This window comes from Pseudomonas sp. Irchel 3A7, assembly GCF_900187565.1.
Classification (GTDB): domain Bacteria; phylum Pseudomonadota; class Gammaproteobacteria; order Pseudomonadales; family Pseudomonadaceae; genus Aquipseudomonas.
The window spans coordinates 1-57,671 of record NZ_FYED01000023.1 but is presented as its reverse complement, the minus strand read 5'-3'; the positions used below and the strand labels follow the sequence as shown (position 1 = coordinate 57,671).

Genomic DNA, 57,671 nt, shown 5'->3' with positions numbered 1-57,671 from the left:
CCTACCGCCGGTTTCATCGAAGAAGCCCGCTTCGAGCAGGAAACCCGCTACAAGATCATCAGCACCATGGTGCGCGACTATCCCAATCAGGTCGCCATCGCCTACACGCCTGACGATTTCCGCCGCCTGCACGGCGAAGGCAAGTTCGCGATCTTCATGAGCATGCTCAATGCCTACCCGCTGGGTAGCGACCTCAACGCCCTGGACAAATGGGCGGCCCGTGGCATGCGCATGTTCGGCTTCAGTTACGTGGGCAACAACGCCTGGGCCGACTCGTCGCGGCCGTTGCCGTTTTTCAACGATACCCGCGACGCCCTTGGCGGCCTTTCGGAGATCGGCAAGCAGGCCGTGCACCGCCTCAACGACCTCGGTGTAATCATCGATGTGTCGCAGATGTCGACCAAAGCCCTGGAGCAAGTCGCCCGCTTGAGCCGCACGCCGATGGTGGCGTCCCACTCGGCCCCCCGTGGCCTGGTGGACATCCCGCGCAACCTCAGCGACCAGGAAATGCAGTTGATCAAAAACAGTGGCGGCGTGGTGCAGATTGTCGGCTTCGCGACTTACATCAAACCGTTGAGCCAGGCCACCCAGGACAAACTCAATGCCCTGCGCGCGCGCTTCGACCTGCAGCCGCTGCAAGGGCTGGAGATGGCGCTGATGCCGGGCGATCCGGTCATCACCGTCTGGTCCGAGCAGCGTTTCGGCGAATACGCCAGCCAGCTCTACGCCATCGTCGACGAAGAACCCAAGGCCACCCTCAAGGACTACGGCGACGCGATTGATTATGCGGTGAAGAAAATCGGCATCGACCATGTCGGCATCAGTTCCGACTTCAACGATGGCGGCGGTCTCGATGGCTGGAAGGACGTCAGCGAGGCGCGCAACGTGACCGCCGAGCTGATCAGTCGCGGTTACAGCGAAGCCGATATCGCCAAGCTCTGGGGCGGCAATTTCCTGCGGGTCTGGGACCAGGTACAGAAGTCATCCAAACCTGTGGCAAAAAACTGACTCCCCTTTGCACAAGCGAACCCAAGCCATGACCAACCGTCGTTCATTCCTCAAGCAGGCCGGCATTCTCGCCGCCGGATTGCCACTGACTGCCGGCATGAACCTGCAGGCATCCGCCGCCAATCCGCAACCCTTGCCCAAGGGCAAGTGGGCACAGTTGCGCCAGTTGTTCAATCAGGACCCGGACTACCTGCACTTCGCCAACTTCCTGGTGACCTCGCACCCCACGCCGGTGCGCAACGCCATCGATATGCACCGCGCCAATATCGACCGCAACCCCGGCCGCGCCATGGACTGGGACCTGCAGGAAACCGAGAAGCGCGAACATAACGTGCGGGTCTGGGCCGGTCGCTACCTCAATGCCAAGCCTGAACAGATCGCCCTCACCGGCAGCACCACCGAAGGCCTGGCGATGATTTATGGCGGCATTCATGTGCGTCCGGATCAGGAAATCCTGGTCAGCGAACATGAGCACTACTCGACCAATTACACCCTTGAATACCGCCAGCAGCGCCAGGGCACCCAGGTGCGCAAGCTCAAGCTGTTCGAGAACAGCCGCGACATTTCCGTGGACGAAGTGCTGGACTCCATTGCCAAAGGCATCCGCCCCGAGACCCGCGTATTGGGCATGACCTGGGTGCAATCGGGCAGCGGCGTGAAACTGCCGATCGGTGAAATCGGCAAGCTGGTGGAAGAGCTGAACCAGAAGCGTGACGAAAAAGACCGCATTCTTTATGTGGTCGACGGCGTGCACGGTTTCGGCGTCGAGGACCTCGCGTTTCCCGACATGCACTGCGACTTCTTCATCGCCGGCACCCACAAATGGATGTTCGGCCCCCGTGGCACCGGGATCATTTGTGCCCGCTCGGCCGAGCTCAAGGATGTCACGCCGATCATTCCGACCTTTTCCGAAGCCACCACCTTCTCGACCATCATGACCCCCGGTGGCTATCACAGCTTCGAACATCGCTGGGCGGCGGACGAAGCCTTCAAGCTGCATCTGGATTTGGGCAAGGCCGAGGTCCAGGCGCGCATTCACGCACTCAATACCTACGCCAAGAACCGCCTGCTGGAACAGCCGCGGATCGAACTGGTCACGCCGCAAAGTCCGGAGCTGTCCGCCGGTTTTACGTTCTTTCGGGTCAAGGAACAGGACTGCGAAAAAATCGCCAACCAGCTGATGCAAAACCGCGTGGTCTGCGATGCGGTGGAACGTGACGCCGGCCCGGTGGTGCGCATCGCCCCGGGCCTGCTCAACAGCGAAAGCGAAATCGACCGTTTCATGGCCCTGCTCAACAAGACCGCCTGACGGCCTGACACCTCCCCCCCTGTGGGAGCGAGCCTGCTCGCGAAAGCGGACTGCCAGCCAACCTTGATGTCGACTGACACGCCCTCTTCGCGAGCGGGCTCGCTCCCACAGGGATCGTTTTTCTATGATCGAGAGGATTCATGAACAGCAATCCACTAACCCTGCCGCTCAAGGCCCTCGCCCTGACCGCCCTCATGGCCGGCGCCGCACATGCCGCCACTCCACCGCCACCAGGCAAAGTCTTCAAGGACTGCAAGGACTGTCCCGAAATGGTCGTGCTGCCCGCCGGAACCTTCACCATGGGCACCCCGGACGATGAAGTCGGCCGCGAGCCCGATGAAGGGCCGATGCATGACGTGACCTTCGCCAAGCCATTCGCCATGAGCCGTTTCCAGGTCACCGCCGGGGAATGGGACAGCTACGTGCGCGAAAGCGGCGTGACCATCGCCAACGGCGATACCCGGCCGGGTCGAGAGTGCATCGCCAGCAAGCCGCGCTATCCGCAGAGCCCGCGCCAGCCGGCGGTGTGCATGAACTTCGACGACGTGAAAAACTACGTCGCCTGGCTGTCGAAGAAGACCGGGCAGAAGTACCACATGGTCAGCGAAGCCCAGCGGGAATACGCCGCCCGCGGCGGCAGCAAAGGCCCGTTCCCCTTCCCGTTCGATGAAGGCAAGGAATACAGCATCGCCAAACACGCCAACACCTACGGCCCGGCGGATGGTTACAGCTACAGCTCGCCGGTGGGCAGCTACCCGCCCAACGCCTTCGGCATGTACGACATGCACGGCAACGTCTATGAATGGGTGGAAGACTGCGAGCACCCGAACTACGTCGGCGCCCCCACCGATGGCAGCGCCTGGCTCGAGCCCAACTGCGAAGCCGTGCGCATCCGCGGTAACGACTGGGGTGAAGCCCCGGTGTTCTCCCGCTCCGGCAATCGCAACAGCCAGTACCCGCAAGAACGGGGGGACTGGATAGGCTTTCGCGTAGTGCGCGATCTCTAAAACCACACCCCACCCACTGTGGGAGCGAGCCTGCTCGCGAAAGCGGACTGTCGGCCAGCATTAATGTCGACTGACACTCCCTCTTCGCGAGCAGGCTCGCTCCCACAGGGTTCCATGTGAAGTCGCCCTCACCACCCATCCCCCACCGCCTAAATTAACCCCTCGACCAGACGTTCTACTGGGTATCTGCCTTCCGACCCAAGGAACTGTCTTCCATGACCCAGCCTAACCGAGGCGCCATCGGCGAATTGTTCGCCCTGTTGAAACCGTTTCGACTCATCGTCGCCGCGTCCATTTTCCTGGGCATGGTCGGCGGCCTGAGCGTCACGGTGCTGCTGGCGACCATCAACAACGCCCTGCATTCCGAAAGCGGCCTGACCCAGGGCGTGGTCGCGCTGTTCGCCGGGCTGTGCCTGTTGGCGCTGGCCAGTTCGATCTGCTCGGACATCGGCACCAACTACGTCGGCCAACACATCATCGCCAAGCTGCGTAAACAGTTGGGCGAGAAAGTGCTGTCGGCGCCGATCGAACAGATCGAGCGCTATCGCAGCCATCGCCTGATCCCGGTGCTGACCCACGACGTCGACACCATCAGCGACTTTGCCTTCGCCTTCGCGCCACTGGCGATTTCCGTCACCGTGACCCTGGGCTGCATGGGCTACCTGGCGATTCTGTCGTGGCCGATGTTCCTGATCATGGTCGCCGCGATCCTGATCGGCACCGCGATCCAGGCCTACGCCCAGAGCAAGGGAGTGCAGGGTTTCATGGCCGCCCGCGACGCCGAAGACGAATTGCAGAAGCACTACAACGCGATTGCCGAGGGTGCCAAGGAACTGCGTATTCATCGTCCTCGCCGCCAGCGCATGTTCGTTTCGGGCATCAAGGCCACCGCCGAATTCATCTGCAACACCCAGGTGCGCTCGATCAACACCTTCGTCATCGCCAAGACTTTCGGCTCGATGCTGTTCTTCGTGGTCATCGGCCTGGCCCTGGCTCTGCAAACCTTCTGGCCGAGCGCCGACAAAACCGTCATGAGCGGCTTCGTGCTGGTGCTGCTGTACATGAAAGGCCCGCTGGAGCATTTGATCAGCACACTGCCGATTGTCAGCCGCGCGCAGATTGCCTTCCGCCGCATTGCCGAACTGTCCGAGCAATTCTCCACCCCTGAACCTCATCTGCTGCTCAGCGATCAGGGCAACGTCAAACCCGTCGTGCACGAGCTGCAACTGGCGGACGTGCGCTACGCCTTCCCGTCGGTCGACGGTGCCGCACCGTTCCAGCTGGGGCCGGTCAACCTGACGATCAAACAGGGCGACATCGCCTTCATCGTCGGCGAGAACGGTTGCGGCAAGACCACGCTGATCAAGTTGCTGCTGGGCCTGTACACGCCGCAGCAGGGGCAGATCCGTGTCAACGGCGAAGCGATCGATGCGCAGAATCGCGATGACTATCGCCAGTTGTTCACCACCATCTTCGCCGACTACTACCTGTTCGACGACGTGGTCCAGGGCGACACACAGATCCCGGAAGACGCCAACAAGTACCTGCAACGCCTGGAGATCGCGCACAAGGTCAGCGTCAAGGACGGCAACTTCACCACCACCGACCTCTCCACCGGCCAGCGCAAGCGCCTGGCCCTGGTCAATGCCTGGCTGGAGGAACGCCCCGTGCTGGTGTTCGACGAATGGGCCGCCGACCAGGACCCGACCTTCCGCCGGATCTTCTACACCGAGCTGCTGCCGGACCTCAAACGCCTGGGCAAGACCATCATCGTGATCTCCCACGATGACCGCTATTTCGATGTCGCGGACCAGTTGGTGCGCATGGAAGGCGGTCGGGTGGTCACCGAGCTGACGCCTGCCTGAACACACCCCTTACCTGTGGGAGCGGGCTTGCCCGCGATGGGGCCATCACATTCAACATTGATGCTGACTGATCCACCGCTATCGCGGGCAAGCCCGCTCCCACAGGTTTTCGCGAACTATTTGAATCTTCGAAAAATTATTTTTCCGGTTTCTTTCCGGTTTCCTGTCAGCGCTCCGTCTTAATAATCATTCCTATTAACAAAAACTCTGCACGACACTTTTCAGGAGCACAGGTAAGTAATGCGATCTCTTCCACGCCGCACACCTCTCGCGCTGGCTGTACAGCGCCCGTCTCTGCATAGAACCCTGTTGACCAGCGTCCTGCTGACCGCCACCTTGCTGGGGAGCTCGATGGCCAATGCAGCACCTGTAAAAGTGAGTATTGCCGTGCAGCCGCTGTCCAGCGCGCTGACCGAATTGGGCATGCAGACCAACCTGCAAATCCTCTACAGCCCGGATCAAGTGGCCGGCATCAAGTCCCGCGCCGTGTCCGGTTCGCTGGAGCCGTCGGCGGCCCTGGCCGAGATGCTCAAGGGCACCGGCATTTCGTTCCAGATCAATGGCAACAGCGTCACGCTGATTTCCGGCGGCGGTTCGAGCCTGCAACTGGGTGCGACCACCATTTCCGGCCAGGCCCTGGGCCTGACCACCGAAGACACCGGTTCCTACACCACCGGCGCCACCACCACCGCCACCAAGCTGCCGCTGACCATCCGCGAAACCCCGCAATCGGTCACCGTGGTGACCCGTCAGCAAATGGATGATCGCGGTGTCACCAGCGTCGCCGATGCGTTGCGCAACACCCCCGGCGTCACGGTTCAGAAGTACGACAGTGACCGTACCGAGTTTTCCGCCCGTGGTTTTGCCATCACCAACTTTCAGTACGATGGCGTCAACATTCCCTACGACGGTGTTTACGGTGAAAACCCGAACAACAGCGATGACGCAGCCAGCCTCGACCATATCGAAGTCATCAAAGGCGCGACCGGCCTGATGACCGGTGCCGGTGACCCCGCCGCCACCGTCAACCTGATCCGCAAGAAACCGACCAAGGATTTCAAGGCCTCGATCAGCGGTACCGTCGGTTCCTGGGACAACTACCGCACCGAAGGCGACATCTCCGGTTCGCTCAATGATACCGGCAGTGTGCGCGGCCGCTTCGTCGGCGCCTTGCAGGATAAAGACTCATACATCGATCACTACAGCCAGAAGAAAGACCTGTACTACGGCATCCTCGAAGCCGACCTGACCGACGATACCCTGCTGACCCTGGGTGTCGACAAATCCAGCGCGACGCCACGTGGCAGTTCCTGGACCGGTAACTCGCCGTATTTCTCCGACGGTGGCCGCACCGATTTCACACGTAGTTTCAACCCGGGTGCCGACTGGAGCCGTCGTGATTTCGACAGCATCACGTACTTCGCGTCCCTGGAACAAGCGCTGGCCAATGGCTGGAAATTCAAGGCCAGCTTCGACCAGAAAACCACCGATCATGACACCCAACTGGCCTCGGCCAGCGGCGGTTACCCGAACCGCGAAACGGGCGAAGGCATGTTCTTTTACTGGGGGCGCTGGGAAGGCCATCGCGTACAGAACACGGCTGACGTGAACGTGTCTGGCCCCTTCACCCTGGGCGGTCGCGAACATGAACTGGTGGCAGGCTTCATGACCTCCCATTCCCGTCAGACCGGTGCGACTTACGACTCCACCGCCTTCGGCGAAGTGACGGGTAACATCTTTGACTGGGAAGGCCACCTGGCGAAGCAAGACTTCCCGAAAAACGGCAAGTACGAGCGTACCCAGAGCCAGAACGGCGCGTACCTGGCCACGCGCCTGCGCCCGACTGACGACTTGTCCTTCATCCTCGGCGGCCGTGTAAGCACCTACAAGTACGACGAGGACTACACCTACTACCCGGGCTCCGGCTTCGCCGACACCGAAGCCGGCTACAAGGAACATGGCGTCGTCACGCCTTACGCCGGTGTGGTGTATGACCTGGACGATACCTACTCGGTCTACGCCAGCTACACCAGCATCTACCAGCCACAAATCTACAAGGACGCCAGCGGCAAGACCCTCGAGCCGGTTGAAGGTGACAGCTACGAAACCGGCATCAAGGCGGCCTACTTCGAAGGCAAGTTGAACGCTAGCCTGGCCTTGTTCCAGATCGAGCAGGACAACGTCGCCCAGTACGTCACCACCGACACCGATACCGGTCAGGACGTCTACAAGGCAATCTCCGGGGCCAAAACCAAGGGTGTGGAACTGGAACTGGCCGGTGAACTGGCGCAAGGCTGGAACTTGTCCGCTGGCTACACCTACGCCCGTACCCGCGATCAGGACCATCAACGCATCTTCGGCTTCCCGCTGGCCACCAGCAAACCGGAACACGTGGTACGCACCTTCACCACCTACCGCCTGCCCGGCGCACTGGATCAGTTCACCGTCGGTGGCGGTGTCAGCTGGCAGAGCGCGTTTTACGGCCAGAGCTTCAGCCCGAACGTGGGTAATGGCGAAGGCGGCAGCACCATGCTCAAGCAAGGCGGCTACACCCTCGTCGACCTGATGACCCGTTATCAGTACGACGAACACCTGAGCTTCACCGCCAACGCCTACAACGTCTTCGACAAGAAGTACCTGACGGGCCTGGGCAACTTCGGCACCACCTTCTACGGCGAGCCGCGTAACTTCCAGCTGACTGCGAAATACGATTTCTGAGCGGTAAGCTGAAATGAAAAATGCCCGTATCGAGAGATGCGGGCATTTTTTTGTCTGTGGGATTTTTGGTGATTGTCAGTCAGTCTTCGCGAGCAGGCTCGCTCCCACAAGGTTATCACTGTTCCTGTGGGAGCGAGCCTGCTCGCGAAGGCGATTGACGAGCCACCATAAGACCAAACTCCAGGCACAAAAAAACCGCCACACCTTATCCAGTAATGGCGGTTCTGTTATTTCAGATCACAACCTTGATTGCACCCACCCCGCCACTTGCGCATGAATCCCTTCCACCTCACTCAACAACCCCGCCATCCGCAAAAAGTCATGGGTCATGCCCGGTTGTTCCAGCAAGGTCACCTCATTCCCCGCCACCCGCAGGCGCTCGGCATAGGCCAGGCCTTCGTCGTGCAACGGGTCGTGCCCGGCCAGGTACACCAGCGCCGGTGCCATGCCTGACAGGTCGTCGGCCAGCAGCGGCGAGCAGCGCCACTCGGCCAAATCCGCAGGCGTGCGTCCGTAGTGGGCGTAGAACCAGTCCAGGGTCGGGGTTTCCAGCAGGTAGCCTTCGGCAAAATCGCGGTGCGAAGCACGGTGAGTGGTGGCGTCGGTGACGGGGTATACCAGCAGTTGGGCTTTGGGTCTGAGCGCCAGTTCCTCGGATTCGCGCGCGGCGATCAGCGACAGCACCGTGGCCAGGGTCGCGCCGACGCTGTCTCCGGCCACTGCCACCCGCGTGGCGTCCAGGCCATGGGCCGCGCCTTCGCGCACCAGCCAGTTACCGGCATCGCAGGCATCTTGCACCGGCGTCGGGAATTTCCATTCCGGTGCCAGGCGGTAATCCACGGTCAGCAGGGCGAAGCCGCCCTGGGCTGCCAGTCGACGGCATAGCGCGTCATGGGAATCGAGGCTGCCGACCACGTAGCCGCCGCCATGGAAGTAGAGCATGACCGGTTGCAGCCCTTCGACTGCCTGGCCGTCGCGGTACAGACGCGCCGCCAGACTGTGGTCGTCCCGCGCGGCGATGGTGAAGTCTTCGCAGGCAATGTGCTCCAGCGGCACATCGAGAAACCCCGACGACGCTTCGAAGTCGATCCGCGCCTGTTGCGGGGTCTGTTCGTGCATCGCGCGACTCTTGCCGGTCAGGCGGCCGAACTCGGCGAGTTCGAGGAAAGCTTCAAGTTCTGGCAGTACGGCCATGGGGGAGTCCTTTTACACAAAGAGGTCATTAATCAATCTTGAAACCGGCATGAAACCTGTGGGAGCGAGCCTGCTCGCGAAAGCGGACTGCCAGCCAACATTGATGTCGACTGACAGGTCCTCTTCGCGAGCAGGCTCGCTCCCACAGGGGTTGTGTGGTTATGCAGTCACCAAGCGGCGCTCCAGCAAATCCTCCAGCTGATCCAGCAACTCATCACCCCGCAGCAACTCGTAGTGCCCACCGGTCAACTGACGATCCACCCCGTGATGCCCGACCTGCGCTTCGAACACCCGGCGTTCATCCTCGCGCCCGGCCACCCACCAGCGATGTGCCGCGACCTGCACTTTCGGCAGTTGCCGTTGGGTCAATGCCAGTTGCTTGAGTGATGAGCCGGTGGCAAAGATCTGTGTCAGCTCACTGGCGCCCAACGCCGCGTGGCCATTAGAAACGTGCATGGCCGCTTCGATCACCGCGGCGGCGCCTTCGCGTTCGTTCAGTCCGATGGCTTTAAGCGCAATCAACGCCTGTGCTTCTTCAGACGGTTGACCCAGGACAAACTTCAGGAAATCCGCCAAATCTTCACGCCAATCCCCCGCCTCCGCCGTGCCCGCCACATAGCTGTCCACCAGCCCGGCAAACGCCACCGTCTGCCCCTGGTTTTCCAGTTCGTGGGCGACCAGTTGCGTCAACGCGCCACCCAAGGACCAACCCAGCAGGTAATACGGGCCTTCAGGTTGATGTGAGCGAATCCGCTGCGTATAGGCCTGAGCCATTGACAGCAGCGATGCATCCTGCCATTGCGGATCGAGCAGCATCCGGCATTGCAGGCCGTACACCGTGCGCCGACCTTCCAGGCGACGGGCCAGTGGTTCGTAGTCGAACACCGTGCCGAAACCGGCGTGCAGGCAGAACAGCGCCGGCACGTTTGCCACCCGGCCATTCAAGGCCAGCAACGGGTCCGGCGCAGTCGAAGTCTCGGCAACCTGATAGCCACTCAGTTCAGCGATGCACGGTTTCTGCATCAGATCCCGCAGCTTCAATTCGAAGCCCAGATGCGACTGACTGCGCACCCGCGAGATGACTTTGAGTACTTGCAACGAGTCGCCACCGAGTTCGAAGAAGTTGTCGTCGATGCCCACTTGCGGCACGCCAAGCACGTCTTGCCAGATCGCGGTCAGCGCCTGTTCCAGTGCGTTACGCGGAGCGCGATAACCGCCGATGGCCCATTCCGGCTCCGGCAGCGCCCGACGATCAATCTTGCCGTTGGCCGACAGCGGGAAGCGCTCCAGCACCAGGATCCGCGCCGGCACCATGTAATCCGGCAACTGCGCTTGCAGTTCGGCCTTGAGTCGGCGGTCCAGTCCCGCCGTGCCCAATGCAACGACGTAACCGACAAGCTGCTTGCCGGTCGGCGTGTCGTGCACCACCACGGCAGCATCCTGCACTCCGGCACAGTCGCGCAGGCGCGCTTCGATCTCACCCAGTTCGATACGGAAACCCCGGATCTTCACTTGCTGGTCCAGTCGTCCGAGGTAGTCAATCAAGCCGCACTCACGCTGGCGCACCAGGTCGCCGGTGCGGTACATGCGGCCACCGGCCTCGAACGGATCGGGGATAAAACGCTCGGCGCTCATGCCCGGACGCTGGTGATAACCACGGGCCAGGCAGTCGCCGCCCAGGTACAACTCACCGCTGACACCCACCGGCAACGGATTAAGGTCGGCGTCGAGGATGTACAAGCCACGGCCCGCCACGCCTCGGCCAATCGGCGCGTAAGCCGCATCGCAGGTTTCGCTGACCTCGGCACGCCACAGCAGCGGCGTGACCACGGTTTCGGTCGGACCGTAACCGTTGACCAGACGCTGTGGACGCAGTGCACGCTTGACCTGTTCGAAACTGGCATCCGGCACCGCGTCGCCGCCGAAGCAGTACACCTGCACCGCCGGCGGATTGCCCAGGCGTTCGGCCACTTCGGCCATCTGTTGCAGGTACGCCGGCGGGAAGCAGGCGACGGTGATGCTGTGGCGATGCAACACCTCCAGGGTTTGCTCCGGGGTCCACAGGCTGTCTTCGCGAATCACCAGACTGCCACCGGCCAACAGCACACTGAGCCAACGCTCCTGGGCACCGTCGAAGGCGAACGACATGAAGTGCAGTTCGCGGCTTTGCGGGGCCAGTTCGTAGAGGTCGATGATGCCGCGGCAATGCCGGGCGATCGGCCCCCGCCCCACGGCCACGCCTTTCGGTTGACCGGTGGAACCGGAGGTGTAGATCAGGTAAGTCAGGTGCCCGGGCAGCGGTGCGGAATCCGGGCACTCGGCATTATCGGCAACAGTCAGCTGATCGAGCAGCAAACGCGGCGGACAGTCGGCCAGCGGCAGGCGCTCACCCAGATCGCTGTCGCAGAGCAACAGGCTGGCAGCCGAATCGCTGAGCATGTAGGCCAGTCGTTCAGCCGGATACGCCAGATCCAGCGGCAAGTACGCCGCACCGGCTTTAAGCACCGCGAGGAACGCCACGATGGTGCGCTCGGAGCGCGGCAACGCCACCGCCACCAGATTTTCCGCACCGATACCGCGAGCGATCAGCTGTTGCGCCAGACCATTGGCCTGAGCCTCAAGCTGTGCATAACTGACTTCGCGATCCTCACAGAACAAGGCGACTTTTTCCGGCTGCGCAATCACATGCCGGTTGAAGCTGTGCAGCAAATCCGCCTGGTCAGTGGACACTTGCGGCAGGCCCAAACGCGCCTCAGGCAAGCCAATGTTGCCCAGCAAGCGATCCGCATCTTCAGGCAGCGCCCGCAGCAGACCTTCAAGTTGCGCACGAATCCGCTCCACTTCCACATCGCTGAAGCGGTCACGCAGATACAGGTACTCAACTTCCAGGCCTTCGTCGTTGGCGCTGACCATCAAGTCCATCGGGAAGTTGGTCACACCGCCGCTGCCGACATCGGTAAAGCGCAGCTCGCCCTCTTCGCCGCCTTTCAAGGCGCGGTCCACCGGATGGTTCTCGAAGACGATGATGCTGTCAAACAGTCCCTGGCCACCCTGCCCGGCCCAGCGCTGGATATCCGAGAGCGGTGTGTGTTCGTAGTCGCGCACGCTCAGGTTGTAATCCTGCAGCTCGCGCAACCACTCGCCCAGCGGTTGTTGCGGGTCGAGGGTCTGGATCACCGGCAAGGTGTTGATGAACAGACCGAGCATTTCCTGGGCACCGGCCAGTCCCGTCGGACGCCCCGCCACCGTCGCGCCGAACGCCACGCTGCGTTGACCGCTGTGGCGTTGCAGCAGCAACAGCCAGGCACCTTGAACCAGCGTGTTAAGGGTCACACGCTGACGCTTGGCGAAGCTGTGCAGCTTGCGCGTCGCTTCGGCGTCAAGGTCGCTGTACATAACGCCGTGACCTACACCCGCGGCACCGGAGGCCTTGGCCAGAATGGTCGGTGCTTCCAGCAATGCCAGGCGCTCGCGCCAGAAGCCTTCGGCCTGCGCACCGTCCTGGCGTTGCAGCCAGGCGATGTAGTCGGCGTAACGACCGGTCAACGCCGGCAGGCTGTCGTGGTGGTACAGGCGCAGCATCTCGCCCAACAGGCGCGAAGCACTCCAGCCGTCCAGCAGCAGGTGATGGTAGATCCAGATCATCTGGTACCGCGCTTCACCCAGGCGTACCAGGATGAAGCGCATCAGCGGCGGACAGCTCAGGTCGAAGCCCTTGGCCTGTTCGGCGGCGGCCAGTTCGCTCAGCGCCTGTTCGGTGTCCGTGCGGTTACGCCAGTCGAGTTCTTCAATCGGCAACTCGACCTCGGCAAACACCGCCTGCAACGGGTCAGCCAAGCCATCGCGCCAGCGGAACGCCGCGCGCAGCACCTCATGACGCTCGATCAACACCTGCCAGGCCGCGCGGAAACGCGGCACCTGCAAACCTTCCACCTCGACGCTCAACTGGTTGACGTAGGGGTTGAGCTCCGGTGAATCGAGGCAGTGGAACAGCATGCCCTGCTGCATCGGCGACAGCGGATACAGGTCTTGCAGGCCTGCGCGCGCGGCCACGTCGACGTGCTGCACCAGCGCAAACGCTTCGACTTTCGGTGCTTCGACCAGCGCGTCTTCACGACTGTTGGCCACTGCCGCGAGGGCACGAATGGTCTGCTGCTCGAACAGTTGCTTGGGGCTGAACACCAGCCCGCGCTGCCCGGCACGGCTCACCGCTTGCAGCGAGATGATCGAATCGCCACCCAGCTCAAAGAAGTTCTCGGTGACCCCCACCGACTCCAGGCCCAGCAGTTCCTGCCAGATCTCCACCAACAGCGCTTCGGCGGGCGACGCGGCTGCCACCTGATCCTGACGCTGGCGAGTCGCTTCAGGTGCCGGCAAACCCTGACGATCCAGCTTGCCATTGGGCGTCAGCGGCAACGCCGCCAGGCACATCAGATGCGCGGGCAGCATGTGCGCCGGCAGACGGCTGCGCAGGTGCATCGTCAACGCGTCACGCAGTTCCTGCTCGTCAGCCAGCGGATCGCGTGGCACCACGTAGCCCACCAGTTGGCGGCCCGCCGGGCCTTCACGGTCGATCACAAAGGCTTCACGCACGCCTTGGTGTTCGACCAGGCAGGCTTCGATTTCGCCGAGTTCGATACGGAAGCCGCGAATCTTCACTTGCTGGTCGATACGCCCCAGGTACTCGACCACGCCATCGGCACGGAACCGTGCGAGGTCACCGCTGCGATACAGGCGACCGCCCGGCACGAACGGATCGGGCACGAAGCGTTCGGCAGTCAGGTCAGGACGCTGGTGGTAGCCACGGGCGACGCCTTCGCCGCCCAGGTACAATTCGCCCGCCACGCCGACCGGCAACGGCTGCAAGCCACCGTCGAGAATGTAGGCGCTGCGGTTGCCGACCGGCCGGCCGATGGGCATGAAGGCCGAGTCGAATTCGGTGTCTGGATACGCCAGCCAGATCAACGGCGTGATCACCGTTTCGGTCGGGCCATAACCATTGATCAGGCGCTTGGGCTGCAGCACGTGTTGCACTTCGTCAAACGCATGCTTGGCCATCCCCTCACCGCACGGGGTGTAGGAACGGATCGGCAGGTCACGCCCGGCTTCACCCATGAAATCGGCGATCTGCCCCAGGTAGGTCGGAGTGAAGCAGGCGATGGTGATGCCGTGTTTTTCGATCTCGGCGCAGGTGCGCTCCACGCTCCACAACTCGTCGTCACGGGGCATGACCGCCGAGCCGAACACCAGCGGTGTCAGCCAGCGCTCGTGGGCGCCGTCGAAGCTGATCGAGGCGAACTGCAGTTCGCGGTCGTCCGGGGTCATGCCGTACAACTCGCCAATTTTCACGCAGTGCATGGCCAGCGGGCCGTGGGCCACGCTGACGCCTTTGGGCCGGCCGGTGGAGCCCGAGGTGTAGATCAGGTAGGCGAGGTTTTCGCCGCAGGTCAGGTTGACCGGGTTGGTGTCCGCCATGGACGCCAAAGGCTCGCGGTCAATCTCCAGCACCGACAGCCCCTGTGGCAACGGCAGTTTTTCCCGCAGCCAGGATTGGCTGATCAGCAGTGAAATGCCGCTGTCTTCCATCAGGTAACGCAGGCGTTCCGCCGGGTAGGCCGGGTCCAGCGGCACGTAGGCGCCGCCGGCCTTGAGGATCGCCAGCAGGCCGACGATCATCGCAGGCGTTCGCTGCATCGCCAGGCCGACCCGCACTTCCGGGCCGACACCCAGTGCGCGCAGGCGATGGGCCAACTGGTTGGCGCGACGGTTGAGTTGGTCGAAGCTCAGTTCCAGGTCGTTGAAAATCAGTGCAGTGGCGTGCGGACGAATGTCGGCCTGGGCTTCGATCAACTGATGAACGCACAGTGGATTCTGCTCTGCGGTAAACGCCGGGTTCCATTCGATCAACTGTTGCGCACGTTCCGGTGCGGTCAGCAGGTCCAGCTCACTCAAGGCCGCCTGTGGCGCAGCGACCATGGCGGTCAGCAGCGCGGCCAGGTGTTCGCTCATCCGTGCAATCGCATCGCTGCTGAAGTGGCTGCACTGGTAGCTCCAGTTCAGGCTGAGCTGGCTTTCGGCGGTGGCCGCCAGGGTCAGCGGGAAGTTGGTGCGCTCGTGGTTCTGCGGGACCTGGAAGCTCAGGCCCGCCGGCGCGCCCTGTTGCAACGCCTCGGCCACCGGGAAGTTTTCGAACACCAGCAGGCTGTCGAACAGCGGCTCACCGGCGCGTCCGGCCCAGCGCTGAATGTCGCCCAGCGCGGTGAATTCGTGTTCACGCAATTCCAGGTTCTGCGCCTGCAAACGACTCAACCATTGCTCGACGCTTTCCACGGCGTCCGGGCTGCTGATCACCGGCAGGGTGTTGATGAACAGGCCGAGTTGGCTTTCGGCTCCCGGCAAGTCCACCGGGCGCCCCGCCACCGTCGCGCCGAACGCCACGCTGCGTTGACCGCTGTAGCGTTGCAGCAGCAGTGCCCAGGCACCTTGAACGAGGGTGTTGAGGGTGACTTTCTGCTGGCGGGCAAAGTCGCTGAAACGCTTGCTGGTGGCCACGTCGAAGGTTTGGTGATGGTCGGCGAATGCTGTGTCCGACGGGTTAGTGAGGCTCAGGCTCTCGGCCAGCAGCGTCGGGTTATCAAGGCTCGCCAGTTGCCCACGCCAGAACAGCTCGTCAGCCTCGGCATCCTGGCGTTGCAACCAGCCGATGTAGTCGGCGAAACGCCCGGTTGGCGCCGGCACGGTTTGCCCGGCATAACGTTGCAGCACTTCGCTTAACAGCAACGAATTACTCCAGCCATCGAGCAACAGGTGATGGTGGGTGTAGATCAGTTGCTGGCGTTCGTTGTCGAGGCGCACCAGGGTCAGGCGCATCAGCGGTGCGCGGGTCGAATCAAGCTGCAGACGTTCGCTGTCGATCAGTTGCGCCAGGGCTTGGGCCTGATCCGCGCGGCCACGCCAATCGAGGCAGGTCATCGGTAATTGCAGATGACGATGCACCAGTTGCACCGGCGCCTCGAAACCTTCAGGGAAGTGGAAACTGCTGCGCAGGATCGCGTGGCTGTCGAGCACCGCTCGCCAGGCGCGGCCCAGGCGTTCGGCGTCGAGGCCACGGGCTTCGACGCTGAGCTGGTTCACGTACGCGCCGGAATCCGCCTCGTACAAACTGTGGAACAACAGACCGGCCTGCATCGGCGACAGCGGGTACAGATCCTCGATCTGCGCAGGCTTCACCGGCAGGCCATCGAGTTGCGCCTGGCTCAAACGCGCCAGCGGGAAATCCGCCGGGGTCACGCCGCCCGCGCCGTCGCTCAGGCAGTGTTCGATCAGCGCCAGCAACTCGCTGCGGAAGTCCGCGGCCAGGGTTTCGATCTCTCGACGGTCGAAGCATTCGCGGCTGAAGGTCCAGTCCAGTTTCAGTTCGCCGCCATAGACTTGACCGTCCACCGACAGCCAATTCGGCAACGGTGCGTCCGCCGATTGCGCGGTGCCGCTGGACTCTTTTGCCGGCGTGAACAGTGCGTCTTCGGCAAAGCTCTGGTCGAACTGGCCGAGGTAGTTGAAGGTGACCCGCGCCTGTGGCAACGCGGCCAGCGCCGCTTGCGCCGTGGCATCGCCCAGGTAGCGCAACAGGCCGTAGCCCAGGCCCTTGCCGGGGATGTCGCGCAATTGCTGTTTGATCGCCTTGATCGAGCCATCCAGGTCGGCGGTCGGTGTCAGGCGCACCGGGAACAGGCTGGAGAACCAGCCGACGGTGCGGGTCAGGTCGATGTCGTCGAACAGCTCTTCACGGCCGTGGCCTTCGAGTTGAATCAGTGCCGATTGATCGCCGGTCCAGCGGCTGAGGGTGCGAGCCAGTGCGGTCAGCAGCAGGTCGTTGACCTGGGTGCGGTAGATCGCCGGGGCCTGCTGCAGCAGCTGGCGGGTTTGTTCGCGGTCCAGACCGATACTGACGCCTTGGCGTAAATGTCCGGCCTGACTGGCCTGGGCGTTGGCCGCTGGCAGTGAGTCACTGGCGCCGTCCAAGTGGCTTTGCCACCAGCTCAATTCATTAGTGGCAGTTTCGCAGCGTGCATAAGCGTCGAGCTTGTCGGCCCAGACCTGGAAGGCGCTGGTTTTCGGTGGCAGTTCCTGGCCTTGGTAGGCGGCCTGCAAATCTTCCAGCAACACCCGCCACGACACACCGTCCACCGCCAAGTGGTGAATCACCAGCAGTAAACGTTGCGAACCATCGGCCTGGGCGATCAACGCCACCCGCAGCAGCGGCCCGTCTTGCAGGCTGAGGCTGCGCTGGGCTTCATCGCACACCGACTCCAGCGAGGCATCACTGGCGACGCGGGCGGTCCAGAGCATGTCGATGACATCGGCACTGTCGGCGCCGACATAGCGGGCCGACCACTGGCCATCAACCTGACTGAAGCGCAAACGCAGCGCGTCGTGTTGCTTGAGCAGCCGTTGCAAGGCGCCTTGCAGGCGCGGCAGGTCAAGGGTTTCCCGTGGCACCAGCAACACCGCCTGGTTCCAGTGCGCGCGTTGCGGGATCGGCTCTTCGAAGAACCAGCGCTGGATCGGCGTGAGTTTTTGCACACCGTCCACCGGCCCTTGTTGCGCCAGCGGGGCGACTTGTTCTTTGACCACGCCAGCCAGTGCTTGCAAAGTCTGCTGCTGGAACAGGTCACGCGGTTGCAGGCTCAGGCCGGCACGGCGGGCGCGGCTGACCACCTGAATCGAGATGATCGAATCGCCGCCCAGTTCGAAGAAGTTGTCCTGACGGCCCACCTGTTCGACGCCCAACACGTCCTGCCAGATCTGCGCCAGCACCTGTTCATGAGCGCTGCGTGGTGCTTCGAAGACGCGTTGGCTGACCTGCACGGTGGGTGCCGGCAGCCGTTTGCGGTCCAGTTTGCCGTTGGGGCTCAGGGGCATCTGTTCGATCAGCACGGTCTGCGCCGGCACCATGTAGTCCGGCAGGCTGCCGAGCAGATGGCTTTTCAGGGTTTCGCGCCAGGCGCCCTGCTGAGCGGCATCCGTGGCGATCAACGCGCGATCCTGCGGCACGATGTAGGCCACCAGTTGCTTGCCGCCCGGGCCATCGAGGGCCAGCACCACGGCTTCCTGCACCTCGGCATGTTCTTGCAGACGGGCTTCGATTTCCCCCAGCTCGATGCGCAATCCGCGAATCTTCACCTGATGGTCGATGCGTCCGCAGTAGTCGATGGCGCCGTCGGCGCGATAGCGCGCCAGGTCACCGGTGCGGTACAGGCGTTCGCCGCTGCCGAACGGATCGACCACGAAACGCTCGGCGGTCAGCGCGCCACGGCGGTGGTAACCACGAGCAAGGCCGACCCCGCCCAGGTACAACTCGCCCACCGCGCCCAGCGGCAAGGGTTGCAGTTCGCTGTCGAGGATCAAGGTGCGCAGGTTGGCGATCGGGCGACCGATCGGCACGCTGTCGCGGCCCTCTTCCACACAGGTCCAGTGGGTGACGTCAATGGCCGCTTCGGTCGGGCCATAGAGGTTGTACAGATTGGCTTGCGGCAGAGCCCGCAGGGTCTGGCGTTGCAGCTCCATCGGCAATGCTTCGCCGCTGCAAATGATGCGGGTCAGCGAGGTGCAGGCCAGCGCTTCGTCGGAAGCGATGAAGGCCGAAAGCATCGACGGCACGAAGTGCAGCGTGGTGATCGCCTGTTCGACGATCAGTGCGGCGAGGCGTTGCGGATCGCGGTGCTCGCCCGGCGCGGCGATGACCAGGGTGGCGCCTTTCATCAACGGCCAGAAGAATTCCCAGACCGATACGTCGAAACTGAATGGCGTCTTTTGCAGCACACGGTCCGCAGGCTGCAAGTTATAGGCTTGTTGCATCCACTCCAGGCGGTTGTGCAGGGCCACATGGCGGTTGCCCGCGCCTTTCGGTTTGCCGGTGGAACCGGAGGTGTAAATCATGTAGGCGAGGTTTTCGGCAATCGCCAGATTAGAGGGGTCAGTGCCCGGCAGATCGCTCAACCAATCGGCATCGCTGTGCAAGCAAAGGGTGCGCACCGAGTCCGGCGTCGGCAATTGCGCCAGCAGATGTTGCTGGGTCAGCAACAGCGAAATGCCGCTGTCTTCGATCATGTAGCCCAGGCGGTCCAGCGGGTATTCCGGGTCCAGTGGCATGTAGGCGCCGCCGGCCTTGAGGATCGCCAACAGGCCGACCACCATCTCGAACGAACGGTCGCAGGCAATCCCCACGATCACTTCCGGGCCGACACCTTGGGCACGCAGGTGATGGGCCAGGCGATTGGCGCGAAGGTTCAGTTCGGCGTAGCTCAGGCTCCGGCCCTGAAACACCAGCGCGGTCGCTTCAGGGTTTTCCACCACACGCGCTTCGAAATGCCGCTGTACGCAGACTTCGCCCGGATAACGCGTTGCGGTGGCGTTGAGGTCGTCGAGGATGCGCAAGCGCTCATCGGCATCCAGCAGCGGCAGTTCCGCCAACGGGGTTTGCGGGTTGGCCAATACACCGGCCAACAGGTTGCGCCAGTGGCGAGCCAGATCCTCGATGCGCCCGGCGTCGAACAGGTCGGTGGCGTAGGTCAGGCTGGCGAACAGCTTGTCGCCCTCTTCCTGGGTGTCCAGTTGCAAGTCGAACTGGGTGGTGTGAGCCGTGGCGTTCAGCGCTTCGACTCGCAGCCCCGCGAGCAAGCCGCTGACCGCTGCCGGTCTCGCCTGCTGGTGGTTGAACATCACCTGGAACAGCGGGCTGTGGCTGAGGCTGCGTTCACCTTGCAGCGCCTGCACCAGGCGTTCGAACGGCAGGTCCTGATAATCCTGGGCATCCAGCGATGCGGTTCGGGTCTGCTCCAGCAGCTGGCTGAACGGCAGACGCCCGTCGAGTTCGGCGCGCATCACTTGGGTGTTGACGAAGAAGCCGATCAGGCCACGGGTTTCCGCGCGGTTGCGGTTGCCGATCGGCACGCCGATGCGCAGGTCGGACTGGCCGCTGTAGCGATAGAGCAAGGCCTGGAAGCTTGCCAGCAAGAGCATGAACGGGGTGACGCCGCGCTGTTTGGCCAGGCTCATCAGCCCGCGGGCCAATGTTGAGTCGAGGGCGAAATCCAGACGCGCGCCCTGCTGGCTCGGTTGCGCCGGACGCGCACGATCGGTCGGCAATTCCAGCAGCGGCTGCTCGTTACCGAGCTTTTCCCGCCACCAATCCAGTTGACGCTCCAGCTCCCCCGCTTCCATCCAGCGCCGCTGCCAGGCGGCATAGTCCGAATACTGGATCGGCAGTGCTTGCAGTTCAGCGCTCTGTCCCTGGCAATGGGCGGCGTAGAGCCGGGAAAACTCTTCGACCAGCACCCCCATCGACCAACCGTCGGTGACGATGTGGTGCAGGGTCAGCACCAGCACATGGTCCTCGGCGTCGAGCTGCAACAAACTCACGCGCAACAACGGCCCATGTTGCAGATCGAACGGCCGGGCAATCTCCGCTTCGACTGTTTTCATCGCCAGTTCGAAGCGCTGCGCCTCGGGCTCGGCGCGCAGATCGTGCTGTTCGATGGGCAGCGTGGTGAAGGTCGCCAGGGCTTGCCTCACCTGGCCGTCGTCCTCGACGAAACGGCTGCGCAGGCTCTGGTGCCGTTCCAGCAGCACGTCGAAACTCTGTTGCAGCGCCGCCAGATTCAGCGACCCGTGCAGACGCAACGCGGCAGGAATGTTGTAGGCGCTGCTCTGTGGGTCGAGCTGCCAGAGGAACCATTGGCGTTGCTGCGCGTAGGACAGTTCGAAAGTCGCTTGCGGCTCGGCGGCGGGCGGAATCGGCAGTTGGCCGAAACTGACGCCTTGCTCCTGCATGCGCTGCAAAAATTCGCGGCGTTTGTCCGCAGGCAGGCCGGCAAAGCGGGTGGCAATACGCTGGGCAGTGCTGTGTTCCATCAGTTGAACTCCATCTCGTCCAGAAGCGACTCAAGCGCATCCAGACGTGCATCGTTGTCAGTCGGGGTGTATTGCCCGGCCATGGCGGCATAAGCCTGAAGGTCGTTGCTTTCGAACAGCGCGCGCAGCGGCAGCTCGATCCCCAGTTCCAGTTCCACACGGGCACTGGCCTGGGCGGCGAGCAGTGAATGCCCGCCCAATTCAAAGAAGTTGTCGCGACGACCGATTTGCGCCACGCCCAGTACGTCAGCCCAGATCGCGGCCAGTTGCTGTTCGAGATGGCCTTCGGGGGCTTCGAACGGACGCTGCCAGTGCTCGACATCCGGCAGCGGCAAGGCCTTGCGGTCGAGCTTGCCGTTGCTGGTCAGCGGCAAGGCATCGAGCAGCAGCCAGTGGCTGGGCACCATGTAATCCGGCAGGTCAACCTTGAGCGCGGCGCGCAGGGTGTCGCGCCAGCCAATCGGGTCATGCGGGGTGTGTTCGGCGACGACGTAAGCGCATAGCTGCGGACCACCGTCACCGACATGCACGCTGATCACCGCCTGACGCACGCCCGGTTGCGCCAGCAGTGCGGCTTCGATCTCGCCCAGTTCGATACGGAAACCCCGGATCTTCACTTGCTGGTCGATCCGCCCGAGGTAGTCGATGCTGCCGTCGACACGCTGGCGCGCCAGGTCGCCGCTGCGATACAGGCGCTGGGAAGCGTCGAACGGGCTCGGTACGAAACGCTCGGCGGTCAGGCCGAAACGTCCGTGATAACCCCGCGCCAGGCCGGCACCGGCGATGTACAACTCGCCCGCCACGCCCACCGGCACCGGGTGCAACTGGCTGTCGAGCAAGTACCAGCGCAGGTCGCGGATCGGCAGGCCGATCGGGCTCTGCAACTGGCCGTCGAGGTCGGCCAGGCGGATCGCGCGATAGGTCACGTGAACCGTGGTTTCGGTGATGCCGTACATGTTCACCAGCGTTGGCTGCTGGTCGCCGAAGCGCTCGAACCATGGCCGCAGGCTCGCCACTTCCAATGCTTCACCGCCGAAAATCACCTGGCGCAACGCCAGGCTGCGCGGGCTGGCGCAGGCAATCGGCAACAGCTGGCGGAACGCGGTCGGGGTCTGGTTCAGTACCGTCACGCCTTCATCGCAGAGCAAGCGGTGGAATTCCTGCGGTTCGCGGCTGATGTAGTACGGCACGATCACCAGGCGCCCACCGGTGCACAGCGAACCGAACAGCTCCCACACCGAGAAATCGAAGGCGTAGGAATGGAACAGGGTCCAGACATCGTCCGCGCCGAAATTGAACTCAGCGGCGGTGGCGGTCAGCAAACGCCCGACGTTGCCATGGCTGAGCAGTGCGCCTTTTGGCCGACCGGTGGAACCGGAGGTGTAGATCACGTAGGCGAGGTTGTCCGGGGTTGCCAGGGTTGGCAGGTTGTCGCTGTTGTAGGCGTCCAGTTGCAACGACGAAAGGTCCAGCACTTGCACGCCGTCGCGGGCCGGCAAGCCATCGATCAAGTGTGACTGGGTCAACAGCAGCGCGATGCCGCTGTCGTCGATCATGTAGCTCAGGCGTTCGGCCGGGTATTGCGGGTCCAGCGGCACGTAGGCGCCACCGGCCTTGAGGATCGCCAGCAAACCCACCACCAGCGGCATCGCCCGCTCGGTGGCGATGCCCACGCGCACTTCCGGCCCGACGCCTTGTTCGCGCAGTTTGCGCGCCAGGCGGTTGGCCTGGGCGTTGAGCGCGGCGTAGGTCAGCTGTTCGCCTTCATAGGTCAGTGCGATGGCGTCCGGGCGTTGTTCAGCTTGAACTTCAAACAACTGATGCAAGGTTGGAGACGGCGGTTGTGCCTGGAACGCCGGGTTCCAGTGCTGGATCAGCTCATCGTATTGCGGCGTTTGCAGCAGCGGCAGTTCCGCCACGCGCTGCTGCGGATCGGCGACCACCGCGCGCAGCAGGTTCAGCCACTGTCCGGCGAAACGCTGCATCGAAGCTTCGTCGTACAAATCGGTGGCGTAGCTCAGGCTGGCGTCCAGTTCATCACCCTGCTCCTGGGTATCGAGCACCAGATCGAATTGCGCAGTGTGCTGCTGCCAGTGCAGGCGCTCGACCTGCAAGTCGGCCACGGCGCGTTCGACGCTGGCACCCAGTTGTTGCTGATGGTTGTAGAGCACTTGGAACAACGGACTGTGATTGAGGCTGCGATCCGGCTGCAAGGCGTCGACCAGTTGCTCGAACGGCAAGTCCTGATGGGCCTGCGCCGCCAATGCGCTGTGCTTGACCTGTTGCAGCAAGGTACTGAACGGTTGCTGCCCGTCGATCTCGGCGCGCAGCACCTGGGTGTTGATGAAGAAACCGATCAGGCCTTCGGTTTCGAGGCGCGAACGCCCGGCACTCGGCACACCGACGCTGATGCCCGACTGCCCACTCTGACGATGCAGCAAGGTCTGGAAACTCGCCAGCAACAGCATGAACAGCGTCACTTGCTGTTCTTGCGCACGCTGGCGCAACCCGGCGAGCAAGTCGCGATCGACCTGCAACAGCAGGCTGGCACCACGCTCGGTGCGGCGAGCCGGGCGACTCAGTTCACTCGGCAATTGCAGCGGTGCCTGGCTGCCATCCAGTTGCTCGCGCCACCAGGCCAATTGCCGTGCGCCCTCCCCGGCCTCCAGCCAGTCGCGCTGCCAACGGGCGTAGTCACTGTAGGCCACCGGCAGCGCTTTCAGGCGTTCGACACGACCATCAACGGCAGCCTGATACAACGCGCTGAACTCATCGATCATGACCTGCATCGACCAGCCATCGGCAGCGATGTGGTGCACGGTGAGCACCAGCACATGGTGCTCGGCGCTGACTTGCAACAGCAACATGCGCCACAGCGGGCCGTTGCGCAGGTCGAATGGCCGGGCGATTTCTTCGGCCACCGCGTGGTTGATCGAGGTCTCTTCGATGGGTTGCTCATTGAATTGCAATGGCAGTTCGAGGTGCACCAGCGGACGAGCCTGCTGACCGTCCTGTTCGAAGGTGGTGCGCAGGGTTTCGTGACGCGCCTGCAATTGCTCGAAGGCCTGGCGCAGCGCGTCGCGGTTCAACGAACCTTTGAGGCGTAGCGCCGCCGGAATGTTGTAGGCCGCGCTGTGCGGGTCCAGTTGCCAGAGAATCCATTGGCGTTGCTGGGCGTAGGACAGAATCCGCGACTGATCGTCCGACGCGCGTTGCAACAGCGGTTGCCCCGCGACGGTCGCCTGCGCTGCCCGCTCGGCAAATTCCGCCAGGTTCGCTGCCGAGAACAGACTGTTCACCGACAGTTCAAGCTGCAGTTGCTGGCGCACACGGGAAATCACTTGCAGCACCAGCAGCGAATGGCCGCCCAACTCGAAGAAGTTGTGATCGCGGCCGACGCTCTCGACCTGCAACACCTCCTGCCAGATCTGCGCCAGTTGCGTTTCCAGTCCTGCGGTCGGCGCCACGAAGTCACGTTGCGCATCAACCGCCTCAGCCCGTGGCAGGGCCTTGCGGTCGAGTTTGCCGTTGTTGTTGAGCGGCAACTTGTCCAGCAGGACCATGTGGCCGGGCACCATGTAGTCCGGCAGCGACTGGCGCAGGACGGCTTTGAGCCCTTCCAGATACTCCGCCTCGGACACCACCGCGTCGCTGGCCACGACGTACGCCACCAGTTGCGTGCCGTCCTGGGCGATGACGGCGGCTTCGCGGACTTCGTCCCGGGCTTGCAGGCAGGCTTCGATCTCGCCCATTTCGATGCGGAAACCGCGAATCTTCACCTGGTGGTCGATACGCCCGACGTATTCCAGATTGCCCTCATCGTTGTAACGCGCAAGGTCACCGCTGCGGTACAGCCGCGCGCCCGGTTCGCGGGCGAACGGGTCCGGCAGGAAACGTTCGGCGGTCAGTGCCGGACGGTCGAAGTAGCTTTGCGCCAGGCAGGCCGGTGCGCCGATGCACAACTCGCCGACGCCGTCGGCCGGCAGTAGCTGACCGGCAGCGTCCAGCACGTACAGCGCACGGCCAGGGATGGCGCGACCGATTGGAATGCCGAAAGCATCACTGGCATCGGCCAATTGGCATTCATGCACGCTGGACACCACCGTCGCTTCGGTCGGGCCGTAGGTGTTGAGCAGGCGCACATGACTCAGGCCGGCCTGATGCCACAGGCGCAGGCCTTCCACCGACATCGCTTCGCCGCCGACGTGCACCTGACGCAAATCGCCAAGGCTCGGCACTACACCGCCGGCACATTCACGGGCCAGCAGGAACCAGTAGGCGGCCGGCAAATCGGCCACGGTCACGCCCTGATCGACGATTTCCGCAGCCAGTCGACCGGCGTCCCACAGGTCATCGCCGCGCATGATCAACGCGGCGCCGACGCACAGTGCCGGAAAGCATTGTTCGACGAAGCCGTCGAAGCTGAAGGTGGCGAATTGCAAGACGCGGTCCGTGGGTGACAGCTTTGAGTAGTCGGCGGCGGTCTGGCAGAACTCGCGCAGGGCGGCGTGGGTGATGGCGACGCCTTTGGGTTGGCCGGTGGAGCCGGAGGTGTAGATGATGTAGGCCAGATCTTCGGCAGCTGGGAGACCGCTATCGCGAGCAAGCTGCGCTCCTACAGGGAGGGTGGTGTCTTCGAGGGTCAGGTGTGGCAGGTTTGATGACAGGTCTTGCAGCAGGCCGGATTCGTGCAGCAGTACGTCGAGACGGCTGTCTTCGATCATGTAGGTGAGGCGTTCGGCCGGGTATTTGGGGTCCAGCGGCACGTAGGCCGCGCCGCTTTTCAGTACCGCCAGCAGGCTGACGATCAGCTGCGGACCGCGACGCATGGCCAGGCCGACACGCTTGCCGGGGCCGGCGCCGTGGTCGATCAGGCGCTGGGCCAGGCGGTTGGCTTGTGCATTCAGTTGACCGTAGCTCAGAGAGTGGCCGTCGATCTTCAACGCCAAGGCGTCGGGCGTGGCTACGGCTTGCGCGGCGATTTGCTCGTGGGCCAAAAGCGTTGTGGATAACTCAACTGCAGGCGGTTGGCTGATCGCGAGCACTGCGTTCTTTCCATCGATGTCGAGCAGTTCCAGCGAGCCCAACGCCGCCTCCGGCGACGCCACCCATTGCGTCAGCAAGTGCTGCAAGTTCGCCGATAGCTGAGCGATCTGCCCGGCACTGAATCGCGCCGCGTCATAACTGAACTCCAGACCCAGGCCTTCGCCCAATTCGATGCCCAGGGTCAGCGGATAGTGAGTGCGCTCGTGATTGTGCAGGTTACCGAACGACAACCCGGCCGGTGCGCCCTGCTTCAGCACTTCGGCCACCGGGAAGTTTTCGAACACGAGCAGGCTGTCGAACAGTGCCGAGCCCTGCTGGCCCGCCCAACCCTGAATGTCGTACAGCGGCACGTGTTCGAACTCACGCATCGCCAGGTTCAGCCCTTGCAGTTCGCCCAGCCACTGGCTGACGGTCTGGTCCGGCTTGATGGCGCACACCAGGGGCAAGGTGTTGATGAACAGGCCAAGCTGTTCTTCGATTCCCGGCAACGGCGCCGAACGGCCGGCCACGGTGGCACCGAACACCACGCAATCCTGGCCGGTGTAGCGTTGCAGCAACAGGCTCCAGGCCGCTTGCAGCAGGGTGTTGAGGGTGACTTTCTGTTGACGGGCGAACTCGGCCAGACGCTGGGTCGCGCGGTTGTCGAGGGCGACGCGGTGTTCGCCATTGCCCTCGACGCCCACCGGTGGACGCAAGGCTTCGGCCAGCAGCGTCGGGGTTTGCAGCGGTGCCAGTGCGGCTTTCCAGAACTGCTCGCCAGCCTCCACCGATTGCTGCTGCAACCAGCCCAGGTAATCGCGATATTGCCCGGTGGGTGCCGGCAACGATTGCCCGGCGGCGTAGTGCTGGATCACTTCGGCCAGCAACTGCGCGTTGCTCCAGCCGTCCATCAAAATGTGGTGACTGGTGTAGATCAGGTGCCAGTCGTTGGCGCCCGTGCGAACGAGCTTCAGGCGGAACAGCGGCGCCGTCCCCAGCTCGAAACCTTTCGCGCGCTCAGCGTCGGCCAGTGCATCGGTGTCGGTCGCTTCCAGCACTTCAAGGGGCAGTTCGACCTGACGCGCAATCGCCTGATGCGCGGTGTCGAGACCTTGCCAGTGGAAGCTGCTGCGCAGGATGTCATGACGCTCGACCGCGGCCTGCCACGAGCGTGCGAAACGCTCGATGTCCAACCCGCCGATGTCCAGGCGCAACTGGCTGATGTACGCGCCGACCTGCGGCTCGTACAGGGTGTGGAAGAGCATGCCCTGTTGCATCGGCGACAGCGGATACAGGTCTTCAAGATGAGCAACGGCCAGTGGCAGTCCGTCGAGTTGGGCCTGATCGATACGCGCCAACGGGAAGTCCGATGGCGTGGCTTGTGGCGCTTGCAGAGCGCAGCAGTGATCGATCAGCGCAATCAATTCCCGGGCGTAATCGTCAGCCAGACGCTGGACGGTCGCGGTGTCGAACATCTCGCGACTGAAGCCCCAGCTCAGGGACAACTCACCGCCATAGACCTGGCCTTCAACCACCAGCCAGTTGCCCAGCGGTGCCGACGGATCCTGTGCGATGCCATTGCCTTCGGTGGATGGGGTGAACAACGCGCCGTCGTCGAACTGACGGTCAAACTGCCCCAGGTAGTTGAAGGTGATGCGCGGTTGCGGCAATGCCGCCAGTACGGCGCGGGTCTGCGCCGTGCCGAGATAGCGCAGCGCGCCGTAGCCCAGGCCTTTATCCGGGACGTTGCGCAGCTGTTCCTTGATGGATTTGATCGAAGCGCCGAGATCGGCAGCAGGTTTCAGGTTGACCGGGAACAGGCTGGTGAACCAACCCACGGTGCGCGTCAGGTCGACGTCGTCGAACAGGTCTTCGCGGCCATGGCCTTCGAGCTGGATCAGCGTGCTGCCCTGCCCGCTCCAGCGGCAAACGGCGCGCGCCAGTGCGGTCAGCAGCAGGTCGTTGACCTGGGTGCGGTAGGCCGCCGGGGCCGTTTGCAGCAGTTGGCGGGTCTGTTCGGCGCCGAGCTTGAGTTCGAGTTTGTGTTCGAAACGGTTTTCCAGTGCGCCGTTCGGGCGCTCACACGGCAGGTCGCCTGGTGCGTCTTGCAGTTGGGTCTGCCAGTGATCGAGGCTGCTTTCGAAAGCAGGAAGATGATCCTGCAAACGCGCGACCCAGCGCTGGTAGCCGCTGGTTTTCCCAGGCGCCACGCCACCGTTGTAGAACTGCTGAAGATCTTCCAGCAGCACGCGCCAGGACACACCGTCCACCGCCAAGTGGTGAACCACCAACAGCAGACGCTCGCTGCCGTCGGCCATGGCCACAAGCAGCGCACGCAGCAACGGGCCGTTTTGCAGGTCAAGACTGCGCTGGGCTTCGTCGCACAGAGCGTTAAGTTCTTCGACCGATTGTGCCTGACGCTGCCACAACACCGAATCAGTAGTCGGCGCGGCATACGCCTGTTGCCAGCCGTTCTCGGTTTGCTGATAGCGCAGACGCAAACTGTCGTGATGAGTCAGCACTTGCTCCAGGGCACGCTCCAGCGCCTCGACCTTCAACGACGCGCGCGGCACCAGCAGCAGCGACTGGTTCCAATGCTGACGCTCGGGGATGGCTTGCTCGAAGAACCACTGTTGCACCGGCGCCAGCGCCACCGCGCCACTGGCCGGGCCTTGCTCGATCAACGATTGCCCGCCGCTGCGGGCCGCCTGGGCCAGGCTGCGGATGGTCTGGTGCTGGAACAGGTCCTTGGGGCTCAACACGATCCCGGCCTGGCGAGCGCGGCTGACCACTTGCATCGAGACGATGGAGTCGCCGCCCAGCTCGAAGAAATTGTCTTCCAGACCGACGTTGTCGATGGCCAGCACGTCTTGCCAGATCGCCGCGAGGGACTTTTCCAGTTCGCTGCGTGGCGCCACGTGTTCGCGCTGTTGTGTGGTGCCATCAACCGCGGGCAGGGCCTTGCGGTCGAGCTTGCCGTTGGGGGTCAGCGGCAAGTGTTCGAGGAACAGCAGGAACGCCGGGACCATGTAGTCCGGCAAGTGCTGACGCAGGGCCGCTTTCAGGGATTCGCGCAGGGTCGTTTGCGCATCGATGTCATCCAGCAACGCCGGATCGTTCGGCACGAGGTAGGCCACCAGTTGCTGGCCATTGGCACCGTCCTGCGCCAGCACCGCCAGTTCACGGACCGCGTCCTGTTGCAACAATCGCGCTTCGATTTCGCCCAACTCGATACGGAAACCGCGCACCTTGACCTGATGGTCGATACGGCCGACGTATTGCAGAGCACCGTCGGCCTGATAACGGGTCAGGTCGCCGGTGCGGTACAGGCGCTCGCCGGTGCTGGAAAACGGGTTTGGCACGTATTTCTCGGCGGTCAGGCCCGGCCGTGCCAGATAACCACGGGTGATGCCGGCGCCGCTCAGGTACAGCTCGGCAGACACGCCCTGGGGCACCGGTTGCAGGTCGGCGTCCAGCAAATAACTGGCGGTGTGTTTGAGCGGGCGGCCGATATTGGCCCGGCCACCGGCCTCGCGACGGGTCCAGGTCGAATAGGTGGTGTCTTCCGACGGGCCGTACAGGTCATAGACGTGCTCGACGGTCGACTGCTGGTACAGCGCGTCCACCAGGCTCTGTTTCAGCGGCTCACCGGCCAGGTTGATGATGCGCACGCCCGGCGGAATCTGCCCGGCGCGTTGCAGGGCATTGATCGCCGAGGGCACGGTGTTGATCAGCCGAACCTGATCCCGAGCCGGCAGCAACGGCAGTTCCAGGGCGTTGCGGGCGATGATCACCGAGCCACCGTTGGCCAGGGTCACGAACAGCTCCCACACCGACAGGTCGAAGCACACCGAGGTCGAGGCCAGCACACCCTGAATGTCGTCGCGGCTGTACACCGATTGCGACCAGTCGATCAGCGCCAGCACGTTGCGATGGGCGATGGCCACGCCTTTGGGTTTGCCGGTGGAGCCGGAGGTGTAGATCACGTAGGCCAGGTTATCCGGCGTGACGCGGGTGACCGGGGCGCTGGCTGGATAATCGGTCAGCGAGAGGTTGTCCATCAGCAACACGCTGGTGTCGCCTGACACGGTCAAGGTCGCGGCAACGGATTGCTCGGTCAGCAGCACCAGAGCACGGCTGTCTTCGAGCATGTAGGCGACGCGTTCGGCCGGATAATCCGGGTCCAGCGGCACATAGGCGCCACCGGCCTTGAGTACCGCCAGCAAGGCAATCAGCAGTTGCTCGGAACGCGGCATGGCCACGCCGACCCGGACTTCCGGACCGACACCCAGTTCGATCAGCTTGCGCGCCAGACGATTGGCCTGCTGGTCGAGTTCGCTGTAGGTCAGCTGTTTGGAGGCGAAGGTTACCGCCAGTGCAATCGGGTTGACGGCGGCTTGCTGGCTGATCATCTGGTGAATGCACAGAGGCTGGGCGAAGTTGTCGTCGGCGCGGTTCCAGTCATGGACGATGCGCTGGTATTCAGCCTGTTCCAGCAGCGGCAGATCGCTGATGCGCTGCCGGGCATCGCTGACCATGCCCTGCAACAGGTGCGTCCAGTGTTGCGCCATGCGCGCGATGGTCGCGGCGTCGAACAGGTCGTTGGCGTAGGTCAGCGCGGCGTGCAGCTTGCCGCCCTTTTCGTACGTGTCCAGAGTCAGGTCGAATTGCGTGGTGCGCCCTTGCCATTCGATCGCACCCAGCGCCAAACCGGATTGGGTGGTGACCGTGGAAATGTCCGCGACCTGTGGCTGATGGTTGTACATCACCTGGAACAGCGGCGTGTGGCTGAGGCTGCGTTCCAGTTTCAAGGCTTCCACCAGACGCTCGAACGGCAGGTCCTGATGGGCCTGGGCACCGAGGGCGGTTTCCTTGATGCGGCGCAGTAATTCGTCGACCCGGGTCTGGCCGTCCAGTTGCGTACGCAGCACCTGGGTGTTGACGAAGAAACCGATCAGGCCTTCGATCTCGGCGCGGTTGCGGTTGGCGATCGGCACGCCGACGCGGATGTCGTTCTGTCCGGTGTAGCGGTGCAGCAGCACGTTGAAGGCACCGAGCAACAACATGAACAGGGTGATGTTGTGTTTCTGCGCGGTGGTCCGCAGTTGCTCGGCCAGTTGCCCGTCGACGGCGAATTCGTAGCGGGTGCCCCGATAGCTCGGCATCGCCGGGCGCGGATGATCGGTGGGCAGTTCCAGCACCGGATGCTCGTCGCCCAGTTGCGCCTGCCAATAGTCGAACTGACGTGCCTGCTCGCCGGCCTCCAGCCAGCGGCGCTGCCAGAGCGCGTAGTCGCTGTACTGGATCGGCAACGCCGCCAGTTGCGGTTGTGTGCCGGCATCAAAGGCGTCGTAGCAGCGGATGAATTCGTCGATCAGCACGTTCATCGACCAGCCGTCGGACACGATGTGGTGCAAGGTCAGCAGCAGGACGTGTTCCTGCTCGGCGAGTTTGAGCAAGGTCACGCGCAGCAGCGGACCGCTGCCCAGATCGAACGGCAGCACCGACTGCTGTTCGGCTGCTCGAGCGACTGCCAATTCACGTTCCGAGGCCAGTAGTGCGCTGAAATCCACATGATCGATCACCAGCGGTGCCGTGGCCGGCACTTGCAGCAGGCTGTCGTCGGCCTGACGGGCGAACACCGTGCGCAGGGTTTCGTGACGCGCCACCAGGCTGGCGAACGCCTGCTCCAGCGCCGGCAGGTTCAGGCGTCCGCTCAGGCGCACCGCGCCCGGCAGGTTGTAGGCGCCGCTTTGCGGGTCCAGTTGCCAAAGAAACCACATGCGTTGCTGGGCATACGACAGCGCCTGGCGATCCTCGGCCTCGACGCCGGCAGGAATCGGGAACCGGGCGAACTCCACGCCCTCCTTGTGCAAGGCCGCAAGGAACATCTGGCGCTTTTCCAGGGGCAACCCGATAAACCGGCGAGCAAGTTTCAAGGAGTCTTCAGCATTCATTTCTGGGTATCCGGATCAGTGGCGGGAAGCACAAAGGCACGTCGTCCCTATAAAACGAATGCAGGCCGGAAAAATTAGCGAATGAGAATAAGTATCAGGATGGGGTACAGCGCGGTGTGTGAGACGCCACAAACCACTGTGGGAGCGAGCCTGCTCGCTCCCACAGGGATTGAGTGATGTGGAAGTCAGCTGAGCGCCATCAGCCCATGCCGCCGATGATGAACCTCAAGCTGATCCTTGATCACCTTGAGCACCTTGGCCTCATGCTCATGGATGAAGAAATGCCCGCCGGCGAGCATGTCCACGGAGAAACTGCCACGGGTTTCCTTGCTCCAGCCGATCAGTTGTTCAGTGGTGGCCCGGTCGGTCTTGCCGCCAAGCACGTGCACCGGGCACTTGAGCAGTGGCCGCTGCAGCGGCTCGAAACGTCCGCACAACTGGAAATCGGCACGCAGGATCGGCAGTGTCAGGCTCATCAGCTCTTCGTTGGCCAGCACTTCTTCGCTGGTGCCGTTGAGCGTGCGCAGTTGCTCGATCAATTCGGCATCGGTCTTGGGCTCGGCAAAACCACGGTCGTAGTCGGCACGCAGGGTTGGCGCCGCAGTGCCGGAGGCGAACAGGGCTACCGGCTCAGGGCAACCGAGCGAGCGAAACGCATGGGCCATTTCACAAGCCAGCAACGCGCCGAGGCTGTGGCCGAACAGCGCATAAGGCGCCTTGAGCGTGTTCTTTTGTTCCTGCGCCAATTGCAGCGCCAGCCGCCGCATGTCGATGTGCAACGGCTCGCCATACCGTGCGCCCCGCCCCGGCAGCTCCACCGGTTGCACTTTCAGCCACTGCGGCAGTTTGCTCCGCCAACGGCTGTAGACCATGGCGCTCGCGCCCGAATAGGGCAGGCACAGCAATGTCAGCTGGGTCACCGGGCTTACCTCGAAAAGTTGTCTGCTAAGAGAACGGATGAGTGCCGAAGAGAATTAGTCGTACAGATAACCCTGTGGGAGCGAGCCTGCTCGCGAAGGCGGCGTGACATTCAACACATCAATTGACGGGAAGACCGCTTTCGCGAGCAGGCTCGCTCCCACAGTTAAATCATCATTTCAAATGGCGATAGCTTTGCACCGCTGAACCCAGTACGACTGCCCCGGCTGCAATCGCCACCCAAAACCCGCTGCGCGCCCCGAACGCATCCACCAGCCAGCCGGAACTGGCGGCGCCGATCGCCACGCCGATGCTCAATCCCGTGACCAGCCAGGTCAGGCCTTCGGTGAGCTTGGCCGGCGGCACGATCTGCTCCACCAGGGCCATCGCAACAATCAGGGTCGGGGCAAAAAACAATCCGGCGACGAACACCGCCAGCGACAACCCGAGAATGTTCACCGCCAGCAGCAGCGGCAAGGTCGTCACCGCCGTCGCCACCCCGCCGTAGAGAAACAGCCGTGGCAGCGGCACTTTCGAGCGCAGCGCACCGAAGGCCAGCCCGGCCAGGCACGAACCGATGGCATACACCGACAGCACAATACTTGCCGCCGCCGGCTGGCCCTGATGCTGGGCGAACGCGACGCTGACCACATCGATCACGCCGACGATGGTGCCCATGGCGACCATCAACAGCATCAGCCACTGGATGTCCACGGAACGGATGATCGAGCCGAAATGATGGGCTTCATGGGGATGTACCGCAGGTTCGGTGCTGCGTTGCAAGACAAACGCCGTGACGCCGATGGCCAGCATCAGCAACGCCGCCAACGGCCCTGCCTCGGGGAACGCCACCACACACAGGCCCACCGACAACGGCGGCCCGACGATAAAGCAGACTTCGTCCAGCACCGACTCCAGGGCATAGGCCGTTTGCAGTTGCGGCTGGCCGCGATACACCTCGGTCCAGCGCGCCCGCACCATCGCCGACATGCTCGGCATGCAACCGGCCAACGCAGCGAACACGAACAGCGTCCATTGCGGCGCCTGCAAACGGGTGCAAAGCAACACCAGCAACAACGCCCCGCCCCCGACCAGGGCCGACACCGGCAGAATCCGCCGCTGACCGAAACGGTCCACCAGCCGCGACACCTGCGGCGCACAAAACGCTGTGGCCAAGGCAAAAGTCGCCGCCACAGCCCCCGCCAGACCGTAGCCGCCCTGCAACTGCGAAAGCATGGTGATCAGGCCGATTCCGGTCATGGAAATCGGCATGCGCGCGATCATGCCAGCCAGCACGAAAGCTCGGCTGCCTGGGGCATTGAACAGCTCGCGGTAGGGATTTGCCATGGTGTCCGGCCTCGATAAGGGCGTGCAAATTGCCATAAGGCGGGTAGCGGGGAAAGGGCCGAATTGTTGGTTGAATGTGAAGGCCCCTTCGCGAGCAGGCTCGTTCCCACAATGGACGGTGTACACAGGCCCAATGTGGGAGCGAGCCTGCTCGCGAAGGGGCCGGAACAGTCACCACACAAGTGAACTCCAGCCCTTTAAAGCCAGTCAGCTACTTAGGTCCCTGCTTCCTGGAGTTTCACGACAATGGCTGATCACCCCGAACGCCAAAGCCCCATCGACGCCCACGGCATCATCGGCGACATGCGCAGTGCCGCGCTGGTCAATGACAAGGGCAGCGTGGATTTTTTCTGCTGGCCGGAATTCGACAACCCATCTATTTTCTGTTCGCTGCTCGACACCCCCGAGGCCGGTATTTTCCAGCTGTCCCCGGACTTGCCAGACGCTCGGCGCGAACAGATTTACCTGCCGGATACCAACGTGCTGCAAACCCGCTGGCTCAGCGACCGCGCCGTGGTCGAAATCACCGATCTGCTGCCCATCGGCGACAGCGAAGATGACTTGCCGGTGCTGATGCGCCGGGTGCGGGTCGTCAGTGGCCAGGCAACGTTCAACCTGCGCTGCGCCGTACGACATGACTATGCCCGCGCCCATACCCGCGCCCGCATCGACAAAAAAGACGTGGTCTTCGAAGCGGTCAATCAGCCGTCCCTGCGCTTGTCATCGGATCAAACCTTGAGTCTCGATGGCAGCGCCGCCGTCGCCGGATTCACCCTCGGGCAGGACCAGACCGCCGAGTTCCTGCTCGGCGCCATCGACGATCCGCGCTTCAAGGCAGGCGCCGCCGAATTGTGCCTGCAACGCACGCTGAAGTTCTGGCGCGACTGGATCGGCCAATCCAACTACCGCGGTCGCTGGCGGGAAATGGTCAACCGTTCGGCATTGGCGATGAAGCTACTGACCTCGCGCAAACACGGCGCGATCCTCGCCGCCGCGACGTTCGGCTTGCCGGAGACCGCCGGTGGCGAACGCAACTGGGATTACCGCTACACCTGGATCCGCGATGCCTCGTTCACCGTCTACGCCTTCATGCGCCTGGGCTTCGTCGATGAGGCCAATGCCTATATGCGCTGGTTGCGCGGACGGGTCAGCGACTGTCATGGCAAGCCAATGAAACTCAACATTCTCTACGGCATCGACGGCCGCCAGGAACTGCCGGAAATCGAACTCACGCACCTCGAAGGCCATGGCGGTGCGACACCGGTGCGTATCGGCAACCTGGCTTATGCGCAGGTCCAGCTCGACATCTTCGGCGAGCTGATGGACGCGGTGTACCTGGTCAACAAGTACGGCGAAGCCATTTCCCATGAGGGATGGAAACATGTGGTGGAGGTGGTCGATCAGGTGTGCGAAACCTGGCAGCAGGAAGACGTCGGGATCTGGGAAATGCGCGGTGAGCAACATCACTTTCTGCACTCGCGCCTGATGTGCTGGGTGGCGCTGGACCGCGCGATCCGTCTCGCTTCGAAACGCTCGTTACCCGCGCCGTTCGCCCGATGGGACCAGACCCGCCAGGCGATCTACACCGACATCTGGGACAATTTCTGGAACGAGGAGCGCGGGCATTTCGTCCAGCACATCGGCGGTACCGGCCTCGACGGTTCAATGTTGTTGATGCCGCTGGTGCGCTTTGTCAGCGCCAAGGATCCACGCTGGCTCGCGACGCTGGACGCTATCGAGAAAACCCTGGTGCGCGACGGCATGGTGTACCGCTACCGCAACGAACACACCCACATTGACGGCCTGCCCGGCACCGAAGGCGCATTCGCCGCGTGTTCCTTCTGGTACGTCGAATGCCTGGCCCGCGCCGGCCGGGTGGAAAAGGCCCATCTGGAGTTCGAGCAACTGCTGAGATATGCCAACCCGCTGGGGCTGTATGCCGAGGAATTCGACAGTCATGGACGGCACATGGGCAATACACCGCAGGCGCTGACGCATTTGGCGTTGATCAGTGCGGCGTGCTTTCTGGATCGGAAGTTGAGTGGAGTGAAGAATTACTGGCAGCCTTGAGTGTGCATCGCCGACACCTCCTATCACCTGTGGCGAAAGAACTTTTGTGGCGAGGGCGCTTGCTCCCGTTCGACTGCACAGCAGTCGCAAAACACTTTAGACACGGTGTACCTCACGGATCGCAATCATAGGGTTTGGGGCTGCTTCGCAACCCAACGGGAGCAAGCTCCCTCGCCACAAAAGCCCGCTTGCCGTAGATCCAAGGCGGGGCAAAGTCCTACATTTTTTAAACAAAACACCCGGAAATACCCGGTTGCCAGCCGTTACATCCCCCCCTAACATCGCGCTTCAACGGGCACAGCGGAGCTGTCCAACAAAACCCGAATTCAAGGAAAATGAATGACCCAGCGCATCCACCGCAGCATCGACCTCCCCCTGCGAACCGGCCTGAACCGCGACGAACTGTGGGACGCCCAAGACAAGGGCCTGATCAAATGCTGGGAAATCGGCCGCCAACGCGCCGCCCGTTTTCCCGATCTCGCCCAACAATGCCTCGCCGGTGAACTGCCGGTGCTGGGCTGGAAAGGTGGCGTCAGCCGTAGCCTGAAAAAACTCGAGAAGTACGGTTCCCTCAAATACCTCGCCCAATGGCAGGGCTTGCGTGGGGAGGATCTGGATGTGGATTTGGGTGAAGAGCGGGCGCTGACCTGCGCCCGCACGGGCATGGTGGTGACGTTTACCCCGGATCGGGCGAAGTACTTCAATCAGGTGGCGGAAGTCTAAGCTGTTGCTTCGAATTTATTCTGAAACCACCTGATACGGCCGGCTCAAGTCGTTACTGGCTCTGCTGCAACGCTGACCGAAAACCGCTCTCGATACGCTTGCGGCGTCACGCCCATGGCCCGCAGGAAACTGCGGCGCAGGGTTTCTTCGCTGCCGAATCCGCATTGCACGGCGACGCGTTTGATCGGCACGCCGGTATCGCTGAGCAGGCGCCTCGCCGTTTCGACGCGGATCAATTCGATGGCCCGGGCCGGGGTCTGGCCGGTGTCGGCGCGGTAGTGGCGCACGAAGCTGCGCTCGCTCATGCCGGCCTGCAGGGCCAGGGTGGGGATGCCGAGGTCCTTGGTGAGGTTTTCGCTGATCCAGGCATGAAGTTCGTCGAATCGGTTGCCTTCTTTCTGCAGGGACAGGGTCACGCTGAATTGCGACTGGCCCCCGGGCCGTTTGAGAAACACCACCAATTGCCGGGCGACTTCCAGGGCCATGTTGCGGCCAAGGTCGGCTTCGACCATTGCCAGCGCCAGGTCGATCCCGGCGGTCACCCCGGCCGAGGTCCAGACCGGACCGTCGTTGATGAAGATCGGATTGGGCTCGACCTGCAACTTCGGGTGTTGCTGCGCCAGCTGTTCGCAACGGGTCCAGTGGGTGACCACGCGCCGGCCATCGAGCCAACCGCTGGCCGCCAGCAAAAACGCCCCGGTGCACACCGATGCAACCCGTCGGCACTGCAACCCATGCTCGCGCACCCAGTTCACCAGTGACGGGTCGCCCGCCGCCGCGTAAACACCCCACCCCCCGGCGATGATCAAGGTGTCGCTGCCCTGCTCGGGCAAGGGCTCGGCCAATAGCGCCAAGCCCGCCGACGACATCACCGCCCCGCCACCGCTGGCAATCACCGATGGCGCATAAGGCGTGGGCACGCCTTGCTGGCGGGCGATGTCATTGGCCGAGGCGAATACCTGCAGCGGCCCGGTGACATCGAGCAGTTGCACATTGGCGAATGCGAGCACGTGAATGGTTTTCGGCATTTGGCGTAATTCGTGGGGTAATTGGCGTGTACGCCAAATCCTAAGCACCTACAGTGAAGTCGTCCACCACTTCAGGAGAAAAAACATCATGACCTTGCAGATCGGTTTTCTGTTGTTTCCACAGGTGCAGCAACTCGACCTCACCGGCCCTTATGACGTACTGGCCTCGTTGCCGGATGTGAAGGTGCATCTGATCTGGAAGGACCTGATGCCCATCACCGCCAGCACCGGCCTGCTGCTCAAACCGACCACGACCTTCGATGATTGCCCGCAGCTGGATGTGATCTGCGTGCCCGGTGGCAGCGGGGTCGGGCCGCTGATGGAAGATGACGAAACCCTGACGTTCCTCAAGACCCAGGCCGCGACGGCACGTTATGTCACCTCAGTGTGTACCGGGGCGCTGGTGCTCGGCGCGGCAGGCCTGCTCAAGGGCAAACGCGCCACCACCCACTGGGCCTATCACGAGTTGCTGGCACCTCTGGGGGCGACTCCCGTGAAGGACCGGGTGGTGCGCGATGGCAATCTGCTCACGGGGGGCGGGATCACTGCGGGCATCGATTTTGCCCTGACGCTGGCCGCCGAGCTGTTCGATCAGGACACCGCCGAGCTGGTGCAATTGCAACTGGAATACGCGCCGGCACCACCGTTCCAGGCCGGCAGCCCGGAAACGGCACCGGCCAGCGTGCTGGAGGAAGCTCGCCAACGCGCTGCGGGGTCGCTGACACTGCGAGCGCAAATCACCGAACGTGCTGCGGCGAAACTCGAACACTAATTCTCATTAATGTAGGAGCGAGCCTGCTCGCGATGGTCGTTAACGATAACGCGTACTGACTGGTTAAACGCTGCGCTCTTGAGTCCATCGCGAGCCAGGCTCGCTCCTACAGTATTTTTCGTCGCGCCGCATTTTTCATACGCCCATAAAAAAACCCGCCGAAGCGGGTTTTTCCAAGACCATTACGACTCCCTGTCGTCAGCATTCCGTGCAAATGGCCGATCATCCATGATCCTGAGCACTCCCTGTGCGTCAGTGGATGGGGCCAGAATACGCATCGGATCCAATCCGCAATAGACGACATAGCTAGCATCGCGTGTAAGACATTCGCTATAGCAGCCCTTCCGCAAACCCTTAGATGCTTTCAACATTAAGCCTGGAGGCCGCGAGTTGCGCGACCTGCAGCTGACCTTGCGCCGCCGTGCTTTCGCCATCCTCGAGAAACCAGGCTGCCGACAAACCGGCAAAAGCCAACACCCATTGCAGCAATCGGCGCCGCTCCAACCCGCCCGCCTCGGCCACGACTTCGATCTGTCGCTGGAATCGTTGCGGGTCCGTTGCGGTTGGCAAGTCGGGATTGCAGATCAGGTTGGCGTAATCGAAGCCACGCTCGCCGATCACCCGTTTGGGATCGATGGCCAGCCAGCCACGCGGACCGAAATCCAGGACATTGTCGTGATGCATGTCGCCATGCAACACCACCACGTCCTGCGGCTCGGCCAACAAGGCTTCGGCAGTCGTCAGGCTCAGGGAATAAAGACCGCCCTGCTGCTCAGCCGCCAGTCGCAGCGAGGCAAACCAGGGCGCCAGGGGAACCAGCGGCGGTGGCGGCGTCGGTCGCGGTGCATGCAAGTGCGCCAGCGCCGTACATAGAATACGACTGGCCTCGTCGTCCTGCCCGTTGAGCGCCATGCGCATCAGCGACCGCTGTCCCATGGCACGCTCGAGCAACAAAGCGTCGCCATGGTGCTCGTAAACCCGGGCAGCGCCGTGGCCGTTCCACCAGTTCATCAACAGATTGCCGAATTTTTCCTCGTCGTCGAAGGCAATCTTCAACATGGCCGGCACATCACCCCGGCGTACCGGCAGCAGGCGGCTGCCGGGCGTGAGGATGGGGGCACCTTCGGGCTTCAGTTCCCACCGTTGCAGCCACGGGTCGAATGTACTGTCGTCAGTCACTCTCACGCTCGCGGGCCTTGGCGCTTTCGACGAGAAAGTGTTCAAGCCTGCCCAGTTGCTCTTCCCAGCCACGGCTGTCCATGTAATACGCCTCCTTCTGGCGTATGTCTGGAATGTGCGCGAAACCCGACTCGGACACCTTGAGCAGCGTGCCATCCTCGTAGTCCGCCAGCTCGAATTTGACCAGCGTGGTCGGTTCCTGGGAATAGTCGATCTTCGGGTTCACCGCGTAGGGGTGCCAGCGAAACGAAAACAACTGCTGGGGTTCGACCCGCTCGACCAGCACATTCCACAACACATGTTCATAACCGGGATACGTGACCTGCCCCTGCGTCCACTCGCCGGCAATGAAACGCCGGCCTTCGAGCGCAACGCCAAACCATTGACCGAACGCCTCTGCATCGACCAATGCACGCCAGACATGGGAGCGCGGCGACTTGAGCATTATTTTGCGTTCAAAACTATTGGGTACTGGTTTCATACGTCACCTCCTGTACTGAACAACAGTAGGCCTGTAAGACCACATGTCCAGTGCGAAAGTTGTATGAATCGGGTGTCAGTTGTCGCAAGGGCGCTCTTTGCAGGGCCATTCGCTTCGCTACACTGCACCTCAATTGCCCTTTCACAGCGAGTTTCTTCCATGCATTCACGCTTTCTCTTGGCTCTGGCACCTTTTTTGTTCGCCCCCATGGCCCATGCCGTTGACTGCGACAACGCCACCGACCAGGCCACGATGAACCAATGTGCGTCGCAGCAACACGCGGCGGCGGACAAGGAGTTGAATGTGCTGTACCAGCAGATCACTTCGCGGCTCAAGGGCAATCCTGACAGCAAGAAACTGCTGGTGGGCGCGCAGCGTTCGTGGATTGCGTTCCGTGATGCCGAGTGCAAGTTTTCGGCGTCGGGCGTGGAAGGCGGGAGTGTTTATCCGCTGATCTACAGCAATTGCGTGACGGAACTGACCAAGGCGCGGGTGCAGACGTTCAAGACTTACTTGAAGTGCCAGGAGGGGGATTTGGGGTGTCCGGTGCCGGGGGTTTGAGTCTCTAGCGTCTGTCAGGGCCTCTTCGCGAGCAGGCTCGCTCCCACAGTTGACCGAGTTCTTTCAGTAAGAATGCGATCAAAATGTGGGAGCGAGCCTGCTCGCGAAGGCGTCTGTAATTACCGCACGAAAATCTGCGCCGTGGTGATCGCCATATCCCCGCCCGGCAACTTGATGCTGCCGATCTGTTTCAAGCTGTCGGCATCGAAGATCGCCACATCGTTGAACGTCCCGGCCAGGTAGATCTTGCTGCCGTCCTTGTTGAAGGAAATGCAGTAGTAGGAATGATCAAGCGTCGCCGCCTGCAGCATCTTTTTCTCCTTGATGTCGTACTTGGCCAGGCGATTGAGCACACCGAACATCAGGTTCGGGTCTTTCGGCGAGCGCATGCCGCTGAAGTAGATTTCGGTCAGGGGTCCGAAGTCGGTGGTTTCGGTCTTGCCGGTCTTCAAGTCAACGCTGAACAGGCCGTACAGGTATTCCGCCGTGGCCGGATCCTGTTTCTTGTCCTTGAACTTCGCGGTGGTGTAAAGCAGCGAGAAGTCATGGCGCCAGGTCTGCTGGTTCCACACGTAGAGCACATCCGGCGCGCTGTAGTTCGCACGTTTCCAGTGACGGCTGGGGATCAGCACGTCGAACTTGCCGGTCTGCACGTTGACCTTGTAAACGTCCGCCCCCGCCACGTACAGCGTGCCGTCGTCACCGCTCTGCATGATGGTCAGCTGCCGGGGCGCCGGGAAACTGCGCACCGGTTTGGCGTCCAGGCCGGCGTCGGTCGCGTACACATCGAGCCGCGGCGGCTGCACTTCGTAGCGATCATTGAGCTTCAAGGTCGGGTTGGCGACGGTGTACAACTCCTTGCCGTCGTGGCTGACGGTGAAGGCAAACATCGACTTGGCTTTCTCCCCCGGCTTCTGGGTGATGCTGGCGTGGAACACCTGTTTGCAGCTGTCCAGTTCGACGCCGTAGACATCCGCGTAGTGATTGTTCAACACGTAGGCAGTCTTGCGATCCGGCGACAGCTGCACGGTGCCGGGACCAAAGGCGTCCGGCATCTTGCAGGTCTTGAACAACGTGTCGGTGGCCAGGTCGATCACGTGCAGGTTGTTCGGGTAATTGGTGGTCACCATGTACTCGTGACCGCCTTGCAACGCAGTGTTTTCATCGGCCAGAACCGTGAGCGAACAGGTGCTCAGGACGGCGAAAGCGGCCAGGCCGCAGGCTTTGATACTGTGCATGCTGGAATCCTTCTTCTTGTCGAATCACTTGTCTTTCGGGAAGACAGTGCCGAGGTTTCGCCAGTTGTCGTTGGACGCCTGGGCATCCTTGTTCCAGTCCGGGTAGGTGCTCATCATGTCCGGCACCTGGGCCGGCCACCAGCAAGGGTCGGAGCAGCCGTACAAGTCGGCTTCCATCGGCTGGCACAGCGACGACACACCGCCGAACGCGTCGATTTCCCAACCCGGGTCGGTGGTCGAGGCGCAGCCCGCCACGGAACTCATCGCCACCACTTCTTCGATGCGGTTTTCATCCGCGGCCTGATCCAGCTTCAACGCTTTGTTATTGATTGCCTTGAGATGTTTCATATCAGTGAGCCTTGCGCGGAGTGATGTAGCTGCTGATGAACGCAGGGTTATGGGCCATGATCCTGGTGTAGACCTCGATACCGAAGTCGACCCAGTCACGCATCAGTTCGCAGTAGTGGTAGGTCGGGTGCGTCGGGTCGCCGTAGCGGGCGTAGCTTTCGTGGTAGCAGCCGCCGGAGCACAGGTTGCGGATCTGGCAGTCTTCGCAACCGGTGTTGGTGCGGTCCAGGCGTTGAGACAGAAAGTCGTTCAACTCCATCTGTTTCACCCCGCTGTGGACGTTGCCGAAGGTCGGCAGGCTCGAACCGGTAAAACGGTGGCACAGGTTCAACTCACCTTTGTGATCCACCGCCAGCATCTTCAGGCCCGCGCCGCACGGCAGGGCTTTTTTGTGGCCTTCGTGGATGTCGGTGATCAGCTGGTGCAGGTTGGAGAAACCGATGTTGCGGTGCTCCAGCGCGGCTTCCAGGTAGCGTCGACCGAGGGCCTTCATGTTGGCGAACACCTGCACCAGTTCATCGCTGGTCAGGTTGAAGCTGCTGATGTCGCCGGAGGTCACCGGGGCGAAACCGACCTCGGCAAAACCCAGTTCGTTGAACAGGTGATCCCAGATGGTTTCAACGTCGGTGACACCGGTGGTCAAGGTCACCCGCGCACCCACCGGACGACTGTTGTAGCGCGACAGCAGCATCTCGGCCTTGCGCCGCACCACATCGTAAGTGCCCTGCCCGCCCACCGTGATGCGGTTGCGGTCGTGCACGGTCTTCGGCCCGTCGATGCTCACCGACAAACCGAAGCGGTGGGCATTGAGATAGTCCACGGTTTCTTCGGTGAGCAGCGTGGCGTTGGTGGTCATGACGAACTCCACGAACTTGCCGGCCTCGGCAAAGCGCTTTTCACAGTAATCGACCATGTACTCGATCAACTTGCGATTGCTCAGCGGTTCGCCGCCGAAAAACACCACGGTGAAACGCTCTTCCTCCGGTGATTCCTTGAGCAGCATTTCCACCGAAGCGATGGCGGTTTCGACGTCCATTTTCTTGCCGGCCGATGGCTTGTCGAGGTCCTCCTTGTAGCAGTAGGTGCAGCTCAGGTTGCAGCCGGTGTTGACGTTCAACACCACGGTATTGATTGCCGTGCGTTCGACGCGCCTGGTGGCGATGTCCGGAGTCAGCGGCGAGCCGTCGCTGACCAGCTCCAGGGCCATCAGCTCGCGCAGGGTCTCGGTGACTTCTTCGCCGTTGAAGCGCGCGGCCAGGCGCTGGATCAGGTCGTCCGACGAACAGCCGGGGCCGCGCAAGGTATCAATGATGGTGCCCGTCAGTTCATCGCTGGCGAACAGCGAACTGCTGGGGATGTGGAACAGCATGCGGTCGGCATCGACCTGCACTTCGTGCAAGTTGCGTTCGACCAGATTCAAGATAGCGCCCATGGCAAACCTCCTGTGCAGGCCCCGCTTGGAGGGGCTTGCGGTCATTCCGAATAGTGTCTGGATCCGTTGAACGATCAAACAACTTATGGAATGGGTGGATTGTTCCAGCGTTGTACGGTCACGATCATGTGCCCTTCGCCGGTCAGGGATTTGCCTGCGTCGTCGACGGCGGCGATCACCTTGAGGTTGCCGGCATTGTTGGTGGACATTTTGCGTGCCGGGTTCGGCCCGGCGTCGCCCGGTGTGAACACGCCGGTGTCGGCCTGCATGGTGCCGGCAAACTTGACGTCTTCGTCTTCCCTGGCGCGGTCGTCGAAGGCTTCGACCTTCCATTGCGCCGGGAACACGCCGATGCGATACGGCTTGCCATCGGCGCCCTTGCCCCAGGCTTCGGCGTCGAAGCGGCCCTGGACTTTCGGCGTCGATCCCCCGCCCTCGCCGATCCGCGCCACCGAGAATTCCGGTACCACCTTGACCGAGGCGATCTTGTTGTAGATCGACAGGCTCGGCCCTTTCAGCGTGCCGACGGTGACCGCGCGCAGGCCCGGCTGAGCGTTGGCCGCGGCCTTGAGTTTGACCTTGATCCGCGCCGGACTCTGCTCGACGATTTCAACCACTTCAACGCCTTTGCCGAAGTTCGGCTTGCCGGTCAGGCCGCTGCCGATCAGGGTGACTTCGGTTTCGGAGCCCGCCTTCAGATAACCTGGTTGAACGGCCAACAAACGGCTGGAACCTTGTTTGGCTGCGACAAAATCCAGACCTCGCTCATCATGCTCGGCCTCGAACATGCGCCCCTGCATGGCGTTGCCCTGGGCGGCGAACACCTGGCGCATGGTCACGCCGTCGATGCTGACGTTGCCGCGCCATTCGTAACCTGTGTAGAGAATCGCGCTGCCATCACCGTTGAACGGCGTGCCGTCGGCGTATTGGCCCTTGACGCTGACCTTGAAGGTGTCGCTGCCGTCAGCGCTCACGCTCATCACACCAGCCAGCTCACCTTTGCCCGGCAGGTGACCACTGAAGCTCCAGTCCCCCACCAGCGCCTCACTTTTCGGCGCGGTACTCAGCCATTTTTTCCAGGCCGGATTGTCCAGCGGATAACGCTTGGCCAGCAACGGCACCATTTCTTTGCGGGCCAGATCGAACCAGTCGCGGTCGCGGGACAGTGCCTGATACTCCAGCGACGGCCATTGGCCGAGGTGGAAGTTCACCAGACGCTCCCATTCCTGGGCCGGACGGCGTTGCAAGGCGACCCGTGCCCCGGAGTGACAGCGACCGCACATCTGGCTGGTCTGGTCGTCGAACTGCTCGACGGTGTTCAGACGACGCTCCATGGCGTAGCGCACGCCGTCGGTCTCGCTCGGCGCCAGGCCCTGGGTGTCGGCCAGGTACTTGACCAGCGTCCGCCGGTCTTCGTCGCTGATCTGCAAACCGTGCATGGTCTGCATGCGGGCGATGCTCATCAGCCAGCCTTCCGGCGTCTTGCGCTGGTGGCTGATGCGGCTCAGGGCGTTATCGGCTTTAGGGGTGTGACAGCCCTGGCAAGTTTGCTGGAGGATGGTCTGGGCATCGCGGGCTGCCAGGCTGGGAGGCGAATGCAACGCTACGCAAGCCGCTACGGCCAGCAGGCTGGCGCTCATGCCTGATCGGAGTTTTCTCTTCATCAACGTCGAACCTCGCACGGTGCTTTCTTATTTTTGTGGCTTATCGTTTTTTTGGTTTCTGCCGTCGGCGTTGATCCGCTGACGGAGGCAAGAGAAACGTCTGCGATGAGCAATACACGGAGCGTGCCAGCTTGGCGATAAGCTTTTTAATCAATCACTTGCGTTGATTTGACTGCACAAAGCCATGCCTGGACGCACTCACTGGCGTCTAATATCGCGACAGCTGTTGCAGTCTGAGACAGCATAGATGTCCTGCCGCAACAGCTCATCGGCCGGCCATTGACGACCGGCAGCGGCAAGCGCGAAATGGTTGTTCACCGATTGCCAGGAAGGGGAAAAAAAATGGCAAGCATCACTGTCCTGGCGGGGGACTTTCTGCAGGGTGACGGAGATTACCGGGATGGCGTTTTTACCCTGAGAACGTCGCTGCACCCGTGGCCCGGCATTACGCTCCCGCTGTCGAAATTCAAAAACCTGGAAGTGGCCAACGAGGAATCGATCAACAACATCAAGGAAGCCATCGGCTTCGGCGTGGCGGGTGCCATGCTGCTCGGGCCGATCGGCGCATTCGCCGGCTTCATGTTGGCGGGCAAGGAAACCGAAGTGACTTTTCTGGCAACGCTCAAGGATGATCGCAAGTTGCTGGCTGCCGCAGATAGCAGCACGTTCGAGGAAATTTCGCGAAAAATGGCTTCATGAGGCGACAGGCGCAGGCCGCACCACCCTCGTGGTGCGGCTGACGCGGGCTCAGTGGTAGATCGTTGGCTGAACGCCTTTGTGCGCCTCGATCTGTTGCCGCATTTCCGCCACCAGCGTCGCGATCCCGTGGACGGTGTCCAGTTTCCACAGCGGAACATGGGTGGCGATCAGGTCCACCTGACCGGTCATGCAATCGCAGACCCGAATCGTCAGCGACTGATCCGGCGCCAGGCTGCAGGTGCATACCGAGGGTAGAAAACTGCGCTCTATGATGCTTTGAATTTCCAGGGGTGAAAGGTTCATCGCTGCCTCCCTTACGCCAGAAGTAATGCCGGGAAAATGATCCCTCACTTCACCCACCGAACGAAGAAATTCTATTCCTCGCCAATGGGGGTCTCAAGATGACGGGCGGGCTGTTCGTCGTCTCAACAGCTGTCGCGATTTGCGACAAATGCATCGCACCACCGAGTATCTCCGGCTTAGGTGCCCCCCCCGCCAGACAAGGGCTCACCTGCCCTTCCGGACACTTGGCACAGCCATTGCGAAGCTCCGTTCACACGAACAACAAGAGGCCTCGCCATGTCGCTCCCTAACCTGCTTCCCGCCACTTCGGCATTTATCCAGCGCGCCCCGCGCATGCTCATCGGCGGCGATTGGGTCGAGGCCGCCGACGGCCAGACCATGAGCCTGCACAACCCGGCCACAGGCGAGGTGCTGTGCGTGGTGCCACGGGCCACGCCGGAAGATGTCGACCGTGCGGTGCTTGCCGCTCGTCAGGCATTCGATGATTCCGCCTGGACCCGCACCCGCCCCCGCGAGCGGCAGAACCTGTTGTGGAAACTCGCCGACCTGATGCAACGCGATGCCGAGCTGCTGGCACAGCTGGAATGCCTGAACAACGGCAAGAGCGCCGCCGTTGCCCAGGTGATGGACGTACAGTTGTCCATCGACTTCCTGCGCTACATGGCCGGCTGGGCAACCAAGATCGAAGGCTCCACGGTCGATGTGTCGGCGCCGCTGATGCCCAACGACCAGTTCCACAGTTTCATCCGCCGCGAAGCGGTGGGTGTAGTCGGCGCCATCGTCGCCTGGAACTTCCCGCTGCTGCTGGCCTGCTGGAAACTCGGCCCGGCCCTGGCCACCGGTTGCACCGTGGTACTCAAACCCGCCGACGAAACGCCGCTGACCGCCCTCAAACTCGCCGAGCTTGTGCTGGAAGCGGGCTACCCCGAAGGGGTGTTCAACATGATCACCGGCACCGGCATCACCGCAGGTTCGGCCCTGACCCATAACCCGCTGGTGGACAAGCTGACCTTCACCGGCTCCACCGCCGTGGGCAAGCAGATCGGCAAGATCGCCATGGATTCGATGACCCGTGTCACCCTGGAACTGGGCGGCAAATCACCGACCATCGTCATGGCCGACGCCGACCTGCCAAGCGCCGCCGCCGGTGCCGCCAGCGCGATTTTCTTCAACCAGGGCCAGGTCTGCTGCGCCGGCTCGCGCCTGTATGTGCAACGCAAGCATTTCGACAATGTGGTGGCGGACATCAGCGACATCGCCAACGCCATGAAACTCGGCAACGGCCTGGACCCGAGCGTCGAGATGGGCCCCTTGATCTCCGCACGGCAACAGGAGCGGGTTTACGGCTACATCGAAAAAGGTCGGGAAAGCGGCGCGACCATCGCCTGCGGTGGCGAGCAGTTCGGGCCGGGCTTTTTCGTCAAGCCGACGGTCATCGTCGACGTCGATCAAAAACATTCGCTGGTGCAGGAAGAAATCTTCGGGCCGGTGCTGGTGGCGATTCCGTTCGATGACGAAGCCGAAGCGCTACGCTTGGCCAACGACAGCCCTTATGGCTTGGGCGCGAGCATCTGGTCCAATGACCTGGCGGCGGTGCACCGGATGATTCCACGGATCAAGTCCGGTTCGGTGTGGGTCAACTGCCACAGCGCCCTGGACCCGGCGCTGCCGTTCGGTGGCTACAAAATGTCCGGGGTCGGGAGAGAGATGGGGTATGCGGCGATCGAGCATTACACTGAATTGAAGTCGGTGTTGATAAAGCTCTGATTTGCGGCGTCAGTCAGGCCGCCATCGCGAGCAGGCTCGCTCCCACAAAGGAACGTATTCCCATGTGGGAGCGAGCCTGCTCGCGAAGAGGCCAGACCTGCCAATACAAGCCTCAGGGTTTGAAACCTTGAGCCAACAACCAACTGCGAACCATCCTCCCCTGCTCCACCGTCAACCCCGCCAACACCTGCTCCGCCGACTCACGGCACATCAACCGCCGCACCAACGGCGCCAACTCAACCCCCTGCACATGCCAGATCCCCAACGGCTGATCCGCCGTGATCACCACCTCGGCCTCATCGACAAACCCGTCACGCAGCACCGGCGCTCGCTCGATCCGTAAAGCATTGAAATCCGCCTCGGCATGGGCAATTTCTGCATCCGGCCATCGCCGTCGCACCTGCCAGAACGGCTGATCGGGCCAGCGCGCTTCATCGGCGTAAAAATCCCGGCCAATCCTTGCGAACCGCAGGAACAACTGCTCCACCCGTTGCTGATGAAAACGCCGGGCCAGTGCCGCTCGTTCGGGTTTGCACAACAGGGTGTTGATCACCGCCGGCGCCTGCAACGCCGAGGACAGGGATTGAAAGATGCCATTGCCTGACAGCGGGTCCACCGCCATCGCTGCATCGCCAACTCGAATCCAGTTATCACCGCATACCTGCGGACTCAGAATCGCCGTACTGCTGCGGGCGTGCAGCCGTAAATCAGCCTCGGGTTCGTCGCCGAAAAATGCCCGGGCCACCGCCGAGTCCTGACGCCGTTGCCGACAGTAGTCGAGCAGCTGCGCCTTGCCCGGCAACCCGGCACTGGACACGTCCACCGTCCATTGCCAATAGCACTGACCATCAGCCCGTCGCGCCATCCATGCCCAGCCGTCTTCCAGACTTTCCACGGCGCTGGCGGTGTTGCCCGGTGCGCCTTGCCAGCGATTGAGCAGGCTGACCGTCTCCGGTCCGCGCAGGCCTTTGCCGAGAGCGGGTGCCTGACGTCCACGGGCTTCCACCAGAAAGTCCGCGGCCAGCGCCTGGCGCCCGTCGATATCGATTCGATGGCCGCTCGCGGCTGACTGGACCGACAACACCCGGCCTTCGACCAGTTCAACGCCGGCAAGGCGCAAATCCTCGCGCAGGCCGCGATCGAAGGTCGGACGATCCAGCAGAAATTCGACGTTCTGCGCATGTTGCTGACCGTTCCAGTTGACCTGGCGTTGCGACGGTAACGCGGCTTCCGATAATGCGTGATGCAGACCGGCGCCGCGCAACGCCTCCAGCACCCGCAGGGAAACGCCCTCCAGCGCGGCAAAGCGGCGCCATTCGCTGACCAGCGTTACTGCATACCCCAGTCGCCGCAGCCCCAGGGCGACCGCTGCGCCCGCCGGCCCGGCGCCCAGAATCACAATCGACGTCATGGCAAGAAGCGCCGTTCAGGGCCGCGATAACGGGCGTTATGTCGCAAATACTCGATGACCTGCTCGTTGCTCGCCTCGGGTTGCTCCACCAGAAACGCCGCAATATGCCCGCTCAATGCCGCGCAACCGAGACTGGCGCCGGACTGCCCGGGATAGGTACCGTGCACGCATGCAGCGAAATCCGCCTGGGCACTGTTGAGCCATGACCATTCGAGTTCGGCACAGCGCGCGTCGCCGGTGACCCGCAGCACCTGTGGATAATTCGCCGGGAACACCCCTTCGCCCTGCGCCGGGCTGGATGCGCACAGCAACACGCCGCGCGCCACCGCCGCCGCGCAGGCAGCCCGCAACAAGCTGCGATCCTGCCGTAAACCGAGACTCAAATTGATCAAGCGCACATTCTGCGCCACCAGCCAGTCGATCGCCGTGGCGATCTGCAAGGCGCTGGTGACGCCACGCTGGTCAAATACCTGGGCCACGCAAAACAGCGCCGACGGCGCGCGCCGGCCGATGGCTTCGATCACCGCGCTGCCGTGACCCAGTGGATCATCGCGCAAGTCGCTTTCGGCCAGACCGTCCTCCACCAGGGAAAAGCGACGTCCGCCGATCACCTGCACCCGCTGCGCCGCCGAGTGGCCGCTGTCCACCACTCCAATGCGTAGCCCAGGTTTTTCATACAGCTCAGGCTTCATGCAGCACCGTTTTCGAAATCAATACACCGTCGAGCAACTCAAATCGCAGGTCGGCATCGGCCAGGGTCGAGGGGCGATGGCTGATCAGGATGCGCGTGCGCCCGGCAAACAGGCGGTCGATGGCCTCGATCACTTCTCGCTCGGTGGCTTCATCCACCGCCGAGGTGGCTTCGTCGAGCACCAGAATCAACGGGTCCTGCAACAGCGCGCGGGCAATGGCGATGCGTTGTTTTTGCCCGCCGGACAACTGCTGGCCGCGCTCGCCCAACGGGCTGTCGAGGCCTTCGGGCAACGAAGCGATCAAGCTGTCGAGCTGCGCCAGCCGCGCCACTTCGGCAATCGCTTCGCGGCTGGCGTCCGGCATCGCATAGGCCAGGTTGTCGGCGAGGCTGCCGCGAAACAACACGATGTCCTGACTGACCACGGCGATGCGCCGACGCAACTGGAACAGGTCCAGCTCCCGCACATCCACTTCGCCCAGCAGCACCCGCCCTGACTGCGGGTCGTGATGGCGTTGCAGCAGGTCGATCAAAGTCGATTTGCCGACGCCGGAGCCGCCGCTCAAGGCGACTTTCAATCCGTAGGGAATGCGTGCCTCGATACCGCGCAGGGTGGTCGAGCGACCGGGATGGCTGAAGTGCACATCGTCGAAACGCAGCTCACCCGAGCCCGGCATCGGCTTCGGCGCGGCGGGTGTGAGTACGGTGGGTTCTTCACCGCGCAACTCCATCACCCGACCGAGGCTGACGGTCATGCGCTGAACAGCCACATAGAGCCCAAGCAGACTCTGCACCGGCCCCACGGCCATGCCCAGGTAAGTGGAAAACGCAATCAGCGCACCCAGTTGCCAGGTGCCCTGCACCACCCAATAGCCGCCGATCAGAAACGCACAGGCCCGGGACAGCGAGGTCAAGGTGCCCGGCACGGCCTGGGTGAAAAACTCGGTGACTTGCAGGCGCAGCAACTGGCTCATATAGCCTTGCCCCAGGGTTTCCAGGCGCCGCGCTTCGCGCTGTTGCTGGCCGGCGGACTGGATGAACTTCATCACCGGCAGCGTCTCGACCATGAACGACGACATGTCCGCCGAGCGTTCACGCAACTGCCGCACATCGCGCTCGACCTTGCGTCGCATCCAGCGCAACCAGAGCACGTCGAGGGGAATCAGCACCAACGCCAGCAGCGACAGTTTCCAGGACAAGGTCAGCAACATCGCCACGGCCACCACCAGGCCAATCACGCTGGACACCGCCGAGAACAGCGAATCCACGGCAAAGCGCTGGATTTCCGCCACATCGCCATCGAGACGCGACATCAGATCGCCGATTCGCCGTTGCCCGTAGAAGCTCGGCGACAGGGTCTGCAAATGCCGATAGAGGTCATCGCGCAGGGCAAACAGCATGCGCCCGGACAACCGTGTGTGCAGGTAACGATTGATCCCTGACAGCGCCGTGCCCAACAGCCCCGCGACGATCATCAGGCCGGCGATCAGCACCAGCATCGAAAAGTCGCGTGCCAGCAGGCCATCGTCGATCAGCAGCTTGGTCAGCCACGGCTGCACCAGCACCAGGGCTGACGCACAAACCGACAGCCCCAGCAGCCCGGCAATCGCCAGCCGATGGGGCCGCACAAAGCTGTAGAGCCAGCGCAACGCTGCTTGCAGGGCTTCGGGGTTCTGGCTGTCGATCAGCCGAACGATCAGGCGCTGCATCACGAACGCAACTGTTTGAGCTTGCGATACAGGGTCGCACGGCTGATGCCCAGGGCGTCGGCGGCGGCCGAGACATTACCCTGATGCGTGTCCAGGGACTGGCGGATCATCTCCAGTTCGTTTTCACGGATGCTGCCGGCCTGGGGACGTTCAGTCGCGGTCAACTCGTCAAGCATGCTGTCAGGCAAGTGATCGAGCGTCAGGACGGTTTCCCCCGGTTCGCGCATGGCCAGGGCGGTGCGCAAGACCATCTCCAACTGGCGGATGTTGCCTGGCCAATGGTAGTTGCCGAGCAGACGGCTCAAGTCGTCATGAAGCACCACCGTCGGTGCGTCGAGGCGGGCCAGCAGACGGCTGACCAGCGCACCGAAATCTTCGCGCTCGCGCAGGGCCGGGAGCATCACGCTGATGCCGTTGACTCGGTAGAACAGATCTTCGCGGAAGTGTTTTTCTTCCACAAGACGCTTGAGGTCACGGTGGGTGGCGCAGATCAGGGCGACGTCGATGTCCTGCTCTTCGCCGGCGCCCAGCGGCGCGACCTTACGGTCCTGCAACACCCGCAGCAGCCGTGCTTGCAGGGCCAGCGGCATGTCGCCGATTTCATCGAGAAACAGCGTGCCGCCGTGGGCCTGTTGCAAGCGACCGACCATGCCGCCTCGGCGCGAGCCGGTGAATGCGCCTTCGCGGTAGCCGAACAGTTCGGACTCGATCAGGCCTTCGGGGATGGCCGCGCAGTTCACTGCGACGAAGGGTTTATCGCAGCGACTGCCGGCCATGTGCAGGGCACGGGCGATGACTTCCTTGCCGGTACCGGTTTCGCCCAGCAGCAATACCGGTAACTGGTTGGCCAGGCCTTGGCGGGCCATGCGCAGGGCACGGGCATAACGGGCGTTGCTACCCGCCAGGGAGTCGAGGTCCGGTTGTGCCTTGGTGGTTTTTGCCGGGGTCCGCGGTGGGCTGCTGACGTTGATCGAACGTTGCGGCGCGCGCAGGGTTTTGTAGAAAAATTCGCCCTTGGCGGTCTGCAAACTGCCGGCGCCGCCCTGATGCAGCCGCGCCAACAATTGCAGGCCATCGACACCGAGAAACTCTTCGCAGCGCCGACCGACCAGCGCCGAACGCTCGGCATGCAGCAACTGGCAGGCCTGGGCACTGACGGCAAGGATTTGTCCGCCGAGGCTCACCGCCAGCAGGCCCTGCCAGGGGGATTCGAGGTACTGGCGACGGCTGTGGAACGCCAGGACAATTTCGTCCGGGTAACTGGCGTTGAACACCCGGCTTTCGATCTGACTGACCGCCATGGCCAACAGCGCCGTGCTGTCGTGGGCACGGCCCAGGGGGCCTTCGCGGGTCAAATCGAGTACGCCGAGGATGTCGCCTTGCGGGCAATGGATCGGTACCGAGGTGCAGGAAAAATCACTGAGGCGATCCAGGTAATGTTCGCCGCAATCGATCAGGGTCGGCCGGGCTTCCACCAACGCGGTGCCGAGGGCGTTGGTGCCGCGGGCGGCTTCGCTCCAGCAGGCACCCAGGGTAATGTCTTGCAGGCCGCTGCCCTTGAGACGGTCGGCACGACCTTCGACGGCAAGGATGGTGGCGTCGGAGTTGGCGAGGATGATCAAGCCTTCCTTGCCCTGGCGTTCGGCCAGGTAGTCGATGGCCGGTAGTGCGGCGTCGATCAGCAGGCGATTGCTCGACAGCAGCACGTCCAGGTTGGCACTCGACTCCAGTGCCAGCTCGTGCTTGGCATTGAAATGCACGCCATGGCTGAGGCTGCGTCGCCACGAGGCATCGATTTCCGCCCGCAGGACGCCGTTCGGCACTTCGCCTTCCAGATGCAGCTTCTCCCGGGCCAGCCGGGCTTCGCGGTGCAATTTGGGGGAGTTTGTTTTTATTAGCGTCATCAAGCGCTCCGGGTCGTCCGCCCTGCGCCTTCAAACATCGGCGCCCTGCCGCAATCTTTACGTTAACGTCAGGGCTATGGCAAGTGCCTTACGGCGCTTGTGTTCCGGCAGATGGACCGCGTACTCGTTGTTCGCGAGCAGGCTCGCGAAGCCTCGAAGGTTTAGACGTGAGGATCGCCCGGCTTGCCTGGGGCTGCGTATTGCGGCTTCAAGTGCCCGTCCTGATCAAGTAACCAGGCGTCCATGATCTGCCGCACCACGGGACCTGCAACGCGTCCGCCGGCTTCGCCATTCTCGATCATCACCGAGATCACGATCTTCGGGTGTTCGGCCGGGGCGAAACCGACAAACAAGGCATTATCGCGGTTGCGCTCGCGGGTCTTCTCGCGGTTGTAACGCTCGCCCTGCTTGATCGCCACCACTTGCGCGGTACCGCTCTTGCCGGCAATACGGTATTGCGCCCCCGCCGCTGCCGCCCGGGCAATCCCGCGGGCATCGTGCATCACCATCTGCATGCCGTGGTTGACCTGCTCCCAGTCGCGCGGATCCTTGAGCAGAATGTTCGGCATCGGATGCTCGTCCACCGGTGCGACACCATCCACGGTCCGGGCCAGATGCGGACGGTTCCACACACCTTTGTTGGCGATCAGTGCGGTGGCCTGGGCCAGTTGCAGCGGCGTGACCTGCATGTAGCCTTGGCCGATGCCAAGGATCACCGTCTCACCCGGGAACCATGCCTGACGGCGTGTGGCGCGCTTCCAGGCCTGGGATGGCATCAGACCTGGCGACTCTTCGTACATGTCCAGGGAGACTTTCTCACCCAGACCAAACATCGCCATGTAGTCGTGCAGGCGATCGATCCCCAATTTGTGGGCCAGGTCATAGAAGTAGGTGTCGTTGGAACGCATGATCGCCGCGTCCATGTCCACCCAACCGTCACCGCTGTGGTTCCAGTTGCGATACTTGTGATCAAAATCCGGGAGTTGGTAATAGCCCGGATCGAACACCCGGGTCTGTGGTGTGACAACGCCAGCGTCGAGACCGGCAATCGCCACTTCTGGCTTGATGGTCGAACCGGGCGCATAAAGGCCGCGCAGCACACGGTTAAACAGCGGCCGGTCGATCGAATCGTGCAGTGCCGCGTATTCCTTGAAGCTGATGCCGGTGACGAACAGATTCGGGTCGAAGCTCGGTTTGCTGACCATCGCCAACACTTCGCCGGTCGACGGATCGAGCGCGACCACCGAGCCACGACGATCGCCCAGGGCCTGCTCGGCGGCTTGCTGAAGCCTGACGTCGAGGCTCAGTACGATGTTTTTGCCAGGAATCGGATCGGTATGCTTGAGCACTCGCAGCACGCGCCCCTGGGCGTTGGTTTCGACTTCCTCGTAACCGACATGGCCGTGCAGCTGCGACTCGTAGAATTTCTCGATCCCGGTCTTGCCGATGGATTGAGTGCCGCGGTACTCGACCGAATCCAGGGCCTTGGATTCTTTTTCGTTGATGCGTCCAACGTAGCCGATCGAATGAGCAAAGTGCTCGCCCAACGGATAGTGGCGCACGAACTGCGGCTCGACATCGATGCCCGGCAACCTGAACTCGTTGACCGCCAGCACCGCAATCTGTTCTTCAGTCAGCTCGTAGAACAGCGTCACCGGCACAAACGGATGCCGTGCCTGCTTCATGGCCTTGTCGAACAGCGCTCGATCCTCAGGCGGCAGGTGCAATAAGTTGACGACCTCGTCCAGCTCTTCTTTCACATCCGAAGTGCGTTCGCGGGTGATGGTCAGGTTGTAGCTTGGCTGATTGTCCGCGAGAACCACACCATTGCGGTCATAGATCAAGCCGCGGGTGGGAGTGATCGGCAGGACGTGAACGCGGTTGTTTTCGGAAATCGTGGAGTGATAGTCGAATTCGACCACCTGCAGGACGTACATGCGCACCACCAGCGCACAGGTGATGGCGACGACGAACAAGGCACAGGCCATCAGCCTTTTGTTGACCAGGCGCGTCTCTTTTTCGTGGTCCTTGATCGGTATCGGTTCGGGCATTTCCAGAGCAACTCTTTGAAAAAGACGTGCCGATCCATGGGCGTCAAATCAGTCCTTAAAAAACGAGCTGCACCATATCAAATACCGCTTGTTCACTTTGGTTCGATTCCACCAATCGCGGTCGTGAAAGGGTGAAGAGTTTTTCATCTTGGCGGCGGACTCGTGCGTTTCACTCAAGATTGATATTCCCATTCATGCGTTTTTCTTGCTGATGCTGCTGTTGATACTGGGTACATGTCAGTGGTTTTTTTTGGAGTCTTTACATGCATCCACGCTTTCAACGGTTACTCGGGTCTAACGATTTTTCCATCGGACTGGAACTGCCCCTGGATAATGATTGGTCCAGCGATGGTCAGCGGCGACGGATTACCGAGGACCGCCCTTTTGGTGTGCCGGACCTGAAACAGCACGCCGCCATGGCCCGGCTGGCCGATCGGTCCGGGTTTCGCGCGCTGTGGGTTCGCGACGTGCCGGTTTACGACCCCCACTTCGGCGATGCTGCACAGGTGTTCGAAACCTTTTCTTACCTGGGTTACCTGGCCGGCATTACCGATAACATCATGCTCGGTACCGCAGCGGTTGTACTCCCGCTGCGGCAACCCTGGTTGACACTCAAGTCAGCCAGCAGTGTCGATGAATTGAGTGATGGACGCCTGCTGCTAGGCGTGGCCAGCGGTGACCGCCCGATGGAATATCCGTTGTTTGGCGTGGATTACGATCAGCGTGGCGAAATCTTCCGCGATACCGTGGAATTGCTGCGCAGCCAGGGCGTTGACCGTTTGCCCGAAGGTGCGCGTCTGCTTCCAGAACGCGAACAGTCAGCTCCGTTACTGGTGGCGGGTCTTGGTCAGCAATCGCCAGCGTGGATTGGCCAACACATGGACGGTTGGCTCGCTTACCCCGGTACGCCGGATGAGCACCGTCGGCGAGTAGGACTGTGGCGTGAAGTTGGTGGCAATAAACCCTACATCAGCTTTGTTCATCTGGATCTGGCAGCCAATCCCCACGCACCGATGCGTCGTGTTCGCTTCGGTGGCAGCTGTGGACGTCTGGCATTGATCGATGAACTGCTGGCCTTGCGTGAGGCAGGCGTACAACATGTCGGCCTGCATGTGCGACGCAGCGAACGACCGGTCGCGGAGATTATTGAGGAGATCGCAGAACACGTGCTGCCGAAGTTTCATTGATGGATGCTGCGGGACCAGGGATGGCCCTCAAGCTGTCCCTTTTTTCGCGCCACTTTCCTGCGGACAAAACAAAACCCCTACCTGCATACGCAGATAGGGGTTTCGGAATTTAATCTTGACGATGACCTACTCTCACATGGGGAAACCCCACACTACCATCGGCGATGCATCGTTTCACTTCTGAGTTCGGGA

The 57,671-nt window shown here is 62.3% G+C and carries 30 protein-coding genes (1 of these 30 running past the window's edge); 12 read left to right on the top strand and 18 right to left on the bottom strand.

Annotated elements, in window-relative coordinates; genetic code table 11:
- The 5 genes from pvdM to CKW21_RS29700 form a co-directional block, all read left to right on the top strand.
- Window positions 1-1,008, top strand: partial view of a pyoverdine-tailoring dipeptidase-like protein PvdM gene (gene pvdM / locus CKW21_RS29725; RefSeq protein WP_095197371.1) — the 3' portion only. Its footprint begins 342 nt before the window's first position; 1,008 of the gene's 1,350 nt are visible here — the last part of the coding sequence; its start codon lies off the left edge, out of view; its stop codon occupies window positions 1,006-1,008.
- A gap of 28 nt (window positions 1,009-1,036) precedes the next feature.
- The gene (locus CKW21_RS29720; protein ID WP_095197370.1) at window positions 1,037-2,317 is read left to right on the top strand and encodes an aminotransferase class V-fold PLP-dependent enzyme; all 1,281 of its coding nucleotides are present in this window, start codon (window positions 1,037-1,039) and stop codon (window positions 2,315-2,317) included.
- 140 nt (window positions 2,318-2,457) lie between these two features.
- Entirely contained in the window at window positions 2,458-3,324 is an 867-nt protein-coding gene (locus tag CKW21_RS29710; RefSeq protein WP_095197369.1) for a formylglycine-generating enzyme family protein, read from the top strand.
- A gap of 215 nt (window positions 3,325-3,539) precedes the next feature.
- Complete coding sequence (locus tag CKW21_RS29705) at window positions 3,540-5,189, top strand: cyclic peptide export ABC transporter (RefSeq protein WP_095197368.1); 1,650 nt, start codon at window positions 3,540-3,542, stop codon at window positions 5,187-5,189.
- Window positions 5,190-5,429: 240 nt separating this feature from the next.
- Entirely contained in the window at window positions 5,430-7,907 is a 2,478-nt protein-coding gene (locus CKW21_RS29700) for a TonB-dependent siderophore receptor (RefSeq protein ID WP_095197367.1), read from the top strand.
- Window positions 7,908-8,144: 237 nt separating this feature from the next.
- On the opposite strand, the gene CKW21_RS29695 is transcribed toward CKW21_RS29700, so the two are convergent.
- The 5 genes from CKW21_RS29695 to CKW21_RS29675 form a co-directional block, all read right to left on the bottom strand.
- Entirely contained in the window at window positions 8,145-9,101 is a 957-nt protein-coding gene (locus tag CKW21_RS29695) for an alpha/beta hydrolase (protein WP_095197366.1), read from the bottom strand.
- A 159-nt stretch (window positions 9,102-9,260) separates the two neighbouring features.
- Window positions 9,261-21,014, bottom strand: a complete 11,754-nt coding sequence (locus tag CKW21_RS29690; RefSeq protein ID WP_095197365.1) for a non-ribosomal peptide synthase/polyketide synthase — start codon at window positions 21,012-21,014, stop codon at window positions 9,261-9,263.
- Window positions 21,014-31,996 carry a non-ribosomal peptide synthetase gene (locus CKW21_RS29685; protein ID WP_095197364.1) on the bottom strand — a complete coding sequence of 3,661 codons (10,983 nt, stop codon included), beginning with the start codon at window positions 31,994-31,996 and terminating at the stop codon, window positions 21,014-21,016. Before CKW21_RS29685 ends, CKW21_RS29690 begins: the two co-directional genes overlap by 1 nt.
- 185 nt (window positions 31,997-32,181) lie before the next feature.
- Window positions 32,182-32,916 carry a thioesterase II family protein gene (locus CKW21_RS29680; protein ID WP_095197363.1) on the bottom strand — a complete coding sequence of 245 codons (735 nt, stop codon included), beginning with the start codon at window positions 32,914-32,916 and terminating at the stop codon, window positions 32,182-32,184.
- A gap of 172 nt (window positions 32,917-33,088) precedes the next feature.
- Window positions 33,089-34,261, bottom strand: a complete 1,173-nt coding sequence (locus tag CKW21_RS29675; protein WP_095197362.1) for an MFS transporter — start codon at window positions 34,259-34,261, stop codon at window positions 33,089-33,091.
- 246 nt (window positions 34,262-34,507) lie between these two features.
- On the opposite strand from CKW21_RS29675, the gene CKW21_RS29670 reads away from it, so the two are divergent.
- Both CKW21_RS29670 and CKW21_RS29665 read left to right on the top strand, forming a co-directional pair.
- Window positions 34,508-36,331 carry a glycoside hydrolase family 15 protein gene (locus CKW21_RS29670; protein WP_095197361.1) on the top strand — a complete coding sequence of 608 codons (1,824 nt, stop codon included), beginning with the start codon at window positions 34,508-34,510 and terminating at the stop codon, window positions 36,329-36,331.
- A gap of 339 nt (window positions 36,332-36,670) precedes the next feature.
- On the top strand, window positions 36,671-37,054 hold the full coding sequence (locus CKW21_RS29665) for a hypothetical protein (protein ID WP_095197360.1): 384 nt from the start codon (window positions 36,671-36,673) through the stop codon (window positions 37,052-37,054).
- 44 nt (window positions 37,055-37,098) lie between these two features.
- Here CKW21_RS29665 and CKW21_RS29660 read toward each other — a convergent pair whose 3' ends face one another.
- Window positions 37,099-38,082, bottom strand: a complete 984-nt coding sequence (locus tag CKW21_RS29660; protein ID WP_095197359.1) for a GlxA family transcriptional regulator — start codon at window positions 38,080-38,082, stop codon at window positions 37,099-37,101.
- A gap of 88 nt (window positions 38,083-38,170) precedes the next feature.
- On the opposite strand from CKW21_RS29660, the gene inhA reads away from it, so the two are divergent.
- Entirely contained in the window at window positions 38,171-38,854 is a 684-nt protein-coding gene (inhA, locus tag CKW21_RS29655; protein ID WP_095197358.1) for an isonitrile hydratase, read from the top strand.
- Between the two features lie 354 nt (window positions 38,855-39,208).
- On the opposite strand, the gene CKW21_RS29650 is transcribed toward inhA, so the two are convergent.
- Entirely contained in the window at window positions 39,209-40,033 is an 825-nt protein-coding gene (locus CKW21_RS29650; protein ID WP_095197357.1) for an aminoglycoside phosphotransferase family protein, read from the bottom strand.
- Window positions 40,026-40,514: an SRPBCC family protein gene (locus CKW21_RS29645; RefSeq protein ID WP_095197356.1), complete on the bottom strand. Its 489-nt coding sequence runs from the start codon at window positions 40,512-40,514 to the stop codon at window positions 40,026-40,028. The genes CKW21_RS29650 and CKW21_RS29645 overlap by 8 nt, the downstream gene beginning before the upstream one ends.
- A 159-nt stretch (window positions 40,515-40,673) precedes the next feature.
- On the opposite strand from CKW21_RS29645, the gene CKW21_RS29640 reads away from it, so the two are divergent.
- Window positions 40,674-41,075, top strand: a complete 402-nt coding sequence (locus CKW21_RS29640; RefSeq protein WP_095197355.1) for a lysozyme inhibitor LprI family protein — start codon at window positions 40,674-40,676, stop codon at window positions 41,073-41,075.
- Window positions 41,076-41,194: 119 nt separating this feature from the next.
- On the opposite strand, the gene peaD is transcribed toward CKW21_RS29640, so the two are convergent.
- The 4 genes from peaD to peaA form a co-directional block, all read right to left on the bottom strand.
- Window positions 41,195-42,313, bottom strand: a complete 1,119-nt coding sequence (gene peaD, locus CKW21_RS29635) for a quinohemoprotein amine dehydrogenase subunit beta (protein ID WP_095197354.1) — start codon at window positions 42,311-42,313, stop codon at window positions 41,195-41,197.
- A 24-nt stretch (window positions 42,314-42,337) separates the two neighbouring features.
- Complete coding sequence (gene qhpC, locus CKW21_RS29630; protein WP_008016081.1) at window positions 42,338-42,661, bottom strand: quinohemoprotein amine dehydrogenase subunit gamma; 324 nt, start codon at window positions 42,659-42,661, stop codon at window positions 42,338-42,340.
- A gap of 1 nt (window position 42,662) precedes the next feature.
- Entirely contained in the window at window positions 42,663-44,093 is a 1,431-nt protein-coding gene (gene peaB / locus CKW21_RS29625; RefSeq protein WP_095197353.1) for a quinohemoprotein amine dehydrogenase maturation protein, read from the bottom strand.
- 83 nt (window positions 44,094-44,176) lie between these two features.
- A complete protein-coding gene (gene peaA / locus CKW21_RS29620) occupies window positions 44,177-45,757 on the bottom strand; it encodes a quinohemoprotein amine dehydrogenase subunit alpha (RefSeq protein WP_095197352.1) in 1,581 nt (526 codons plus the stop codon).
- A 342-nt stretch (window positions 45,758-46,099) separates the two neighbouring features.
- Here peaA and CKW21_RS29615 point away from each other — a divergent pair, with 342 nt between their 5' ends.
- A complete protein-coding gene (locus CKW21_RS29615; protein WP_095197351.1) occupies window positions 46,100-46,456 on the top strand; it encodes a hypothetical protein in 357 nt (118 codons plus the stop codon).
- Between the two features lie 48 nt (window positions 46,457-46,504).
- On the opposite strand, the gene CKW21_RS29610 is transcribed toward CKW21_RS29615, so the two are convergent.
- A complete protein-coding gene (locus CKW21_RS29610) occupies window positions 46,505-46,759 on the bottom strand; it encodes a DUF1652 domain-containing protein (protein ID WP_095197350.1) in 255 nt (84 codons plus the stop codon).
- Between the two features lie 276 nt (window positions 46,760-47,035).
- Here CKW21_RS29610 and CKW21_RS29605 point away from each other — a divergent pair, with 276 nt between their 5' ends.
- On the top strand, window positions 47,036-48,526 hold the full coding sequence (locus tag CKW21_RS29605) for an aldehyde dehydrogenase (protein WP_095197349.1): 1,491 nt from the start codon (window positions 47,036-47,038) through the stop codon (window positions 48,524-48,526).
- 112 nt (window positions 48,527-48,638) lie between these two features.
- On the opposite strand, the gene CKW21_RS29600 is transcribed toward CKW21_RS29605, so the two are convergent.
- From CKW21_RS29600 to mrdA, 5 genes are all read right to left on the bottom strand, one after another.
- Window positions 48,639-49,937, bottom strand: coding sequence for an NAD(P)/FAD-dependent oxidoreductase (locus CKW21_RS29600; RefSeq protein ID WP_095197348.1), 1,299 nt, complete (start codon window positions 49,935-49,937; stop codon window positions 48,639-48,641).
- Window positions 49,934-50,629: a S8 family serine peptidase gene (locus CKW21_RS29595; protein WP_095197347.1), complete on the bottom strand. Its 696-nt coding sequence runs from the start codon at window positions 50,627-50,629 to the stop codon at window positions 49,934-49,936. Before CKW21_RS29595 ends, CKW21_RS29600 begins: the two co-directional genes overlap by 4 nt.
- Window positions 50,619-52,337, bottom strand: coding sequence for an ABC transporter ATP-binding protein (locus CKW21_RS29590; protein ID WP_095197346.1), 1,719 nt, complete (start codon window positions 52,335-52,337; stop codon window positions 50,619-50,621). The genes CKW21_RS29595 and CKW21_RS29590 overlap by 11 nt, the downstream gene beginning before the upstream one ends.
- Window positions 52,337-54,241 carry a sigma-54-dependent Fis family transcriptional regulator gene (locus CKW21_RS29585; protein ID WP_095197345.1) on the bottom strand — a complete coding sequence of 635 codons (1,905 nt, stop codon included), beginning with the start codon at window positions 54,239-54,241 and terminating at the stop codon, window positions 52,337-52,339. Before CKW21_RS29585 ends, CKW21_RS29590 begins: the two co-directional genes overlap by 1 nt.
- Before the next feature lie 161 nt (window positions 54,242-54,402).
- Window positions 54,403-56,292: a penicillin-binding protein 2 gene (gene mrdA, locus CKW21_RS29580; RefSeq protein WP_095197344.1), complete on the bottom strand. Its 1,890-nt coding sequence runs from the start codon at window positions 56,290-56,292 to the stop codon at window positions 54,403-54,405.
- Window positions 56,293-56,555: 263 nt separating this feature from the next.
- Between mrdA and CKW21_RS29575 the strand changes: the two genes are divergently transcribed.
- Window positions 56,556-57,479 (top strand): TIGR03571 family LLM class oxidoreductase, encoded by a 924-nt coding sequence (locus CKW21_RS29575; RefSeq protein ID WP_095197343.1) that lies wholly within the window; start codon window positions 56,556-56,558, stop codon window positions 57,477-57,479.
- Window positions 57,480-57,671 lie beyond the last annotated feature (192 nt).

What these genes read in the sequence shown, in the direction of transcription:
- CKW21_RS29660 (WP_095197359.1), bottom strand. Translation starts at nt 38,082, where the DNA reads ATGCCGAAAACCATTCACGTGCTCGCATTCGCCAATGTGCAACTGCTC.
- CKW21_RS29615 (WP_095197351.1), top strand. Translation starts at nt 46,100, where the DNA reads ATGGCAAGCATCACTGTCCTGGCGGGGGACTTTCTGCAGGGTGACGGA.
- CKW21_RS29610 (WP_095197350.1), bottom strand. Translation starts at nt 46,759, where the DNA reads ATGAACCTTTCACCCCTGGAAATTCAAAGCATCATAGAGCGCAGTTTT.
- CKW21_RS29640 (WP_095197355.1), top strand. Translation starts at nt 40,674, where the DNA reads ATGCATTCACGCTTTCTCTTGGCTCTGGCACCTTTTTTGTTCGCCCCC.
- CKW21_RS29645 (WP_095197356.1), bottom strand. Translation starts at nt 40,514, where the DNA reads ATGAAACCAGTACCCAATAGTTTTGAACGCAAAATAATGCTCAAGTCG.
- CKW21_RS29665 (WP_095197360.1), top strand. Translation starts at nt 36,671, where the DNA reads ATGACCCAGCGCATCCACCGCAGCATCGACCTCCCCCTGCGAACCGGC.
- qhpC (WP_008016081.1), bottom strand. Translation starts at nt 42,661, where the DNA reads ATGAAACATCTCAAGGCAATCAATAACAAAGCGTTGAAGCTGGATCAG.
- CKW21_RS29595 (WP_095197347.1), bottom strand. Translation starts at nt 50,629, where the DNA reads ATGAAGCCTGAGCTGTATGAAAAACCTGGGCTACGCATTGGAGTGGTG.
- CKW21_RS29590 (WP_095197346.1), bottom strand. Translation starts at nt 52,337, where the DNA reads ATGCAGCGCCTGATCGTTCGGCTGATCGACAGCCAGAACCCCGAAGCC.
- peaD (WP_095197354.1), bottom strand. Translation starts at nt 42,313, where the DNA reads ATGCACAGTATCAAAGCCTGCGGCCTGGCCGCTTTCGCCGTCCTGAGC.
- CKW21_RS29600 (WP_095197348.1), bottom strand. Translation starts at nt 49,937, where the DNA reads ATGACGTCGATTGTGATTCTGGGCGCCGGGCCGGCGGGCGCAGCGGTC.
- inhA (WP_095197358.1), top strand. Translation starts at nt 38,171, where the DNA reads ATGACCTTGCAGATCGGTTTTCTGTTGTTTCCACAGGTGCAGCAACTC.
- CKW21_RS29670 (WP_095197361.1), top strand. Translation starts at nt 34,508, where the DNA reads ATGGCTGATCACCCCGAACGCCAAAGCCCCATCGACGCCCACGGCATC.
- CKW21_RS29585 (WP_095197345.1), bottom strand. Translation starts at nt 54,241, where the DNA reads ATGACGCTAATAAAAACAAACTCCCCCAAATTGCACCGCGAAGCCCGG.
- CKW21_RS29695 (WP_095197366.1), bottom strand. Translation starts at nt 9,101, where the DNA reads ATGGCCGTACTGCCAGAACTTGAAGCTTTCCTCGAACTCGCCGAGTTC.
- peaB (WP_095197353.1), bottom strand. Translation starts at nt 44,093, where the DNA reads ATGGGCGCTATCTTGAATCTGGTCGAACGCAACTTGCACGAAGTGCAG.
- CKW21_RS29675 (WP_095197362.1), bottom strand. Translation starts at nt 34,261, where the DNA reads ATGGCAAATCCCTACCGCGAGCTGTTCAATGCCCCAGGCAGCCGAGCT.
- peaA (WP_095197352.1), bottom strand. Translation starts at nt 45,757, where the DNA reads ATGAAGAGAAAACTCCGATCAGGCATGAGCGCCAGCCTGCTGGCCGTA.
- CKW21_RS29710 (WP_095197369.1), top strand. Translation starts at nt 2,458, where the DNA reads ATGAACAGCAATCCACTAACCCTGCCGCTCAAGGCCCTCGCCCTGACC.
- mrdA (WP_095197344.1), bottom strand. Translation starts at nt 56,292, where the DNA reads ATGCCCGAACCGATACCGATCAAGGACCACGAAAAAGAGACGCGCCTG.
- CKW21_RS29720 (WP_095197370.1), top strand. Translation starts at nt 1,037, where the DNA reads ATGACCAACCGTCGTTCATTCCTCAAGCAGGCCGGCATTCTCGCCGCC.
- CKW21_RS29575 (WP_095197343.1), top strand. Translation starts at nt 56,556, where the DNA reads ATGCATCCACGCTTTCAACGGTTACTCGGGTCTAACGATTTTTCCATC.
- CKW21_RS29685 (WP_095197364.1), bottom strand. Translation starts at nt 31,996, where the DNA reads ATGAATGCTGAAGACTCCTTGAAACTTGCTCGCCGGTTTATCGGGTTG.
- CKW21_RS29605 (WP_095197349.1), top strand. Translation starts at nt 47,036, where the DNA reads ATGTCGCTCCCTAACCTGCTTCCCGCCACTTCGGCATTTATCCAGCGC.
- CKW21_RS29705 (WP_095197368.1), top strand. Translation starts at nt 3,540, where the DNA reads ATGACCCAGCCTAACCGAGGCGCCATCGGCGAATTGTTCGCCCTGTTG.
- CKW21_RS29700 (WP_095197367.1), top strand. Translation starts at nt 5,430, where the DNA reads ATGCGATCTCTTCCACGCCGCACACCTCTCGCGCTGGCTGTACAGCGC.
- CKW21_RS29690 (WP_095197365.1), bottom strand. Translation starts at nt 21,014, where the DNA reads ATGGAACACAGCACTGCCCAGCGTATTGCCACCCGCTTTGCCGGCCTG.